We start from the raw sequence: 54,629 nt of genomic DNA on the forward strand, positions 1-54,629 counted from the left end.
GCGGTGGGGGCGCCCGGGGGGCGCCCCCCCCCCCCCCCCCCCCCCCCCCCCCCCCGCTTCCGGCGGCGGCAACGGTTTCCTCGCCGGCGCGGACGACCCCCTCGTCGTACTGGCGCTTGCGACGTTCCACACTGCCCTGCTGGTCGCGGCGATAGTCGCCGGGCTCCACTTCGCCGGACCGCTCGGCGAACTGCTCGACGGACTCCAGACCAGCCTCGGGCTCGGGCTCTATATCGCGCTGTGGGCGACGACGTGGTGGACCAACCGGCGATGGCTCGGCGTGGTGGCAGACCCCGAATCCGACGTTTCGTCGTCTATGGTCGTCGGAACCGGCGGAAAGTGGGGCGGCGTGAACGGCGTCTTCTTCTTCTGGGTGCTGTTCTTCGCCGCCGTGGTTCCGACCGTCGGCTTCGACATCGACGCCACGCTGTTCTACCTCCTCGCGCTGGGCGTCGGCACCCTGCTCGCACTCGGCATCGGCGGCATCGTTGGCGTGCTGGCCGCGGCGGTCGATCTGGCGCTGTTCCGGGTTGCCGACCGCCTCGGTCCCGATGTGGATGCTGGTGCCGACGCTGTGGCCGACCCCGAGGACTCGACCGAAACCTCCTGACCCCGGTGGCCCGTGGTTTCAAGGAACTGCCGTGAGTCGTACCCGGTATGCCCGAATCCGACCTCGCGTCGCAGGTCGACGACGTGCTCTCGGTCGACGCCGACGAGTTCCAGTCCCGGGTCGACGAGGAGGCCGAGGTCATCGTCGAAGAGATCGACGACGGGACGTTCGACAACCCGCAGGCCATCGTCGGGTTCGAGTACGAGTTCTACGCCGTCGACGCCGAGACCGCCGCGCTCCGGCGGGTCCCCCGACAGCTGCTCGAACTCATCGGCTTCGAGAAGGAACTGGGCCTGCACAACGCGGAGATGTCGACCAGCCCGCAGCCCCTGAACCCCCACGGGCTGGCCGCGCAGGAGGCCGAGGTGAAGGCCCGGTTGTCGGCCGCCGAGGACCGAACCGGCGCGGAGGGGATGCGGCTGGTGAGCGACGCGCTGTGGACTATCCCGCCGGAGGGCGAGTCCGCGCACAGGTATCTGACCGACAGCGTCGAGGATCGCGGGGTCCGCATCGCCTCGAACATGAGCGACGCGGTGCGGTACCACGCGATGGCCAACTCCGATGCCCAGGCTGGGATGAAGCTCGACGCGCCCCACGTGAGCCTCGACGCCGACACCGTGATACCCGAGAGCCTCATCACTTCCATCCAGCCCCACTATCAGGTGCCCCACGCCCGCGACCTGCCGACGTTCTTCCAGTACGCGCTCCGCATCGCGGGGCCCCTGCTCGCGCTGGGGGTCAACTCGCCGCTGTTCCCGCCGGACCTGTACGACGCGGACGCCGAGCCCGAGGAGATCCTGGCCGACGGCTGGGACGAACACCGCGTCGGCGTGTTCGAGTCGGTGCTGAACCGCGAGGTAGACGAGCCCGACAAGGTGCGATTCCCGCGCGACGTCGAGCGCGTCGAGGAGGCGGTCGAGCGCGTGGCGGCCGACCGGACCCTCGTCCCGATGCCGGTCGAGACCAGCGACCGGTTCGACGACGAGTTCGCCCACTTCCGGCTCAAGCACGGCACCTACTGGCGGTGGGTCCGCCCCGTCTTCGGCGGCCCGACCCGGTCGGCTGCCAACGCCCGCATCGAGTTCCGTCCCATCGCCGCCCAGCCTACCGTCCGGGACTCTATCGCGTTCCAGGCCGCGTTCGCGGGCCTGCTCGAATCCACGTTCCGGCGCGAGCACCCGGTCCGGCACCTCGACTGGGTCGTCGCGCGGGACAACTTCTACGACGCCGCCCGCGAGGGGCTCGACGCCGACGTCTACTGGATCACCAACGCGGGCGAGGAGACCACCGACTACGAGACGGTGTACGCCGACATCTTCGCCCACGCGAAGGATGGCCTCCAGTCGCGGGGCCTCTCGGACGAGCAGGCCGCGAAGTACCTCTACCCGCTCCGCCAGCGCGCCCGCCACCGGCTGACGCCCGCGAGCTGGAAGCGCGACCGGGTCCGCGAGCGACTCGACGACGGCGAGAGCTTCGAGGAGGCCGTCCACGGGATGCAGCGCGACTACATCGACCGGCAGGCCGAGACCCTGATCGACGGCACGTTCGCCGACTGGGTCGGTCGCGGCGACACCGAGATGGAGCGCGAGGAGTGAGCTGACCGTCGGCAGGCGATTCTACCGAGGGCCGATTGGAAATACGACCGCCGAGCAGACGACAACCTTCTTGTCGGGGAGCGACCACGTGCCGATATGGTTCCCAGTTCCTCCCGCCGGACCGCCCTCCTCGGGATCGGCTCCGCCGTCGTCGGCTCCACTCTCTTTGGCTCCACCGCCTCGTTCGCCGACCGACTCGGCAGCGCCGAGTCGGTCGGCGAACGAGGCGGTCAGTCGACGGACGATTCACCGTCGAGTACCGCCCACGATTGGCCGATGGCGCGGTACGATGCCGCCGGGACCGGCTACAGTCCGGACGCCTCCGGGCCGGGCGAGAGCGTCCGGGTGAAGTGGCGTCGCGAGCCGGACGACTTCTCGGGCGGCACCGGCTCGCCCATCCTCGTCGGCGGCACCGTCTACGCGACCAGCGGGACTCTCGTCGCGCTCGACGCGGAAACTGGCGAGACGCGGTTCTCTACCCAGGGCTCGTATCGGTCGAGTCCGGCGCGGGCCGACGCGCGAGCCTACCAGACCGACACGCTGGCGGTCGCGTCTCCGCGGGGGGTCTTCGGACTCAACGCGGGTGGCGGCCTCCGGCTTCTCGGCCGCGAGTTCGGCGTCGAGCGCTGGCACGGTCCCCGCTCGGAGTCGCGTACCACCCTGTTCGGACCGCCGACCGCTCCCCCGCCGGTGGTGGTCGACGGCAGGGTGTACGCCGCGATTCCCGGGACCGACCACGTCGTCGCGCTCGATGCGAGCAGCGGCCGCGAACTGTGGCGGGCCTCGCCCGACGACGAACTCCGCCGTCCCGCGGTGAGAGACGGGCGACTGTTCGCGGTCAACTGGCCGTATCAGGTGACCGCGTACGACGCCGCGACCGGCGAACGGGACTGGCAGACCCAACTCGACGAACAGATGGTGCTCGCGCCGACCGCGACCAGCGACGCGGTCGTGGTTCCCGACCGCCTCGGCGTGACTACGCTCGACGCCAGCGACGGCAGCCTGCGCTGGCGATTCGACCACGACGGCAACGCGACGGAGGGGGCCGCGACGGTCGCCGAGGACGTACCTGCTGATAGCGAAGACACCGTCTTCGTCCAGTCGGCGGGCGGCGACGGACGACTCCACGCGGTCGACCTCGCCACCGGCGAGGAACGCTGGTCAGCGCCGGTTTCGGGTGAAGGAACCCCCGTGGTCGCCGACAGCGTGGTGTACGCGGCGGGCCACCGCGAGATCGTCGCGTTCGACGCGACCGCCGGGGACGTTCGTTGGCGTCACGAAACCCGACTGCCGGTGTCGACGCCCGCGGTCGGAGACGGTGCGCTGTACGCCACGACCCACGGGCAGATTATCGCGCTGGAGGCGGACCGATGAGCGAGAGCGCACCCACGGACGTCAGGAACCCCGACCGCGACCGAGCGGGGGGACCGTCTGCGACCGCCATCCTCGCCGAATCCGTCCGCCGAGTCGTCCGCGACCCGGCGCTCGCGCTTCCGTTCGCCATCGTCGGGGTCGTCCTCGCGCTGGTCGACCGACTGCGGCTCCGCGATCCGGTGCCGACGACGAGTCCCGATCGGGTCGGCGACGTATCGGTCGGCGTCTCGTTTCCGGTGTACCCGTCGGGGGTCAGGTCGACCGGCCTCGACCTCGCCGCGCTGGTGGACCTCCGGCCGTGGTACCTGCTTCGGACGGTCGGCCTCGAAGCGCTGGCCGTCTTCGCGGTCGCGTTCGCGGGCTGGCTGACGATCTCGCGAGCGGCCGGAGTGACCCCGTCGCGCGAGCGCCTCGTTTCGTACCTCTGGTTCGTCGTCGCGGTTCGGATACTCCTCGGTGCGTTCGGCCTCTTCGACGACCTCGCGTGGGTCACCCTGCTCGCTCTCGTCGCGCTCGCCGTGGCGTTCGTCAGGCTGTTCGCTGCGCCCGCGCTGGTCGTCGTCGGGGGCGATGGGCGAGAAGGAGACGAGGCGGGCGAAGGTGACACGGGTAGCGTTTACGCGGCTGCGAGCCGGAGCAGTCGGCTCGCTCACGGTCGCGGCGCGACGGTGTTCGGGCTCGTCGTCGCCTTCGGCGTCGCAGCGTGGCTGCTCGGGAGCGTTCCGGCGGTCGGCGCGCTCGCCAGCACCGCGCTGGTCGCGCCGGTCCACGCCGTCGCGGTCGTGACGTTCGTGGAATCGGTCGACCCGGACCGGAATCGCGCTGCTGCGTCCGGAGCGGAGCGACGCCACTGAGGGAACTCGAAAGAGCGGAGAAGAATCGTCGTCTACAGCGCGTCGTCGGGATCGTCGTAGTCGGAGATCTCGACGCCCTCGTCGGTGATCTCGGCGAGCCACATGCCGTTCCCGCTCGCGGTGTCGCGCTCGATGGCGCTCTTGAGCGCGCGGATGGCGACCTCGCGGGCGTCGTCCTGGCTGATTCCCTCGTCGTACTCCTGTTCGAGGACGCCGAGCGCGAACTGCGAGCCCGACCCGGAGACGCTGTAGGTCTCCTCGGTCACGCCGCCGAGCGCGTCGTAGGAGTAGATGTGGCCGCCCTCCTCGTCGACGCCGCCGAGCACCGGCACCGTGATGAGGAAACCGCCCGAGCGCAGGAGGTTGCTCGTCAGCGTCGAGAGCGCCTCCATGCTCATGTCGTTGCCACGTCGAGTCTCGTACAGGTTGGTCTCGACTTCGAGGGTCTGGATGAGCGACTGGGCCGCCGACACCGAGCCGGAGATGGTGAGCGCGCCGGTCGGGTGGACCTGCTCGACCTTCTTCGCGGTCTTGCTCGACACCATGTTGCCGAGGCTCGCGCGCTTGTCCGTGACCATGATCACGCCGTCGGCGGTCGTCAGGCCGATGGTCGTGGTGCCGGTCTTGAGTTCCTGGATGTCCTCGGCGTCGACCGAGCGGTCGGGGAGCGAGCCGAGCTCGGGCTCGTGCGGGTCGAGGTTGTCGGGTTCGAGACGCGAGACGTTCTGCGAGAATTCGGTCCCGTTCATAGGCGTACGCATTGCCCCAACGTAGTCCGCCAGTACGGATAAATCCCACCATTCGGGCAGGCGTAGCAACCGGTCGGACGACGGCGACGCGACTCGGCGGCGGAATCGGTGCCGGCGGAATCGATGCCGACGGAATCGGTGCCAGCGGTGCCAACCGACTGCTGGACCGACGGCTCGACGCGTGGAAGTGCCGCGAGAAGTCCTCTTCGATCCGTCTTTAGGCCGTGGCGTCGTAGGCTCGCTCCAGTCGCTGCACGATTCTGTGAGCGGGCAGCGTGACGCCGGCTTGCCGGGTCAGCACCGCCAGCGGCAGCAGCATGATGCTGGCCGCGACGCTCGTCTGGTACAGGGCGAACAGTATCGCATGGGTGATCCGCGTGTGCATCGGGGTTCGTACCTCGAACGCCCGTCAGCCCACCATACATAAAAGAGTTTCTGAACTCTAGTGACATAATTATCTTTCATTTCTTTCTGGGGTCGCCGCTGTCCTGCGATTCAACCATACTTGTGTAGCGTCCAACGAACGCGGAACCCGGCGCGCTGCTGACGTAGGCGTCGGCGTGGCGACGCCGGGCGTACGCATAACTTATGAGGATAATTCGATTCACGTGCGCGACTCGACTCCCCCCTCGCTGTGGCTGGTCCGACCGGAACTCGATTCGGCCCCGCCGCGACTCGATTGAACGTCTTTTAAATATCTGTGCACGGAAGCGGTAGGTATGAGCAACTATCTCGTTGCGATGGAGGCGGCGTGGCTGGTCCGTGACGTGGAAGACGTCGACGACGCTATCGGCGTGGCGGTCAGCGAAGCCGGTAAGCGACTCAACGATCAGGACATGGACTACGTGGAGGTCGAGGTGGGCGCGACGGGCTGTCCCGCCTGCGGGGAGCCGTTCGACTCTGCGTTCATCGCGGCCGGAACGTCGCTGGTCGGCCTGCTGCTGGAGATGAAGGTGTTCAACGCCGAGGGCGAGGAGCACGCCCAGCGCATCGCCAAGAGCGAGATCGGGGGCGCGCTCCGTGACGTCCCGCTCGAAGTCGTCGAGACCATCGAGTACGAGGACGAAGAAGAAGTCGAGTTCGGCGACGAGGAGTGAACTGAACCCCCGAACCGAACGACGCTGCTCCGGCTACTCCGGACCGAACTCGACTCGCTCCGACCGTAGTCCGAACTTTTATCTATAACCCGTAGTTATCCGAAGGTATGGAACTGCCGACGCCTCAAGACGTCCGGGAACGCCGGACCGAACTCGGCCTCACCCAGAGCGAGTTGGCCGACCGGGCGGGCGTCTCTCAGCCGCTGATCGCCCGCATCGAGGGCGGGGACGTCGATCCCCGGCTGTCGACGCTCCGCCGCATCGTCGAGGCGCTCTCGGACACCGAAGCCGACATCGTGCGCGCGGAGGACCTGATGCACGAGGAGGTCGTGAGCGTCAGCCCCGACGACTCGGTCAGCGAGGCCGTCTCGAAGATGCAGGAGGAGGGGTTCTCCCAGTTGCCGGTCATCAACGACGGCGTGCCGGTCGGCTCGATCAGCTTCGAGGATCTGATGAGCGTGAGCGAGGACGCCCGCGACCAGCCGGTCACGGAGTTCATGGGAGAGAGCTTCCCCACCAAGTCCCGGACCGCGACGCTCGACGAACTCAGCACCGATCTGGGCCACAACAAGGCCGTCGTGGTAACCGAGCGCGGCGAGACGGTCGGCATCGTGACGGAGGCCGACATCGCGGCGCGACTGTCCTGAAACACCAACCATTATCGTTCGGGACCGTGCAGACCCAGCCATGACGGACTTCTCCGACAGAGTCGAGCAGGTCTCGATCAGCGGCATCCGCGAAGTGTTCGAGGCGGCGGGCGAGGACGCCATCAACCTCGGACTGGGCCAGCCCGACTTCCCTACCCCCGAGCACGCCCGGCAGGCCGCGGTCGACGCCATCGAGGCCGGGAAAGCCGACGCGTACACCTCCAACATGGGAACGCTGGAACTCAGGGAAGCCATCAGCGCCAAGCACGAGCGCGACAACGACGTGTCGGTCTCGCCCGACGAAATCGTCGCCACCGCGGGTGGGAGCGAGGCGCTCCACCTCGCGCTCGAAGCCCACGTGAGCGCGGGCGAGGAGGTGCTGTTCCCCGACCCGGGCTTCGTCTCCTACGACGCGCTGACCCGGCTCGCGGGCGGCGAACCCAAACCGATCGCGCTCCGGGAAGACCTCACCCTCGACCCTGCCGCGGTCGAGGACGCGATCACCGACGACACCGCGGCGTTCGTGGTCAACAGCCCGGCGAACCCGACCGGCGCGGTCCAGAGCGAGGACGATATGCGGGAGTTCGCCCGCATCGCCGACGAGCACGACGTGCTCTGCGTGAGCGACGAGGTGTACGAGCACATCGTCTTCGAGGGCGAGCACCGCTCGCCGATGGAGTTCGCCGAGTCGGACAACGTGGTCGTCGTGAACGCCTGCTCGAAGACCTACTCGATGACGGGCTGGCGGCTCGGCTGGGTCGCCGCCAGCGAGCGCCGCATCGAGCGCATGCTCCGGGTCCACCAGTACGTGCAAGCCTGCGCCTCGGCCCCGGCGCAGTTCGCCGCTGAGGCCGCCCTCTCCGGCCCGCAGGACCCCGTCGACGAGATGGTCGCCGCGTTCGAGGAGCGCCGGGACGTCCTCCTCGATGGCTTCGCCGACATGGGCATCGACTGCCCGACGCCGGCGGGCGCGTTCTACGCCATGCCGAAGGTGCCCGAGGGCTGGGTGGACGAGGTCATCGACCGCGGCGTGGTCGTCGTGCCGGGCGAGGCGTTCGGCGAGCACGGCGAGGGCTACGCCCGCATCTCCTACGCGACCGATCTGGAGACGCTGAAGGAGGCCATCGAGGTCATGCGCGAGGCGACCGAAGCGGTCCGATAGCTCGGGTCGAATCGTCCTTCTATCGAGTTCTCTCGTTCTTCCGAATTTGCGTACGCTGACCTGTCTTCTCGACCCGGCGCGTGCTGGCGCGGGTTTATCCCGCGCCAAACCGCGCGAGGGACGAGGACCGCAGGCCGTAGGCCGAGGACCGCAGGAGGCTGGGGAGGTACGAGGCTTTTGCGGTGCGGTCGCAGTGCTGTGGCGGTGCGGTCACGCCTATGCTCAAGCAGTAGCTAGCTTCCCGGATCTGTCTACCATTCCTTCGCCTTTCTGCCCTCTATTGATTCGGGAGAATGCTGAACAGAGACGCTAGCTACTGCTTGAGTCTATGAAGACAGCATCCGCACCGCAACCACACAGCATTGTTCCCACCGCAACCACACAGCACTGCTCACGCTGAAATACTGCGATACCCCACTCGCGCTCCGAACCCAACTCCCCGTTTCGCCTGAGATTTTATGCGTCTCGCTCCCGTCACTTGGTACCATGTCTATCTCCCGCCGGGGGTCCGGCGTCGGCCCCGCGGCCCGCGCGCTCGCGTCGCAGGTCCACCCGGTGTTCATGCTCCCGCCGGTCGCGTGCTCGCTGTTCGGCGCGGTACTCGCGGGCACGTTCGACGTCGGGTTGGCGGAGTCCCTCGACCTTTCGCTGGCGGGCCTCCACGCGGTCGCCATCTTCGCGGCGGTGTACACCGCCCACGTCAAGGACGGCTACGTGGACTTCCACCTTCGGGGAGAGGACGACGACCATCCCCTGACCGAGCGGGGGTGCAAGGCCGCGCTCGCCGGCTCGACTGCGCTCTTCTTCGCCTGCGTACTCGCGCTGTGGGCCGTTGCAGGCTTCGGCCCCGCTCTGCTGACCCTGCCGACGTGGCTCATCGGCTATCACCACGCGCCCCAGCTCGACACCAACCCCGTCACCGCGACCACGGGCTACCCGCTCGGCATCGCGCTCGCCATCCTCGGCGGGTACTACGCGCAGGCCGGCGCGCTCGGGGCCGTTCCGGTGGCGTTCGCGCTCGTGTTCCTGCTCGTGCTCTCGGGCGTGAAGGTGATCGACGACGCGCAGGACTACGACTACGACCGCTCGATCGAAAAGCGCACCGTGGCGGTGACGGTCGGCCCCCGGCGCGCCCGGACCGCGGCGTACGCGCTGATGGCCGCGGGGCTCGCGCTCGTGGTCGGCTTCGCGGCGCTAGCGGTGTTCCCGCCGAGCAGCGTCGCGGGCGTCGCGGGCTTCGGCGTCGTCGCCGTGGTCGCCCGCCGGGCCGACCCCGAACTGGCGACGATGCTGCTCGTCCGCGGGTCGTACGTGTTCCTCGCGCTGTTGCTCGCCGCAGTGTGGTTCCGACCGCTAGGCTGATGTGAATTTGCCGAAGCGTCGATAGCTGGAGCAGAGTCTTCGAAAGCCCTCGGCGCGCCTCGCCCTTTCAGTCCGCCAGGGGAGCGGTTGGTTCGCCAGCCCACCCTGTTCCGTCACTGTCGTCTTGGGCGACAACGCCGTCCTGAGCGCGCGAAATCTCCGTTACCGGACCGCCGTTCCGCGTTACCAGAACGTAGCGCGGACTTGGCGGTCGGTAGTCGCTCGTTCGCTCGCTGAACGATTGGCGCGTTTATTCCCGGATTCGGTCGTCCTTCCAACGAGGTTGATAGAATGACACGAAAAGCAACGCTCGTAGCGGTCGTCGCACTGCTCGCGCTCGGAACGTCGGCCGCGCTCGCGTTCGGCGCTGCCCCGGGAGCGACCGGCGACGCCGCGATGGCACAGGACACGACGACAGCCGAGGAGACGACGGCGATGGGCCAGGAGACGACGATGGCCGAGGCGGCGAACGTCACCTTCGAGGACCAGACCTCGAACGGTAGCGCGGTCGTCGTCGACGAGGTAGTCGTACCCGAAGGCGGGTTCGTGGTGATCCACGCCGCCGAGGAGGCCACCGAGGACCCGGCCCAGAACGAGACCGAGTTCGAAGGCGTCACGCAGACCGAGACGGAGATGGACACCGCGATGGTTACCGAAACGGAGATGGACGGAGCGATGGCCCAGCAGTACGCCGCGGGCGAGGTGCTGGGTAACTCGACGTACCTCGAGCCGGGCACCCACGAGAACGTGACGGTCACCCTCGACGTGCCCATCGAGGAGGATCAGGTGCTCATCGCGATGCCGCACCTCGACACCAACGACAACCAGCTGTACGAGTTCCCCGAGGCTGACGACCCGTACACCGACGACGCGGGTGCCGTCACCGACTGGGGCGAGGTGACCGTCGAGGAGGACGTGGCCGAGACGACCATGGCTGACGACGGCGACGAGGAGGACGGAGAAACCACGACCGAGTAGATGTGAGGAAGACACGAAGGAAGTGAGGACGAGACGAAGGTGTCGACGAACGCGAACCCGTAGCGACGACCGGCCGGGGCCGTCCCTACCCGTCCTCCATCTCGGCCTGACACCGGGCAATCCACTGCTCCTCGAAGTCGTCGTGATTCAGCACGCGCCCGGTCAGATCGCCGATCTCGGTCACGCCCTCTTCTTCGCACCAGTCGAGGCACGTCCGATAGACGTCCATCGGCAAGTCGTCGGTGTCCCGGACGATTCGGAGTCGGTCCGCACCGGCAAGGTAGGTCACGAACGCGCGGGTGTGACCGTCGGTCAGCATCCACTCGTCCTCGACCTTGCGGACTGGGAGCGCGTCGTAGTTCGGGTCCGCGAAGTCGAACCACTGGGTCACCAGCGATAGCTTCAGCCCGTCGACGTACAACTGGCTGGGCCGGACGTCGTCGATAGCGATGGGGAAGGGCTGCGGCTCGGCGGAAGCGGACCCGTCGGCGTCCGTCATGGTCGCCGGTTCGGGCATCAAGCCTTAATCGTTTCCCCCGCGCACGTTCGGTATGGAGATACCAGGACCGTGGACCCACGAGCAGGCCGTGGTCGGCGACGTGCGCCTCCACTACGTGACCGCAGGCGACCCGGACGACCCACTGGTCGTCCTGCTCCACGGCTTTCCGGAGTTCTGGTACTCGTGGCGGCGCCAGATTCCGGCGCTGGCAGACGCCGGATTTCGCGTCGTCGCGCCCGATATGCGAGGGTACAACCGCTCGGAGAAGCCCCACGGCGTCGGGAGCTACGGAACGGACGAACTCGTCGGCGACGTGGTTGGACTGATCGAGCAGTTCGACCGCGAACGGGCCCACGTCGTCGGCCACGACTGGGGCGGCGTCGTGGCGTGGGAGACGGCGATTCGTGAACCCGAGACAGTCGACTCGCTCGCGGTGCTGAACGCGCCCCACACAGGTCGCTACCGCGACGAACTCCGGGAGAGTGCCGAGCAGCGGCGGCGGTCGCTGTACGCCCTCTACTTTCAGCTTCCGAGACTCCCGGAGTTCACGCTCGGCGCGCGAGGCGGTACGGGAGTCGCTGCGATGCTCCGGGCGACCGCGGCCCCCGGCGCGTTCGAGGAGGCCGACCTCCGGCGCTACCGCGAGGCCGCGTGTCGACCGGGCGCGCTCACCGCGATGCTGAACTACTACCGGGCAGCCTTCCGAGAGGGCGTCCGCGAGGAGGTCAGCGCACTGCTCGGCGGGAGTCGGCCCGACCGGCGCGTCCGCGTTCCGACCTTGCTCGTCTGGGGCGAACAGGACGCCGCGCTCAGTACGGAACTGACCGAAGGGCTGGCGCGGTGGGTGCCGGACCTGCGCGTCGAGCGGTTCCCCGAGGCGAGCCACTGGGTGCAGAACGAGCGGCCGGAGGCGGTGAACGACTTGCTGTCGGGATTCCTCGGCCACTGAGTCTTTGCGAGCTCAGTCGACGCGGTCCTCGGGGAGTCGGCCGCTCTCGGGCATCACCTCAGCGTACCCCGAGAGGTCGGTGGTGTCCGCGAGGTGCTCGTGCCACGAGGCGGGGTAGCTGAGGGTCCCGTCGACCTCGAAGACGCGCTCGCCGGGTTGCAACGTCCGCGCGTCGGTGACGCGGTCGTCGAGCGAACTCGCGAACCGGTCGGCGTCGTCGTCCAGCGCTTCGGCGTAGGCCTCCGCGAGATCTCGCGGAACGCCGGGCCCCTCGACCGGGTGTCGGCGTTCGAGGTATCTGAGGAGTTCTCTCGCAGTGAGATACTCGTCGTGGCGAAACAGCGACTCCACGAGGTCCGAGTCGACGGACGGCATGGAGACGTGCTGCGACCCGACTCCCAAAAGCGCGGCGTACGGTTTCAGAGAGGTGGGCCGCGGTAGGGGGGAGAACGGCGGTGGTTGTCCTTCGGAGGATCTGCTCTCGCTCAGTTCGCCGTGCTGACGATCTTGATCACGTCGCCCTCCTCCAGTTCGTAGCTCTCGCTTACCTCGCGGTCGGTCTTGCCGTTCACGGCGTGGAGGTAGCCGTCGCCGATGTCCGAGTGGACCGCGTACGCGAGGTCCTTCGGCGTCGAGCCGTGGGTGAGTAGGAAGGCGTCCGGGAGGACGTTGCCCTTCGCGTCGGTCCAGCGCGTCTCGTTCTGGACCGGGTAGGCCGTAATCTGGTCGAGCAGGTCGTAGACGGCGTAGTTCAGCGCCTGCTGGACGCCCGTCCCGCCCCAGTCGGCCATGACCTCGCGGATCTTCTCGAGGCCGGCCGCCTGCTCGTCGCTCAGGTCGCCGACCACCTCGAAGTCCTCGTCGCCGGAGTCGTAGTCGACGGCTCCGGCCTCGGCGGCCTGTCGCAGAGCGAGTTCACCTTCAGCAGTCGCGGGAATGACGGGCTTACCGGTCTCGCGCAGGCGTTCGATGTTCTCCGGGGGCGCGACGTCGGCCTTGTTCGCGACGAGGACGATGGGTTTGGTCCGGGCGCGAACGTCGCGGGCGAGCGCTTCGCGGTGCTCGTCGGTCCACTGAATCGGGTCCTCGGGGTAGTCCAGTTCGCGCAGGCTGGCCGCCACGTCGGCCTCGCTCGCGCCGAACCCGGTCAGCATCTCCGCGAGCGCGTCGTCCACGTCGAAGTCCGGCGAGCGCGACTGGCGCTCGACGGTCTCCCAGTTGCGCTCGATGATGCCCGCGAGCCACTGGTCCATCTCCTCCTCGATGAAGTCGACCTCCTCGACGGGGTCGTAACTGCCGACCTCGACGGGTTCGCCCTCCTCGTTCGTCCCGCCGGAGGCGTCGACCACGTTCACGATGGCGTCGGCGTTGGTCAGCTCGTCGAGGAACTGGTTGCCGAGGCCCCGGCCCTCGTGCGCGCCGGGGACAAGCCCGGCCACGTCGAGCAGTTCGATGGGGACGTAGCGCTTGCCGTCGCGGCAGTTCTCGTCGCCGCAGCGCTCGTCGCGTTCGAGGCAGGGGCAGTCGGTCCGGACCGAACTCACCCCGCGATTCGCGTCGATGGTCGTGAACGGGTAGTTCGCCACGTCAACGTCGGCTCTCGTGGCCGCCTTGTAGAAGGTGGACTTGCCCGCGTTGGGCTTGCCCGCCAGCGCGATGGAGATCATGAGTGGGAGTACCGGCGTTCGGGGGAACTGCCTTTCGGTTCCGCGGATTCGCGACGAAACTGGGTGCTCGGTCGAAATTGCTCGATGCGATCGCCGCCTCGGTCCGGGAACTCTCTCGCGCTCGGTGACCCGTCAGACGGGCGTGCGCTGGCTATCCTTCTGTCTGGCGTGCGCTGGCTTCCCTTCTGCCCGGCGCGTGCTGCGCGGCGCTCTCGTGCGCCGCGCCAAACGCGCGAGGGACGAGCATCGCAGGGCGAAGCCCGAGACGCGCAGGAGGCTGGGGAGGTGTGAGGCCCGCGGTCGCGGTGCTGTGCGGTTGCGGGGCTGTGCGGTTGCGGGGCTGTGCGGTTGCGGGGCTGTGCGGTTGCGGGGCTGTGCGGTTGCGGGGCTGTGCGGTTGCGGGGCTGTGCGGTTGCGGGGCTGTGCGGTTGCGGGGCTGTGCGGTCGCGGTGCGGTTGCGGTTACTCCTAGGCTCAAGCAATAGCTAGCTTCGCGATTTCGTCCCTCTCTGTCACAGTCCGTTTTAGCTAGCTACCTCCGAAGCCTATGAGTAACCGCAACCTCGTCCTCCCCAGCCTCCTCGTTCGCTTCGCTCACTCGTCCCTCGAGCGCGTTGCTCGCACGCGCCGGGAATCAAAATATGAATGTGCTATCGAAGAACTCCTCCACTACTGAAACTACTCGAAAGACATTCCGAGCGGCCACAAGACGCTACACAACTCCCGTCGTACGCCTGTTGCCATGACGGCAGTCAAGATCATCAAGGTGCTCGGCACCTCCGAGGAAGGGTGGGAGCAGGCGGCCCACGAAGCGGTCGAACAGGCCAGTCACACCATCGACGACATCCACGGGGTCGAGGTCGAGGACTGGACCGCAGACGTGGAGAACGGTGAGATACAGGAGTACAAGACCACCGTCGAGGTGGCGTTCCCGGTCCACGACGAGCAGTAGCTTCACCGCTCTACTCGCCCGGCTCTGGCTCCCAGCGAACGCTGCTCGACGCCGACTCCGGCCGCGCAGTCAGTCCGTAACCGATGGCGTACCACGGACCGGCCACCGCGGCGAGTACGAACGCGCCTCGCCCGACCGCGGAGGCCGACTGGCCGTCGGCGACGGCGGCGACGGTGCCGGCTGTCACCAGCACGGCGACCGGCAGGAGCGCCTGCCGAGTCTTCCCGCGCTTGACCGCCGAGCCGACGACCGACGCGGCCACGAACGCCGCGACCATCGCTTGCAGGTGGACGTACGACGGCGGTTCGAAGGCACCGCCGACCACTACGTCGTAGTACTCGGTCCCCACGAGTGTGGCGAACACACCGACCGGAATCCAGAGCGTTCGCCGGGGCGTCAGCGGCCGGAAGCGCCCGGTTCGGCCGGCGAAGATGCCGACGACGAGCGCGATGACTCCGAGCGTCGAGAGGACCATTCGGAGTATCGAGCTCGCCCCGTCGAGCACCCCGGCGCTTCTGAACTGATATTCGTAGTACTCGCCCTTGTACGCGACGTACTCGTGGCCCGCGAACGCATCGTAGGCCGCGGCGTGTTCGCCGGACCAGACTCTCCCCGAGTGGCCGTCGAGTCCGGCGTCGAAGCGGTCCTGCGCGACCGGCGGGAGCTCCTCAAAGGCGATGGTCTCCTCGCCCGGCGGCGTGTCGCCGACCGTCTCGACCGCCGAGAGGTGATACAGGTTCTCGCCGTGGTGCGGAAAGAGGTAGAGCGGGTGTGCGACGACCAGGAGGCCGACGAGCGCGAGGACGAGGCCGACCGACCGGACGTTCATGTTCCGCGCTCGCGCCGCGGAAAGTAAATCTCTTCTGGTGTTACCGAAGTGGAACTTCCGGACCTCCGTTCAGCCCCGCCGGCCCCCGGCAACTACACAGACCTCTACTCCCAGTGGTCGGCCAGCAGGCGCTCACTCCCGGTCGGCCAGCAGACCCGCCGCGAGCAGGGGAACGACCAGCGTCGCCTCGGCCTCGACCTGCGTGTAGTTGCTCTCCGTTCGCTCGTCGTCGCCCGCGCCGTCCTTGATCTTGCCCCACGAGACGGCCTCGTCCGGCGGCGCGCCCGACAGCGAGCCGTCCCCCTCCATCCCGGTCGAGACGTACACCGCGTAGTCGGCCCCGCCGCGGAACAGGTTGGTCATGATGGCGTGGTGCTTGGGCACGCCGCCACCGAGCACTATCAGTCCCGTCTCGTCGGCGAGCATCCCCTCGTCGATGAGTCGGTCGTAGTCCTCGACGATCTCGATGCCTACGTCCGGGCCGACTCCCTGCCGGTAGTAGTAGAGGAAGTTGCCGACCTCCGCGTCGGTCAGCGCCGGGCAGAACACCGGCACGTCGTTGTCGGCGGCCTGCTTCAGGACGGAGTCCTCGTCGTCGAGGGTCGCACCGAGTTCCCGGGCGAACTCGGTCGGGGTTCGGACCGCCTCGTCGGCGAAGAAGTCGTCGAAGAAGTCGTAGAGGTACTCCTCGAGCCAGACGTACCGGTCGGAGGGGACGAAGATGTTGCCCAGCCGGTTGATGCCCCGCTCGCGCATCTCGGCCTCGTCGACGTCCCATTCGCCCATCTTGAACGGCTTCGCGGTCTTGATCACGTCTTCGGTGATCGAGCCGGAGGTGGTGATGAGCACGTCCACGAACCCCTCGCGCACGAGCGCGGCCACGACCTCCCGCAACCCCGAGGAGACGACGTTCGAGGTCATCGTCAGATACACCTTGGCGTCGGCCTCGTCCATCGTCTGGAGGAGGTCGATGGCCTCGGCGAGGTGGGTCGCCTGGAAGCCGGTCGTCTCGTAGGTCGACAGCATCTCGAAGACGTCGAACTCTCCGCGGAAGTCGTAGCCCGCCACGTCGGCGGTGTCGAGTTCCTCGTCGCTCCCCGGAATCACGTGATCGCGGCTCTCGTCGGTCATAGAGTCCGGTAGGGAGTTGTCCAGCAAGAGTCTTGCACTTCGTCGCCGCAACGTCACTGGTCGCTTACAACTTTCTAATACGAAAAATTACAGATCCACAGCCATCATCACTTCGTCGACGTACTCGCCGTCGATCTTGTAGTGGTCCTCCCGGACGGCCTCGGTCTCCCAGCCGTGGCCTTCGAGGAACGCGATGGCGTCGTCGTTGGTCGAGGGCACGCTCTGGTACACCTTCTCGGCGTGGTTCGACGCGGCCCACTCCAGTCCGCGTTCGAGCAGGTGGCTCCCGATGCCGTTGCCCCGATAATCTTCGAGTACGCCCACGGTCAACTCCGCGGTGTGGGCGAGCTTGGCGAGTTCGGGCGCGTGGAGGTGGACCCAGCCGACCACCTCGTCTCCCGGGCTACTCCCGGTCGACGTTTCCGAGGCGTCGTACGCCTCGCCGTTCCCGACAGTCGCGACGAAGAACATCCGCGACTCCAGTTCGTTGTTCCGGAGCAGCGCCTCGTCGTGGTCGACCTCGTCGGCGACGCTCTCGGCCACGATGTAGCTGCCCTGCTCTGCGACGCGGCGGATCGCGCCCACGATTCCCGAGAGGTCCTCCTGTCGCGCGGGCCTGATGGTGAAGTCCACCGCCTCTGTCTGGTACTCCTCGGCCGCGCCCTCCTCGAACGCGGCCCGGAGCTTGCCCTCCTGCTCTTCGATGTAGCCGTCGCGCTTCAGGATTGCGACGTGGTGGCGGAACCCGCCGGGGTCGACGTGGAGGCGCTCGCGCACTCGCTCGGCGTCGACCTCGCCGTGGCTCTCGATGTGTTCGTAGATGCGCTTGCGGTCCTCGTGGCCAAACTCCAAGTTCTCGGAAAATTGCATGGTAATTGGTAACAGGTGCCCCTCGTACTTAATCCTTTTCTCGACGAACCGGACCGAGTTCAGAGGAGTCCCGCGGACGGTTCGGCCGTCGGCGCGGCCGCTCGGATTGGGGCCGCTATCGCGACGACCGGAAAAAAGCGGACTCAGCGAGCCGGCACGCCGGTCAGGAGCTGTGCGGTGTCGACCACGTCGCGGGTGTCGAGGATGGTCTCGGCGACCACCCGAACCGTGAACTCGGCGTCGATCTCGCGGCCGTGACACCGGGCGTACAGCTCCAGCCAGTCGTTCGTGGCGCGCTCCAGCCGGGTCATCTCGGCGTCGTCGAGCGGGACGAAGTCGCCCGTCCGCGCGTCGACGTACACCTGCACGGCGTCGCCGACGCCCTCTCGGAGGTATCGAATCGCGCGCTCCTCGTCCGGCGGATCGGCCGGCGGGTCGAACGCCCGGCGGTCGGCCCGCGCGCGCTCGGCCAGCGCGTCGATACGGTCGCGGAACTCGCTCATGATCGGACGAGCGCAGTCGTCATCATGGGCGGGCGAGTGCTCCCTTCACGCGGTCACCCCTGCTCGAACTCCACGCCCTTGCCACCGCGGGGGTGTTCCCAGTCGGTGTCGGCGACCACGGCGCAGGTGCCACACTCGACGCAGGGCTGGGTGTCGAGACTCACCCGCTTCTCCTCGCTCCCGTTGGTCTTGACCTCCTCGGCGCGGTAACAGCCACCGCCGAAGTCCTCGGCGCTGACCGGACACGCGTACACCGCGGCCCCGCTGGCCTCCATCGAGGTGTCCTGTAGTTCGATGTGCGGGTTGCCAACGTCGGTGTCGTAGGTCAGGTCGCCGATGCGGCTGGCCAGGTCCTTCGGCTCGAAGTCGGCCTCGCCGTCGACGCGCTCGCCGAGTTCCTCGGCGATGACGGTCGGCAGGGTGACGTACGGCGTCTGGGTGTCTGGCACCATCATCGAGAGCCGCGGCGAGGAGTAGAGCCGTTCGAGCAGCCCGCCGGTCAGCTTCACGCCGAGTCGGCCGACGCCCGAGGTGAGGACCGAGTCGGCGAGGCTCGTCACCGGCCCGCGCTCGCCCAGTGCGCTGGCGACCCGGTAGCCGGTCGGGCGGAGCTTGCCCATGACGCCCTCGTCCTTGAGCTTTCGCTCGTAGAGCGCACCGGCCCGCTCGGTGTTGTCGCGCAACTGGGCCTCGGCGAACGCCTCACCGGCGAGCGCGCCCGCGCTCACGGCGTGGTTCATCCCCTTGATGATGGGGCCCTGAGCCTGCATCTGGCCGGCGGCGTCGCCGACCGTGAGCAGCCGACCCCGGTGTGGCGACGGGTTGGCGACCTTCTTCGAGTCGGGGACCAGCTTCGCGCTGTACTCGACCTCGTCGTAGTGGCCCTCCAGCCAGTCGGCCAGCAGCGGATGGGTGAGCAGGCTGTCGAGCAGTTCGTGGGGCTCGGCCTGCTCGGCCACGAGGCTGTCGAGGTGGAACACGGTCCCGATGGAGAGGCTGTCCTCGTTGGTGTAGAGGAAGCCGCCGCCCCGCACGTCCTCGAACAGGTCGCCCGAGAACAGGTGGGCCACGCCCTCGTCGTCGTCAACGTCGAACCGCTCGGCGATGACGTCCTCGGGCACGTCGATGACGGCCTTGACGCCCTGGAACCACTCCTCGGGTTCCTCCCAGTCCATCAGGCCCGCGTCGCGGGCGAGTTCGGAGTTGACGCCGTCCGCGGCGATCACCACGTCGGCCGTGATGGGGTCGAGTTCGTCGCAAGTGACCCCGACGATCTCGCCGTTGTCCCGAAGGAGGCCGTTCACGCGAACGTCGGTCAGGAGGCCGCCGCCGGTCTCGGCGGTCATCTCGTGGACGCGCTTGGCCATCCACGAGTCCATCTTCCGGCGCAACACGGTGTCCGACCACGCGGTGTCGTGCTCGTGGAGGTCGGTGATGTCGAACGTCTTGACCTTGTCGCCGGCGACGTTGTGCAGGTAGTAGTCGGTGACCGGCCGCTCGCTGGCCTGCTCGCGGAAGTCGGGGAACAGGCCGTCGACGGTGTACGGCGCGGACTCCTCGGCGTAGATGAGCCCGCCGCTCACGTTCTTCGACCCGGCGTCGACTCCCCGTTCGAGCACGAGGGTCTCCACGTCGTTTCGGGCCAGTACCGCGGCCGCGGCCGCGCCGCCGGGTCCGGCCCCGACGACGACCGCCTCGTAGTGTTCGTAGTCGTCAGTCATCGGTTCTCTCCCTCTGTTCGTCGTTCGTCGGCAGTTGGGTGTCGTCAGTCATCGCTCGGATGTCCTCAGTCATCGCTGGCCTCCGCTTGCATGGTGAGTTCGCCCGCGTCGACCGACTCGATGAGGCGGGGGAGCACGTCGAAGAGGTCGCCCTCGATGTAGTAGTCGCTGAAGTCCCGGATTCGCGCGTCGGGGTCGGTGTTGATGGTGACGATGGTGTCCGAGCCGTCCATCCCGACCTTGTGCTGGACCGCGCCCGAGATGCCGGCCGCGATGTACAGTTCGGGTTCGACCTCCTGGCCGGTTTCGCCGATCTGGCGCTCCTCGGCCACGTAGTTCGCGACGTGACCGTCCACGTCGTACGAGGCCGTGACGACCCCGCGCGAGAGGCCGAGCGCCGCGTCGTCGAACGCGTCCACGAGGTCGAGGCCGAGTTCGATGCCCTTCGTCGGGTCGTCGCCGATGCCCCGGCCGAGCGCGACGACCACGTCGTGGCCCGTCAGGTCGACGCCGTCGTCGAGCCGGTCGAACTCGGTCACGTCCACGCGGAACCAGTCGTCGGGCAGGTCGAGGTCGTGTTCGATCACCTCACCCTCGCGGTCGTAGTCCGGGTCTATCGGGTCGAAGCTCCCCGGGATGACCGAACAGCCCTGCGGGTGGAAGTCCCGGCCGGGATTGTCGATGCAGAGGATGGTCGAGTACTCGAAGCCCGAGAAGTCCGGACGCTTCATGAAGAGGATGCGCTCGAACTCGATCTTCTCGCCGGGCTCGCCGGTCTTTACGGGGTTCGAGACGAGTTCGTTCTCGATAGTCAGCCCCGAACAGTCGCTGGCGAGTCCCGTGTCGAGTTCGCCCTGCACCTGCGCCGAGAGGTCTCGTCCGTTGTTGGTCGCGGGGAACAGGAAGTACCGCGGCTTGTCGTAGTCACGCCACTCCGCGGTGGGCTCGGTGCCCGGCTCGCCCGTCGTCCAGTCTGGTGGCTCCGCGCCGCCGCGGGCCATGTCGGAGACGATCTCCGTGTAGGACTTGTGGCGGAACCGCTCCAATCGCTCGTCCTCGTGGTAGATCGCCACGTCCGCGCCGTGAGCGACGACCTCTTCGGCGAGCCCCGTGACCGTCTCGTCGCCGACGAGCACGCCGACTACGCGCTCGTCCGAATCGTAGTCGTCATTGTACGTGTCCATGAGTTCGCGCGCCTTGCCGAGCATCTCCTTGGACACGTCGAGGAGTTCGCCGCCCTGCGTCTCGCAGTACACCCACATGTCCCCGTAGTCGCCGCCCTTCAGCGCCCGGACGTGCTTCTTGTCGTTGGTCCGGTTCTCGGGGGTGTAGTCGACTTCCTCGTCGGGCGCGTCTTCGCCCTGGTCGGCGTCACCGGCTTCCTCGGGGGCGTCGGTGCCGCCCTCGTCAGCATACTCCTCCTCGTGGTCCGTCTCTGCGGGCTCGGTGTCGGTCTGTTCCTCCAGGTCGTCGATGCGCGACTGGATCGCCTCCCGTGCGGTCTTGCGGTCCTTGCCCTCCTGCTCGGCTGCAAGCACGGCGTCGAGTGACGAGGGGTCGTCCACCGCGTTCAGCTTCTCCCTCAGCTCCTTCACCGTGTACTCGTCGGGGTCGAGTTCCACGTCGAGGTCGTCCGCGTTCTGGTCTGCGGCGTCGTTTGCGTCGTCGGCCATGGTCAGTCACCCCCGGCCAGCGGCTGCATCGTTTCGAGCACGTCGTTCATCGCCTCCGCGTCGTCGGGGTCGACCATCGTGGCCTCGCGCTCGGAGGGTGCCTTCGGGATAGGGTCGACGCCCGAGACGATGGTGGGCGAGCCGTCGAGTCCGATGAAGTCGGGGTCGAGGTCGAGTCCCTCGGCGCTCCACGTCGTGAGGTGGTCCTCGTAGTTCTCGACGCGCTCGGTGGTCTCGGCCTTGAGCCGCTTGTGCCGGAGCCGGTGTTCGGCCCGCCGATACGAGGGAGAGAACTCCGGATCGGTCACGACGAACGCGGGCAGCGGCGCTTCGACGGTCTCGATCTCGTCCACGTCGCCCTCCACGAGTCGCTTGGCGCGAAGCGTCTCCTCCTCCTCGTCGATCTCCATCGAGATGACGTGGGTCACGATGGGCCGGTCGAGACACCACGCGGTCTGCGGGCCGGTCTGTCCCGTCTCGCCGTCCGCGGTCTTGAACCCCGCGATCACGAGGTCGGGTTCCTCGTCGATCTTCTCGATGCCCGCAGAGAGCGTGATGGAGGTCGACCACGTGTCGGCCGCCGCCATCTCGCGGTCCGACAGCAGGTAGAGGTCGTCGGCGTACACGCTCATCGCCTCCTCCAGCACGTTCTCGTAGCCGGGCGGGCCCATGCTCATCACGCTCACGTCGCCGCCGTGTTTGACCTTCGTCTGGAGGGCAGCCTGCAGCGCGAACTCGTCGTTGGGGTTCATCACGGTCGGCGTCGCGCCCCGTTCGAGGTGGCCGTCCTCGTCGAACGACACCTGCCCCTCTCGGAAGTCCGGGACGCCCTTCGTCAGCACTACCGAACGCATCGGTACCACCTGTCGCGGGAATTGTTCTCTATCATGTTCGTTCGGGACTTACAGTCGAGGGTTCATAAAGGTTGCAAGGAACTCCCCCATGAAACCGGGCGTGGGCATCGAACTCCGACCGGCGTCGTCACTCGTGAGGCACCGCAAATGACGGGAACGCGATTATTACCAGAACAGGGGGTCCCCCTCGTCCTCGACGCTATCGGGCGGTTCGCATCAGTTCACGGCAGATCGGCCCCAGTCGGTGAACGAAGGGTACGGAAACCAACTCGGTGTCGAGACGGAAAACTACTCGTCGTCTGCGGTCTCGTTATCTGCGGTCTCGTCGTCTGCAGTCTCGTCGTGGCTTGCTGTTTCGTCATCGTCCGCAGTTTCAGCGTCGTCCACAGTCTCGCCGTCGTCGGGCCACGCGTCGTCCAGTATCTCGCGGTCGTCCGAATCGGGCTTCGCCGCGGCTGAGTCGTCGGACTCTTCAGCAGCCGACTCGCCGGAGTCGTCCGTCGCGTCGGCCGCGTCGGCGACCTCGGTGTCGCCCGATTCTGCGTCGTCGGAGTCGCTCTCGATTGCGGGCTCGGTTTCGCTCTCGGGGTCACTCTCGGTCTCGGAATCGCTCTTGGTCCCGTTCTCGGAATCGTTCTCACCCTCGCTCTCGGCGGCTCCGCCGCCACCGGGGTCGTCCCCGTGGAATCGCTTGCGGTTGCCCCGAGATGGGCGGTCGGACGACGCCGAGGAGGTCGACGAGGCGGACGCAGTGGGCGTTCCGCGACTGTGTCTCCCGCCGTCGCCGTCCGCGGCGATCTTTTCGTGGGTTCCGGCCTTCACCATCGACATCTCCCCGCTGGCGCGCATCGTCCCGTCGACGATAGCGCCCTCGTGGAAGTGGAGGTCCTCGCAGGAGACGTCGCCCCGGACCTCCACGTCGTCGGCGAGCTCGACCGTCCCATTCCGGGTCGTCACGTCGCCGTGGATGACGGTACTCGGGCCGACCGAGATGTTCCCGCGAGCGCGCAGGCTGCCGAACACGTCGTTGCGCTCGCCGACCTCGATGGACTCGGCGCGGAAGTTGCCGTGGAGCCGACAGTCGTCGCCGATGGTCGCGGGGGTCGAGACCCGCCACGAGTCGTCGCTGACGTGGCCGTTCCGCGGGACGACCACCGGATCGGCGTCGATCTCCTCGTTTTCGAGGAGGTCCGAGACGACCTCCTCGGCGGCCTCCTCCTCGCCGATGCGGAGCAGTTGCTGGAGGTAGACGAACACGAACACGATGGTCGGCATCGGGTTACGGATGACGATCCACCCGTTGGCCTCGAACCCCTCCTCGATGTTCACGTCGTCGCCGATGTCGAGGTCGCCCGAGACCATCAGGCGACCGCCGATGTGGACGCGCTCGCCGAGGTAGGCGTCGCGGCCGACGAGCACGTTGTCCTGCACGTCCGACCACATGTCGAGCCGACAGTCGGCCTCGGCCTCGATGTGGCCGCCGAACTTCACGCGCTCGCCGGCGATGACGTTGTGGCCGCGGACGCCGAACTCCACGGTGCTCTGACCGCCCACGATGACGTCCCCGTCGGTGACGAGGTCGTGCTCTTCGACGGTCGTTCCGTCCGGAATCGCGAGTTCGTCGAGCGGGTCCGAGCCAAGCGGCACACTGTCCCGTTTCGGTTCGCTCCTAATAAACTTCCGTCAGACATTTCGTCGTGGCTCGGTGGTTCTTGCGGCGTGGGACGGAGAATCGGGTCGAATTGCCACACGCGAAAGTTCTGTAGGGTTTTTAAGTGACCGGGGCGAACCGGCGGGGTATGACGACGCTCGCGTTCGAGGACGACGGCGTGGACGTAGTGTACGAGGGGACGGAGTTCCGCCTCTCGAAGGACCTCATCGAGGGTGCGACGGGGAAGAGCTACTTCGACGTGACAGACCACGAGGTGCTCCAGATCGTCGAAGAGAACCCCGAGCTCGCGGGTGAACCGCGGCGCATCGGCGACATCATCTGAGGTTTTATGGGCCGGCGACCCGTCGCTTCGGGCATGAACCTCCCCGCTGACTTCGACCACCCGTCGTACCTGACCGCGCTCGGCACGTTCGCCGGCTACGGCGTGATCTTGCTGGTGATGTTCGCTCTACTGTTCCTAATCCCGTACGGCATCTACGTCGCTCTCTGGTAGTCGAACTCTATTTCTTCCGGGGCGTTTCGTGAGCTTTCTCAGTCCACCAGCGGCCCGCTCGCGCGTTCATGCGCGAGCGAACGCGCTGCGGTGTGCTGTGCCGTTGCGGTTTGCGGTCTGGGTGCTGTGCGGTTGTGGTGCACGTGCGGTTACTCATATGCCTCGGCACGTGAGAACCGCACCGCACCCGCCGTCCCCCGCGCGTTGCTCGCACGCGCTGGATTCAAAATAAAGTATCGCGCTACGGACCTCACCGTAACATATCGCGCGGCAGAACTCACTGGCACGTTGTCGCGCTTCAATCCCGAGAAAATCGCCGAAAAGCTACTCGTAGACAACGAGAACGCCTACGCGAACGTCTTCGAGATCTCCTCGTCCTCGTCCTCGGCCTCGATCTTGGTCTTGGCGCTCTCGAAGTCCGCCATCGTGATCTCGGTCCGGTCGTCGCGGATGGCGAACATCCCGGCCTCGGTACAGACTGCCTTGATGTCAGCGCCGCTCTTGTCCTCGGCCTCCCGGGCCAGTTTCTCGAAGTCCACGTCGTCGGCGACGTTCATGTCGCGGGTGTGGATCTGGAAGATCTTCTCGCGGCCTTCGAGGTCCGGCTTGGGGACCTCGATGAGGCGGTCGAAGCGGCCGGGCCGGAGGATGGCGCGGTCGAGCATATCGAAGCGATTCGTCGCGGCGATGATGCGGATCTCGCCCCGGTCCTCGAAGCCGTCCATCTCCGAGAGGAGTTGCATCATCGTCCGCTGGACCTCCGCGTCCCCGGAGGTCTTCGAGTCCGTGCGCTTGGCCGCGATGGCGTCGATCTCGTCGATGAAGAGGACCGCAGGCTCGTGCTGGCGCGCGACCTCGAACAGGTCACGGACGAGCTTCGCGCCCTCGCCTATGAACTTGTGGACGAGTTCCGAGCCGGCCATCTTGATGAACGTCGCGTCGGTCTGGTTCGCGACCGCCTTCGCGAGCATCGTCTTCCCGGTGCCGGGTGGGCCGTACAGCAGGACGCCGCTCGGCGGGTCGATACCAACTTCGCCGAACATCTCCGGGCGTTCGAGCGGCATCTCGACCGTCTCGCGGACCTCCGTCATCTGCGCTTCGAGGCCGCCGATGTCCTCGTAGGTCACGGAGGGCGATTCTTCGACCTGCATGACGCGGGCGCGAACGTCGGTCTCGCTCTCCAGCGTCTTGACGATGGACAGCGAGTTGTTCACCGCGACCCGGGCGTCGGGTTCGAGGTCCTCGCGCATCTCGTCGGTCACCTCGGTCACGGCCTCCTGGTTGTTGCCGTGCTGTTTGATGATGACGCCGTCGTCCATGAGTTCCTGGACGGTGGCGACGAACAGCGGGGACTGTTTGAGCTTCTTGTTCTCGTGGGTCAGGCGCTCGAGCTTCTGCTGGTACTTGTTGTTCTCGGCGTTGGCGTCCAGCAGCTTGTCGCGCATCTCCTCGTTCTGGGATTCGAGGACCTCGAGCCGCTCCTGAAGGGCCTCGATCTTGTCCTGTTGAGACGCGGCCTCCTCGTCGTACGGGAGGTCGACGTCGTCCACAGTGTCGGTCATCACGACGCTGTAGGTGCCTGTCTCATAAGAGGCTTCGGGTCACCGTGACACGTGTGACGATATACCACACCTATCCCCCTCTCCGCTGTCGTGGCGCCCCTGCGATCCCGTCAGATACCTGACCGGTTGAATGACCTATAGTAATATATCGGAATGCGAAATATTATTACGCTGTATCTAAAAGAGGTTGTTAGCATGAGTGCGTCAGAAACTACAAAGCGGGAGAAAAGCCGTCTGACGGGGGAGAACGCTACCGAGGCGATCCGGGAGCTACCGCCGAGCGCCAAGCTGGTCGCCAAAGTCCTCGAGTACAACGACACTCTGACCCAGAGCCAGATCGCCGAGGAGTCGCTGCTGCCCGACCGCACGGTCCGCTACGCGCTCAACCGACTCGACGACGAAGGGCTGGTGGACTCGCGGTTCTCGTTCTCGGACGCCCGCAAGCGACTCTACACGTTGAACCTGGACTGAGCGCCGAATCTCGACCCATCTCTTTTTGGGAGCTTCGACCGACCTCTTTTCGAGAATATTGTCGCATTCGGGCGATTCTCCGGCCAATTGCCGGGCGCAGCGACCACAGTTTTATATCCGACTGCGAACAATTCCCGAACGTGAGCCTTCGCAAGAGCTACCTCGTCGGCGTTGCCATCGTCGCGGCTTCGGCGCTGGCCAGTTTGGTCGCCGCGCCCGAGATGCCCGCGGAGATGGCGACCCACTGGAACGCGGCGGGTGAGGTCGACGGAGCGATGGACAAGGAGATAGCGCTCGCGCTGTTCCCTGCGCTCTCGGCCGTCGTGCTCGCCCTGCTCGCGGCCGTCCCCCGATTCGACCCGCTCGGCGAGAACGTCGCGGCGTTCCGCGAGCAGTACGACTCGTTCGTGGTCGTGCTGCTCGCGTTCCTCGCGTACGTCCACCTGCTCGTGCTCGCGGCGAACGCGGGCTACGAGTTCGAGATGATACAGGCGCTCGCGCCGGCCATTGGCGGCCTGTTCTTCTACGTCGGCGTGCTGCTCGAACACGCCGAACAGAGCTGGTTCGTCGGCATCCGGACGCCGTGGACGCTCTCGAACGAGGAGGTGTGGAACCGGACCCACGAGCGCGCCGCCCCGCTGTTCAAGGTCGCGGGCGGCATCGCCGTGCTGGGCGCGCTCGTCCCGACCTACGCCGAGCTACTCGTCGTCGCCCCCATCCTCGCAGTATCGCTGTACGCCACGGCGTACTCGTACGTGGCGTACCGGCGCGTCGCGACCTGAGACCGTACCAGCGGTTTTTCGACGATTCGCGCGAGTCTCGGTGAAGGAGAGACTCGGTGCAGGAGAGATTCAGCGCAGCACCGCCACCGCCCCGCGCCATGCCGCGAGGAAGGTGACGCCGAAGCCGGTGACGACCAGCGCGAAGGTCCACGGACTACTGCCGTGGAAGAAGGGGGTCGACCGGAGCGCGAGCCCGATAGCGGCCGCGATGATCCACGCTCCTGCTACGCGAGTTATCGCCGTCTTGACCGTCCGGTTCGCGCCGGGCGCGTACGCGCCCACGACCACCGCGGCTACGACCCAGCCCGCGAGGAACGGCGCGATAGTGTCGGCCACGACCAGCGGCGACTCCACCGGGCTGACTCCGTGGTTGAGTTCGCCGACGGTCAGGAACCCGACGATCACGAGCAGGTCCCCGAGCGCGAGCCTCGCGGTCCCCGACGACCGGGCGACCCGCGACCCGAGGAGTCCGTTCGCGTTGCTCATGCTCGCGGCTTGGGACCGGGTCGTTACGATTCTTCCGATGCGAGGAGGCGAGACTGCGAAGAGGATGAGGCTACGATTCTCCCGGCGCGCGCCCGACCACGGTGTACTCGAACCCGTCGGTCCGGAAGCGGGCGTCGAGGCCCGCGTCGTCGACCAGTCGAGCGAGCTCGGCCGGTCCGAAGAACGTTGAGTCGAAACCGTACAGGTGCTCGCCGACCTCGATAGCGCGACCCACGAGCGCGGTCGGGTCGATCTCGCGGACGACCAGCACGCCGCCGGGCCGGAGAACTCGGGTCGCTTCGCGCAGCGCTGCCTCGGGGTCGCCGAAGTGGTGGAGCGCGTCGGCGATGAGCACCGCGTCCACGGTTGCACTCTCGAAGGGCTGGCGTGCTGCGTCGGCCCGGACCGCCTCGAACCCCTTCCGGCGGGCTTGCTTGACCATTCCCGGCGCGGCGTCGACGACGATTCGCTCGCGCACGCCAGTCGTGCTAGCTTCGGCAAGCGCGTCCGCGCCCCGGCCGGTGCCGCCGCCCACGTCGAGGACGCGCTCGACATCGCGCTCGGCGAACGCGAGCGCTTCGCGGAGTTGCCCGGTATCGATCGACGGGGCGGCCCAGTCGTAGAATCGCGCCAGGCGGTCGAACGTCGCGGTGTCGCTGATGGATCGGGTCATGCGTGGATACGATGGGTCGAGAAAGTAAATAACTGGACGCTCGTTTCGACCGCAGGGGGTAACGGATGGACGTACTGCGGTCGCTGTTGCAGTGCTGTCCTCACGGGGGCCCGCAGTAGCTAATTCCTCGATACGAGTTCGTTCGCCGTGAGACCAAGGGAAGCTAGCTGTTGCTTGAGCCACAGAGAAACCGCACCGTACAGCACACCAAAGCACCGCAACAGCAACGACACCGAACAGTACCGCGACCGCGGTCCACATACCTCCCCAACCGATTGCGCTCCTCGCTCCGTTGCGGTGCTCACCCCTCGCAGTTCCGCGGCCGTCGGCCGCGCCCCGCTCTCGACGACCGCGCCCGCAAGCGCCGAGGTGGACAGTCAAGCCAGCGCGCGTTCGAGTGAACAGTTGGTCGTTCACGGAGTTCGGACGAACCACCGAGTCCGCGACGGGAACGTTCCGGACTGAGCATCGCAACCCAACACGGAAATTCCCGAAGGCCCAACCCCGACCATGGAGTACGCGGTGCTCGGCTGGCCCGAGGACGGCCCGCAGCTCAGGCTCGACCATCGGGCGTTCAGCTACGCCGGGAAGTTCGTGATGTCGAACACCGGGAAGGCGGTCGCTCGCGAGGACGAGTGCGAAACGGGAGGTGCGCGCGGAAGCGCAAGCGAGGATACAGTCGAATCGAGCGACGAGTACGACGACCCGGTCGCAGCTATCGCGTTCAACGAGGACCGGACCGACGCGGGAACGGCGTGGCTCCGGTACGTGACGGTCCGGGACGAGCGACGGGGCGGGGGCGTCGGCGCGAAGCTCGCCCGGTTCGCGTCGGCGCGACTCCGCGAACGCGGTTACGACGAGGTTCGAATCGCGGTGAACAACCCCTTCGCGTTTCACGCCCTGTACAAGGCCGGGTTCGGGTTCACGGGCGAGCGAACCGGCATCGCAGAACTCGTGCTGTCGCGGCCCGGCGACCGGTCCCCAAGCCGCTACCAGTCGGGGCTGGACGAGTTCCGCGAGCGCGACGACCTCGCCGCCGAAGAGCGGTCGTTCCTCGACGCGAAAGCCGACGAGGGTCCGCCGGACGTGATTCCCGATCCGGAGTAGTTCGGTCGGTACCCCTCTACCTGCGCTCGCGGCCATCGCGGTTAAGCGCGGCGCGGTCGAATCCGGACGCGATTCTGGGGGTTCTCGGGAATGAGCAATCGAAATTCGCTACCGGGGCGACACGACTCGCTGTGGACCGACACCACGCCGCGGACCGACTACCCGGCGCTGGACGGCGACCTGCGTGTCGACACCGCGATAATCGGCGGGGGAATCGTCGGCGTGACGGCCGGAGTCCACTGTGCGGAGGCGGGCCGGGAGGTTGCGCTGCTCGAATCCGACCGCGTGGTCGAGGGCGTGACCGGCAAGACCACCGCGAAGGTGACCGCACAGCACGGCCTCGTCTACGACTCCCTGCTCGACGCGCACGGCCGCGAGGCGGCCCGGAAGTACGCCGAGGCCAACGCCGCGGCCGTCCAGGCGGTCGCCGCGCGGGTCGACGAACGGGACATCGACTGTGACTTCCAGCGACTCCCGGCGTACACCTACGCCGCCGACGAGGACCAGCGCGAGAACGTCGAGCGCGAGGCCGAGGTGGCCGACAGTCTCGGTCTTCCAGCGTCCTTCGTCGAGAATCCACCGTTCCCCGCAGAGGCACCTGGCGCGGTCCGGTTCGCCGAGCAGGCCCAGTTTCACCCGCGGAAGTACCTGCTCGACCTCGTCGAGGCGATCCCCGCCGAGGGCTCGCACGTCTTCGAACGGACGAAGGCGACCGGCATCGAGGACGCATCGGAGGGGTCTCGAAGATGGGATGGAGAAGGCGCAGCGGCAGGAGCAGGAGTCGGCGACGAAACGCTGTGCCGGGTCGAGACCGAGCGCGGGACCGTCACCGCCGAGAACGTGCTCGTCGCCACGCACTTCCCCATCGAAGATCCGGCGCTCTACTTCGCGCGCCAGTTCCCCAAGCGGTCGTACGTGCTCGCGGTCCGACTCGCCGAGGAACCGCCCGAGGGGATGTTCTACCGCGACGCCGAGCCGTACTTCTCGGTCCGGCCGCATCCGACCGACGACGGCACGCTCACGCTGATCGGCGGCCAGAACCACAAGACCGGGCAGGGCGGGTCGACTGCGGCGCGGTACCGCAGGCTGATCGAGCAGGCGCGAGAGCACTTCGACGTCGAGTCGGTCGAGTACCGCTGGTCGACCCAGGACTTCGTCTCGGCGGACGAGATTCCGTTCGTCGGCGAACTCGGGCCGACGACCGAAGGCGTCTACGCCGCCACGGGCTTCGGTGGCTGGGGCATGACCAACGGGACCGCGGCGGGGATGATGCTCGCGGACTTCGCGCAGGGGAAGACTCCGCGGTGGGCCGACGCGTTCGACCCCGCGCGATTCGACCCCGGCGCGGGGACCAAGGAACTGGTGACCGAGAACGTCGACGTCGGCAAGGAGTTCACGGTGGACTGGGCCAAGGCGCTCCTCGGCGGGGAGGACCCCACTGTCGCGCCCGGTGAGGGAGAGGTCGTCAAGCGCGACGGCAAGCCTCTCGCGGTCGCGCGCGACGACAATGGAGACCTCCACGTCACCTCTGCGGTCTGCACGCACCTCGGTTGCATCGTCCACTGGAACGACGGCGAGCAGTCGTGGGACTGCCCCTGTCACGGCTCGCGGTTCTCGATGGACGGCGACGTGCTCGACGGGCCGGCCGTGGATGGCCTGCCGAAGCGCGGGGAGTAGCCAACCACGACGCAGTTGCGAGACGCCCGAACCGCGACGGTCGTTCGTCCCCCCGTCGGAGAATGTCTGAACTAATCGATTAAAATCCGGCAAAAACGTTGACTACCCTTCGCACGGTACCACATCCGGGCCAGAGAGAGCAATGGAACGCATTCTCAACGAACACACCGGGACGGTTCACAAGTCCCGTCGGGGGACGACCAGTGACGAAGCGGTCTGCGGTGCGCTTCGGCACGTCCCGCACCGGCAAGTCACGTCCGTCCCGAACGAGGAGACGGGAGTCGAGGAGGGGGTCGAACGCTGCGGGCGGTGCTTCGAGGAGGCCGGGGGCTACTGAGGGCGCTTCCTTCGGGGGCGCGCGACGCGATTCGGACCAGTAGCTTTCAAACCCCCGCGACGCCTACCTTCGGGTACGAATGGGAAACACCGATCTCCGCCAGTTGGCCGTCATCAGCGAGGTCCCGTTCGCGGAACTCGACGGTAACACCGTGGCGGTCGACGCCCACAACTGGCTCTACAAGTACCTGACGACCACCGTGCAGTGGACCCGCGACGAGGTGTACACGACCGACGACGGCACGGAGGTCGCCAACCTCGTCGGGGTCGTTCAGGGGCTCCCGAAGTTCTTCGAGAACGATCTGACGCCGGTGTTCGTCTTCGACGGCGCGGTGACCGACCACAAGGCCGCCGAGATCGAGCAGCGCCGCGAGGAGCGCGCGAAGCGCGAGGAGCAACTGGAGGAGGCCCGCGAGGAGGGCGACGCCGTCGAGGTCGCGCGATTGGAGGCCCACACCCAGCGACTCACCGACACGATACAGGAGACGACACGCGGGCTGTTCGACCGGCTCGACGTGCCCTACATCGAAGCTCCCGCGGAGGGCGAGGCCCAGGCCGCCCACATGAACCGGACCGGCGCGGTCGACTACTGCGGGACCGAGGACTACGACGCCCTGCCGCTCGGCGCGCCGCTGACGCTCCGCCAGCTCACCAGCAAGGGCGACCCCGAACTCATGGACTTCGAGGCCACGCTGGAGAAACACGACGTGACGTGGGAGCAGCTCGTGGACATCGCCATCCTCTGCGGGACGGACTTCAACGAGGGCGTGACGGGGATCGGCCCGAAGACCGCGCTGAAGGAGGTCAAGGAGCGCGGGGACATCTGGGCGGTGCTCGACCATCGCGGCGCGAGCATCGAGAAGGACGTAGACGTGATCCGGGAACTGTTCCTGAATCCGACCGTCAGCGACGACTACGAGTTCGACGCCGAGATGGACCCGGACCTCGACGCAGCCAAGGAGTACGTGACCGGCGAGTGGGGCGTCCACGCCGACGAGGTCGAGCGCGGCTTCGAGCGCATCGAGGAGTCGGTGGTCCAGACCGGGCTGGACAAGTGGACCTGAGGGCGGCTTCCTGAATCGAGTGCTTTGCTATCCTTCGAATCTGGCGCGTGCTGGCTCGCTCTTTTCAACAATGCGCGCCATCTTTCACGCGCGCCATCTTCCTCTCCACCTCGGCGCGCGTTTGGGCGCGGCGCGCGAACGCGCCGCGCCCTATCGCGCGAGGGATGAGCACCGCAGGCCCTTGGCCGAGGAGCGCAATCGGTTGGGGAGGACGTGGCTCTTGCGTTGCGGTTTCTCATGTGCTTCGGCAGTAGCTAGCTCGACTCCTGCTCCAGTGGCAAACGCTGACTCAGGAATCCAAGAATCAACAGAAACCAAGAGACTCCCAACTCTTGCACCGTTTTACTGACTCCGACCGACCTGACACCTTTTTACCGACACCACACCTACCGACGTGCATGAACGCCGACGACGTGGCAGCACTCATCGAGGAGAATCTGGACGACGCGGAAGCGACCGTCACGCATCCCCGCGGCGTGGACGACGAGGACCACCTCGCGGCAACCGTGGTCTCGCCGGAGTTCGAGGGCGTCTCGCTCGTCCAGCAGCACGAACTGGTGTACGACGCGCTGGGCGAGCACATGACGACCGACATCCACGCGCTCGAACTGGAGACGTACGCGCCCGAGGAGTACGAGGAGTAGAGCGGGGAATCCGGTTGCGGCGACGGTCGCGACTCAGACGTTCGGCGGAGCCGTCTCGGCGGTCTCCAGTTCCCGATTGTGCAGCGCCTCGCCCGTCTCGCGGTCGAACAGGTGGATCGTCTCCTCGGGAATTCGGACTGCAACCTGCTGGCCCGACTCGACGCGGCGCATGCCCGAGACTGTCGCAATCAGTTCCTCGGCGTTCGTCTGGAGGTCCTCGCCGTTCCCGAATCGGAGGTGAACCTGATTCTCGTCGCCCATCGGTTCGACCACGTCCACCGTCGCGGGGAAATCTCGATCAGTTTCCGGCTCCGCGACGAGTTCCACGTCCTCCGGGCGCACGCCGAGGACGAGCCGGTCGTGGCCCGCCACGTCCGCGCGGACACCCTCCGAGAGCGGATACTCGAAGCCTGCGCCGACGAGGGCGTCGTCCTGCAAATCGGTATCGAAGAAGTTCATCGCTGGCTCGCCGACGAACCCCGCGACGAAGCGGTTCCGCGGTTCGTGGTAACACTCCAGCGGCGTGCCGACCTGCTGGAGTCGCCCGTCGTTCAGGATGGCGATGCGGTCGCCCATCGTCATCGCCTCGGTCTGGTCGTGGGTGACGTAAATCGTGGTCGTTCCCAGATCCTCCTGCAATCGCTGGAGTTCGGTCCGCATCTGCGACCGGAGTTTGGCGTCGAGATTCGAGAGCGGTTCGTCGAGCAGGAAGACGGCGGGGTCGCGCACGATGGCGCGCCCGAGCGCGACCCGCTGGCGCTGGCCGCCAGAGAGGTCGCTGGGCGCGCGGTCGAGCAGATCCTCGATTTCCATCGTCTCCGCGGCGTCGTCGACCCGCTGCCGAATCTCGTCGTCGGACAGATCGGTCGACTCCTCCAGCCCGAAGCTCATGTTCCCACGGACGGACATGTGGGGGTAGAGCGCGTACGACTGGAACACCATCGCGATGTCGCGGTCCCGAGCCGGCAGGTCGTTGATGACGCGGCCGTCGAGGCGTATCTCGCCGTCCGTGACCGTTTCGAGCCCCGCGATCATCCGCAGGGTCGTGGACTTGCCACAGCCCGACGGCCCGACGAGCACGAGGAACTCGCCGTCGTCGATGGACAGCGAGAGGTCGTCGACCGCGACGACCTTCGAGCCGTCTCGCTCGGTGAACACCTTCGATACGTGGTCGAGTTCAGTTTTCGCCATTGTGGATGAGTTGAAATTCGATGAGTCGGTCGAGTTGGTGTTGGTGTCTCGAACACTGTCGGCCTACGCGACTGCGGGACCGATTACAGGTTCTCGAAAGCCCTCGGTGCCCACGACTGCTGCAAAACTGAGACGACGTGTTCGAAAGCCCTCGGGCCGCTCGCGGTCGCTCAGCGACATATCCTCGCTCGCTACCGCTCGCTCGGATAGGGGTCGCTGAGTCGACCACGGTAAACGCGAGCGGCCCTCGCCCTTTCAGTCCACCAGGGGTGTCCGTTGTCGAGTCGAGCGACGTGCTGGACGGTCGGCATGTCCCCAAAAGTCGTCGGTCGGCCTTCGCTCGCTGTAACCCGGTCACACTCGCACCCCCTCCGCGAACTGGTCGGCGAACAGCACGTAGACGATCAGCGTCGGGAGCGCCGCGATGAACGCCCCGGCCATCCGGAGCGGAAAGTCCACGCCTTCGAGTGCGGTCCCCAGTCCCGACAGGATGAGCGTGACCGACGCGGCCGGGTCGCTGACGCTCCGGATGATGGTCAGCGAGAACAGGAACTCGTTCCAGATCTGGGTGAACTGGAAGATGAAGACGACCGCGAACATCGGCACCGACAGCGGGAGCACGATGCGCCGGTAGATGCGCCACAGCGACGCGCCGTCGAGTCGCGCGGCCTCGATCATCTCCCACGACATGGTCTGGTACTGCGCGCGGAACAGGATGGTGCAGATGGGAATCCCGTAGGCGGTGTGGGTCACGATGAGTTCGAGGATGGTCGCGTGGTGTTCTTCGAGCAGGGGCAGCGCCCACAGGAACGCCAGTCGCTCGTCGAGTTCGACCCAGATGGACCAGAACTCCGACAGCGGGATGATGACCGCCTGATACGGGATGAAGATGCCCGCGACGAACAGCGCCAGCACCGCGATCTGGCCGCGCCAGTCGACCAGCGTCAGGCCGTACGCCGCCATGCTCCCGAAGACAGCACAGAGGAGCGTCGACGGGATGGTGAACAGGACGCTGTTGACCATCCCGTGCGAGAGCGCGTCGAAGGCGAACGCCCACTTGTCGAGCGTGAATCCCGACAGTCCCGGCGGGAGGAAGGGGAGGGTGTTCCGGACCGCCTCGCTCGTCTTGATCGATGTCACGAGCCCCGTCTCGATGGGAGCCAGATAGAACGCGACCAGTCCCGCGAGGGTCGCGTACAGCGCGGCTCGACGGAGCGCGTCGCTTCGTCTCGTTGCGTTTCGTGCTTCCGGTCGTTCCTCTTCGTGACTCATAGATTCTCCTGCCTATCTGTCCGGATCATAGGTTCCCCTGTCTGTGTTGTTGGTAGAGGTACGGCGCGATGACGGCGAGCGAGAGCGCGAACAGCAGGATGGCGATGGCCGAGGCGTAGGCCCACTCCTGCTTGTTGAACGCCTCGCGGACCATCTTGGTCGCGAGGATGTCCGCGCCACGCCGCGGGCGATACCCCCAGATGGCGTACAGGAAGTCGAACGCCTTGAGCGCGAACAGCACCAGCACGACCGACGCGCTCACCATCGCGGGCTTGAGTTGCGGGACGATGACCCGCCAGTACATCCGGAGCGTGCTCGCGCCGTCGACCCGCGCGGCCTCGTACTGGTCGTCGGGAATCGCGCGGAGCGCGGCGAGATACACGACCATCGTGTAGCCGCTGAACTGCCAGATGAGCGCGAACACCACCGACCCGAGCACGAGATCGGGATTCCCGAGCCAGCTGTAGGGCCCGAGGCCGACGACCCCGAGCAGCTGGTTCACGATGCCGAAGTTGAAGTTGTACATCCACATCCAGAACTGCGCGGTGACGATGAACGACAGGCTCATCGGCAGGAGGTAGATTGTCCGGAGCGTGCGCCCGAACCGGACCTCCCGGTCGAGCAGGATGGCGAGCACGAGGCCCACGACCAGACAGACCAGCGTGAACCCGACCAGCAGCGCGAACGTGTTCCGGGTGGCCGCCCACATCGCGGGGTCCGACAGCATCGCGCCGTAGTTGTCGAGGTCGAGCACGGAGTAGTCCGGCTCGCCGAATCCCTGGTAGTCGGTGAGCGAGATGGCGAAGTTCCAGCCGATGGCCGCGTACACGAAGAATCCCATCAGCAGGAACGGCGGCAGCCAGAACGGCGCAGACTGGACCGCATCGTGGTCGAGCAGCCGCCGGAACGCCGACCGCTCGACGACCCGCCGGTCGGTTCCGACGGCGCGCTCCTCGTCGGCTCCGACCTCCTGCCCGCCGTCGGTTTCGGTGACGCGGTCGCCAGTCCCGCGGCTCTCGCGAACCTCGCGGAGTCGGTCGCGCAGCCTCTCGACGGTCTTTGCCAGTTCGTCCCTCATGCGCGTGAAAGATGGTAGTGGAGGCCTGCGCTCGTCGCTACACGATCTCCATGAACCGTCGCGTGGCCGCGTCCACGTCGTACGGGTCGAGGAACGTGTCCGAGAGCGCGTCCTCGAGGTCCGACTGCACGTCCTGCGTGACCGCGAGGCCGTGCGCGATGGTCGGCGGTCGCTGGTCGACCGAGTTGAAGTCCTCGATGGTCTCGGTGAGGTACGGGCTGAACTCGTCGGTCGGCACCTCCCGCGTCGGGATCGACCCCTTGTACTGGTTGAACGCCACGTGGGCAGTTTCGGATCCCGCGAACCGGAGGAACGCCTTCGACTCCTCAGGACTCGGGTTGTCGAGCTGGTTGCCCGGGTAGATGAACGAGTCGAGGTGGAAGCCGTACATGTCCTCGGTGCCCGGGAACTGGATGCGACCCCAGTCCTCGCCGAAAGTCAGGTCCTCGTTCACGTACGCGCCCGCGACCCAGTTCCCCTGATGGATGAACGCGGCGTCGCCCGACATGATGCGCTGGTTGGCCTCCGTGAAGTCGATCTCCGCGGCGTCCTCGTTGAGGTACTCCGACAGCACGGTCTGGACGTTCTCGAAGGCCGCCCGCACCGCCGCCTCGTCGCCCTCGCCGTCGATGAAGTTCATGTAGGCGTCGAACCCCTGCGAGCCGAGCATGTTGACCGCCCAGAACTGGAGCACCACCCACGTCGCAAGCGAGTTGGCGTAGGGCACGGCGTCCGTCTCGCTGGCGACCGCGTCGAGCGCGTCGAGCCACGCGTCGAAGCTGTCGATGCTCTCGGGGTCGACCCCCGCCTCGTCGAGCACGGAGACGTTGTAGAACAGGTCGTTCATCCGGTGGGAGCCGATCGGGACGGCCGAGAAGCCGTCGTTGAATCGGCACGCCTCCACGACCTCGTCGGCGTGGGGCTCGACCAGCCCGGCCTCGTTCCACACGTCCTGTTCGATGTCCCCGAGCACGCCCTCGTACTGGACGAGGTTCGGCCCCGGCCACCCCGCGAACACGCTCGGCGGGTCGCCGGCCCTGAGTCGCTGGGCGACCGCCTGATCGAGGTTGACGTTTCCGGTGCCGCCGATGGCCCGGAAGTCGGTGTCCATCTCCGGATACTCGTTCTGGAACGCCTCTTCGAGGGCTGCGACCGCCTCGGCTCCGTCGCCGCCGGTCCAGCCGTGCATCAGCTCCATCGTGTTCGACCACTGCTGGTCCTGCTCGGCGTATCCCGTCAGCGCGGCCGCCCCGCCGCTCCCCAGCAGCGCCGCACATTTCGTAAACGTTCGTCTGTCGATGCTCTCCCGGTTACCCCCGTCCGTCATCTGATTTCTCCCCCGCTGTACACTCATCGAGGTGGTACTTAACGTTTTTCTAGGATGAACCCGAATCGGGGCGGTTGCGTCCGTCTCTCCTGGCACGACGCGCGACCGAGAGAATCACTATCAAACCGTTCGAGCCTCGCCGACTCACTGAGTCGACGCCCGCCGAACGCCGTCACCGGGTGGCCACCGCACTGGCGAGTGCCTAACTGAGTCCCGGGGACTGTCCAGCCGGTTCCGGAGGGTTTTACGCCCGGCGGTGACCTACCCCCGAGCGTATGAGCGACGACGAGGACTACCGCGTCGAGCAGGACAGTCTCGGAGAGATGCAGGTACCGGCCGACGCCTACTGGGGAGCACAGACCCAGCGCGCGCTCGGGAACTTCCCGATCTCGGGCATCACGTTCGGGCGACGGTTCGTACGCGCGCTCGGGGTCGTCAAGAAGGCCGCCGCGCAGGCCAACCGCGACCTCGAACTCGTCCCCGAGGAGAAGGCCGACGCCATCGTCGCGGCCGCCGACGAGGTCATCGACGGCGAGCACGACGACCAGTTCCCGGTCGACGTGTTCCAGACCGGGTCGGGCACCTCCACGAACATGAACGCAAACGAGGTCATCGCCAACCGCGCGACCGAGATCTACGGCGGGGAGATCGGCAGCCGGGAGATCCACCCCAACGACCACGTCAACTTCGGCCAGTCGAGCAACGACGTGATCCCGACCGCGATGCACGTCGCGAGCCTCGAAGCGGTCGAGAAGGACCTCCTGCCCGCGCTCGACACGCTTCGGGAGGCGCTCGACGCCAAGGCCGAGGAGTTCGACGGCGTGGTCAAGACCGGCCGCACTCACCTCCAGGACGCCACGCCGGTCCGACTCGGTCAGGAGTTCGGCGGCTACCGCACGCAGGTCCAGAAAGGTCTCGCGCGCGTGGACAACGTCCGGGACCACCTCGCGGAACTCGCGCTCGGCGGTACCGCCGTCGGGACCGGCCTGAACACCCATCCGGAGTTCCCCGGCCGGGCGGCGGAGTACATCACCAAGGAAACGGGGGTCCAGTTCCGCGAGGCCGACGACCACTTCGAGGCACAGGCCGCCCACGACGCGATGTCGGAGGCCCATGGCGCGCTCCGCACCGTCGCAGGTTCGCTCAACAAGATCGCCAACGACCTGCGCCTGCTCGCCTCCGGCCCGCGGAACGGCCTCGGCGAGATCGAGCAGCCCGAGAACCAGCCCGGGAGCTCCATCATGCCGGGCAAGATCAACCCGGTCGTCGCGGAGGCCGTGAATCAGGTCCACAAGCAGGTCGTCGGCAACGACGCCGCCGTGAGCGCCGGTGCTGCGGAAGGCCAGATCGACCTCAACCTCTACAAACCCGTCCTCGCGCACAACTTCCTCCAGTCGTCGGAACTGCTCGCCAACTCCGCCGAAGTGTTCGCCGAGAAGTTCGTCGCCAAACTGGAGGCCAACGAGGCCCACTGCGAGTCGCAGGTCGAGCAGAGCATGGCGCTCGCCACAGCGCTCAACCCCCACATCGGCTACGACAAGGCCAGCAAAGCCGCCAAGACCGCGCTGAAGGAGGGCAAGACGGTCAAGCAGGTCGTCGTCGAGAAGGGCTACCTGAGCGAGTCCGAGGCCGAGAAGGTCATCGACCCCGAGGCGATGACCCACCGCGGGATTCTGGGGAGCGACGACTGAGAACCCGCGACTGCGCCCTGTTCTCGACACTCTTTTTTCCCGATTCCGAGACGCCCGCCACTCGTTTCACCGATGGGACCGTACTTCTCGGAGAGATGTCCGACAGCCAGTCAGCCAGCGTCGAGATGACGAAGGGCGAGGCCCGGGTGGTCATCGCCGCGCTCGCCGACGAGGAGATGACCGCCATCGGCGAGCGAGCGACCCGTCTCCAGAACGTGCAGGACCACCTCGCGGCCGAGTTCGAGTTCGATCAGTATCGCGAGAGCGACCGGACGGAGTTGGCCGGCAGCGACGACTCGGGCTGGTTCACCGAGGAATGGCTCGACGACGGCCGCTTCGACACTGACGACACCGAGCGCGTCGAACTCGCCCGCGCGGAGGCCGACGCCGTGACCGACGCGCTCGCCGCCTTCGAACTCGACGAGACCCACGGGAACGCCGGGACGGCCGAGAACGTTCGCGAGCGCGTCCTCGACGCGTTCGGTGGCGACCTCGTCGGCGCTGGCGACGACTGAGTTGTCGGTTCCGAGCTCTCAAACCGACTACCGATTCCGGCTTCCTTCGAGATAGAGGTGCGCGAGCGCGAGACCGAAGAAGGGGAGCACGACCGCGCCGGTGACCGCGCTCGCGAGCGTCGACGCCACGTCGTACTCGCCGCCGAACAGTCCCGACACGACCGCCGAGGCGACGCTCGCGACGAGGTACACCACGCCCACCGCGAACACCTTCCGGACGATGCCCGTCGCGGCACCCCACCCGGCTCGCGAACTGGCGAGCGGGCCGGCGTCGTCGACCACGCACGCCGGGAACGCGAGCAGCAGTCGGAGGAGCGCGTAGGCCGCGAGGACGAGCGCGAGCAGGGAGAGAACCGCGAGCAGGCCGTCGTCGACGCCCGGAAGCGCCTCCCATTCGAGCAGATATCCCGGGAGGAAGCCCAGTCCCGCGACGACCGCCAGCACGACGCCCGTCGCGGCCAGCGCGGGCAGTCGGCGGGCCGCCGCTCGGACGCGGGTCGACAGGGACCGGGTGCGGTAGGCCACCGCGTCGGCCGCGGTCAGGTACACCGCGCCCGCGACGACCGCCACGGCGACCAGTTGGACGAGATAGGCCGGCCAGACCCAGAGCGCCACGTCGAGGTCTGCGGACGGCGAGGGTCGCGTGACCCCCACCGCGGCCGCGACCGACGGGAGATTGGCCGCGAGCGCGAGGCCGACCAGCGACGGTCGGTCGCGCAGCGTGGCCCACGACCACCGGAGCGTGTCGGCCACGGTGAGTCGCCGGACGTGGACGTTTCCGGACGACTTCTCGTGGTCTTCTCGGTCGTGGTCTTCCCGGCCGTGGTCACCCGGGCCGGGGTCGGACGCGTTGCTGTCGGTCGCGTCCCGACGGCTGCGATCCGAATCGACGCCCATGCCACGGGTTTCACGAACGCTCGCCATAAATTTCCGGGACTGCGAAAGCCCATCCCGTTCCGCGTGGGTGAGGCCGCGGTCGCGCTCGTGAGCGCGACCGCGGCCTCACCCATCGCGGTGGCGTTTCGGATCACTCGACACCAAATCGTCTCTTGGTCGCCGCGTAACAGCGTTTTTGCACCAGTTTGTTCAACCGCAGAGTGGGTCTCGCGGTGAGCGTGCAGCGAGACTGCGCGCCGAGCGCGAATGACAGCACCGCGGGTCTCGGATTGCGCGACCGAATTCTCGGCCGCGCAATCCGAGACGGGGAGACTTATCGGACGCGAGGTACATTGTTGGAGCATGGAGACGCTGAACCCCCGCGTGCGACTCGCCTGGGCCATCGGCGCGGTCGTGACCGCGGCGTTTCTCGGGGTCGGTGCGGCGGCTACCGACCGATTCGTGCTCGGCGTCGGCCTCTGGATCGCCGTGACCGTGGCGGGTCTCGCGCTCGCGCTCGGACTCGTCTTCGTCGTGCTCAGATACCGCGTCTGGCGCTTCGCGGTGCGCGACGACGACCTCTACCTCGAACGCGGCGTACTGACCCGGGTGAACACCGTCGTGCCGTACGTCCGCGTCCAGCACGTCGACACCCAGCGCGGGCCGGTCGAGCGCGCGCTCGGGCTGTCGAGCGTCGTGGTGTACACCGCCGGCTCGCGCGGTGCCGACGTGACCGTCCCCGGACTCACCCCCGAGCGCGCCGACGACCTCCAGGAACAGCTCCGGCGGCTCGCCATCGAGAGCGAGCGCGAGATCGACGCCGTATGAAGCTCCACCCCGTTTCGATCCCGTACCGCGGGCTCTCCCGCGGCGCGAGCGTCGGGTTCATGCTGTTTTTCGTCTCGCAGTCGCTCGCGGGGACCGACGCGATTCCGTTCGCGCTGGTCGGCCCGACCGCGGTCGCGATAGCCGTCCTCGGCGTCGCTGCCGTCGTGGCGTGGGAGGTCGCCTACTACCGGCGGTTCGAGTACCAGCTTGGCGACGACGGGCTCGAACTCGCCTCGGGGGTGCTCTCGCGGCGAAACCGTGAGATACCGCTGCGGCGCATCCAGAACGTGGACATCTCGCGCAACGTCGTCCAGCGCGCGCTCGGCATCGCCGCGGTCGACGTCGAGACCGCGGGCGGCGGCACCACCGAGGCCAGCCTCCGGTTCGTAGGCTACGACGAGGCCAAGCGCCTCCAGCGCGAGATCCAGCGCCTGAAACGCGGCGCGGGGGGTTCCGCCGCGGAAGGCGAAGACGGCGAGATGACTGCCTCGGACGAGGGCGCAGCCGCCGAGGAGGAGCTGTTCGCGCTGGCGACCGAAGAACTGCTCCTGCTGAGTGCGCTGTCGTTCGACTTCCGGTACCTCTCGCTGCTGGCGTTCGGCCCCGCGGCGGTTCCGTTCGTCCCGGGGTTCGCGGAACTCGCGTTCGTCGGCGGCGTGATGCTGGTGGCCGTCCTGCTGGTGGGTCTCTGGGCCATCAGTTCGGCGATGACGTTCGCGCGCTACTACGGCTTCCGGCTGACGCGGGTGGACGACGAGTTGCGGTACGAGCGCGGCCTGCTCCAGCGCTACGACGGCTCCATCCCGCTGGCGAAGGTCCAGACCGTCACGCTCACCGAGAACGTCCTGATGCGTCGCGTGGGCTACGCCACCCTCGCGGTCGAGACCGCGGGCTACGCGCCCGGACAGACCCCGAGCGGCGGGTCGGAGGCCGCGGTGCCGCTCGCGACCCGCGAGCGGGTACTCGGACTCGCACGGGAGATAGAGGCGTTCGACCTCCCCACGTTCGAGCGGCCGCCCGAGCGCGCTCGGACGCGCTACGCGGTCAGGTACGGGCTCGTGTTGGCCGGTCTCGCTGGCGGACTATTCAGCGTTCGGGAACTGGTCGGGTTTCCCGGACCGGACTTCCTCGCGTTCGCGCCTTTCGCACCCCTCGCACTGCTCACGCTCGCACCGGTGGCTGCCCACCTCAAGTGGCGCAACCGGGGCTACGCGGTCGGCGAGGACCACGCCGTCACGCGGAACGGCTTCTGGGACCGGACAATCAAGGTGGTTCCGCTCTACCGAGTCCAGACCGTCATCGAGACGCGGACGCCGTTTCAGCGACGCCGACGCTGGCGGCTGGCGAACGTCGTGATAGATACGGCGAGTTCGGCCGGCAGCGCGGCGCTCGCGGCGGATTTGGACCGCGAGACGGCCGCGGAGCTTCGGGAGTTGGTCGGCGAGAAACTACAGGCGAGTCTGGCCGAGCGCCGATCAGAGGGGACCGATTCGAGTCCCGACGGGACCCAAGGAAACGCTCGCCGAGACTGAACGGTTTTTTACTCCTCGCGCTCGGAGTGGCGGGTAATGACCGACTACGACCACGACTACGAGGACCTCGGCCTCGTAGCTGGCCTCGAAATCCACCAGCAACTCGACACCGAGACGAAGCTGTTCTGTGAGTGTCCGACCGAACTCCGCGAGCCCGACGAATCCGAGCGGCGGTTCACGCGCTTCCTCCACCCGACCAAGAGCGAACTCGGCGAACTCGACGACGCGGCCGTCGAGGAGAGCCGGGTCGACCGCGAGTTCGAGTACCTCGCGTACGACACGACCTGTCTGGTCGAGGAGGACGACGAGCCGCCCCACCGACTCGACGCGGAGGCCCAGGAGGTCGTCCTCGAGATCGCACAGCTGCTCGACATGAACGTGGTCGATCAGGCCCACGTCATGCGCAAGATCGTCGTCGACGGCTCGAACACCTCGGGATTCCAGCGCTCGACCCTGATGGCCTCCGATGGGGAAATATCGACCAGCGAGGGGGCGGTCGGCGTCGAGGACCTGCTGCTCGAAGAGGAGAGCGCCCAGCGCGTCGAAGCGACCGACGACGGGGTCCGGTACTCGCTCGACCGCCTCGGCATCCCGCTCGTGGAGATCGGCACCAAGCCCGACATCCGCTCGCCCGAGCAGGCCCGCGAGGCCGCCGAGCAGATCGGGATGCTCCTGCGCTCGACCGGGAAGGTCAAGCGCGGGCTGGGCACCATCCGGCAGGACCTCAACGTCTCCATCGCGGAGGGCGCACGCGTCGAGATGAAGGGCGTCCAGAGCCTCGACGACATCGACGACCTCGTCGAGAACGAGGTACACCGGCAGGTCCGCCTGCTCGAGCTCCGGGACGAACTCCGCGAGCGGGACGCCGAAGTCGGTGACCCGACGGACGTGACGGCGGTCTTCGAGGGTTGCGACTCCGGCGTCATCGGCGGCGCGCTCGACTCTGGCGGGAAGGTCACCGCGGTCCTCCTCTCGGGCTTCGACGGCCTCGTGGGAGCCGAGATTCAGCCCGACCGGCGACTCGGCACGGAACTCTCGGACCACGCCAAGCGCCACGGCGCGGGCGGTATCTTCCACACCGACGAACTCCCGGCGTACGGCGTGACCGAGCAGGAGGTCGCCGACCTTCGCGAGGCGGTGGGCGCAGACGAGCGGGACGCGGTCGCCATCGTGGCCGCGGACCCCGAGACGGCTGACCTCGCCATCGAGGCCGCCGCCGACCGCGCCGAGACCGCACTCGACGGCGTTCCAGAGGAGACCCGCGGCGCGAACGAGGACGGGACGACTCGGTACCTGCGCCCGCTGCCCGGCGCGGCCCGGATGTACCCCGAAACCGACGTTCCCCCGGTCGAACCCGACCCGAGCGAGGTCGAGACTCCCGAACTCCTGACCGAGAAGGTACAGCGGTACCAGGACGAGTACGGACTCGACGCCGGACTCGCCGAGCAGGTCGCGTACGGCGAGCGCATGCCCCTGTTCGAGCGAGCGGTCGAGGAACTGGGCGTCGACGCCACGCTCGCGGCCGGAACCGTCGAGAGCACCGTCACGGAACTCCGGCGCGACGACGTGCCGGTCGAGACCCTGACCGACGACCACTTCCTCGGGACGCTCGAACTCGTCGCGGCGGGCGAGACGGCCAAGGGGAACGTCGGCGAACTGCTGACGGTCCTCGCCGAGACCCCCGATCTCACCGCGGCCGAGGCGGTCGAACAGGAGGATCTCGGTAGCGCGGACACCGACGAGGTCCGCGAGGCCGTCGTGGAGGTCGTGGAGCGAAACGAGGGACAGGTCCAAGAGCAGGGTATGCAGGCGTTCTCCGCGCTGATGGGCGAGTGCATGGGCGCGCTCGGCGGGAACGCCGACGGCGACCTCGTGAGCGAACTCCTCCGCGAGGAGATCGGCAAGCGCGCCTGAGCGCCGCCGCGGCGGCGCTCAGGCGCGCTACCGCCGCTCGACGTTGTTCTGGGGACCGAGACGCGGCGTCGCCGGGCGAGTTCCACATCGCAACCACTAAATGCTTTTTAGGCCTACCTAAAACAACTGATGGCGAGCGAAGCTCCCGCGGAGTCGAACTCGAAGTCCGAGCGGCCGACCGGAAAATCGAACTCGGAGCGGTCGGCCGGAAACGAGTACGTCGACCGGTCGCTCGCCACGGTCGTGCTCGGGAGCCTCGCCATCGTCGCGGTGGGCGGACTCGTGCAGGTCAGCTTCGGGTCGTACTCGATGACGCTCCCCGAGGTGTGGGCCGCGGTGTTCGACCCGGCCGTCCTGCTCGACCCGCGAGCGTGGGAGTCGTTCCTGCTCGGTACCGAGATGCCCGAGGTTTCGCGGGACGCCAGCGTCGTCTGGAATCTCCGGATTCCGCGGGTCGTCGTCGGTATCCTCGCCGGCGCGAACCTCGCCGTCTCCGGGGCCATCTTCCAGGCCATCACCCGGAACGAACTCGCGAGCCCGTACGTCCTCGGCGTGAGTTCCGGGGCCGGACTCGCGGTACTCTTGACGCTGGTCGTGTTCAGCGGGGCCGCGGCGTTCCTCCCGCTGTTCGCGGCCGCCGGTGGTGCCATCGCCTTCATGCTCGTGTACGCCATCGCGTGGAAGGGCGGGACGAGCCCGGTTCGGCTGGTGCTGGCCGGCGTCATCGTCGGCACGGTGTTCAACTCGCTCCAGACCGGTCTGTTCTTCTTCGCGGAGGACCTCGCGGTCGTCCAGTCGGCCATCGCGTGGACCACCGGCTCGCTGACCGGCACCGACTGGGAGCAGGTCAGGCTCGCGCTCCCGTGGACCATGATAGCGGTTGTGCTGTCGGTGGCGGGGTCGCGCCAACTCAACGTCCTCCTGCTCGGCGAGTCGACGGCCAAGTCGCTCGGCATGTCGGTCGAGCGGGTCCGCTTCGGCCTCGCCAGCGTCGCGGTACTCGCGGCGAGCGCGGCTATCGCTGTCGCGGGCATCGTCGGGTTCGTGGGCCTCGTCGTTCCCCACATGGTGCGCTACCTCGTCGGCAGCGACTACCGGCGGTTGGTGGTCGGCTGCGCGTTCGCGGGCCCGGCGCTGATGGTCGCGGCGGACGTCGGCGGCCGACTGCTGCTGTATCCGATCCAGCTTCCGGTCGGTATCGTCACCGGCGTGCTGGGCGGCCCGTACTTCCTATACATGATGCGAAAACAACAGGACGTGGGTGAGATCTGAGATGAGACTGAACGACACCGAACGCGTGAGCCGGTCAGACGACGAATCGGCGGATGTCTCGGACCGCGAGCGCGCGAATCGCCCGGACGGCGACCGGAAGCAATCCGACCAATCGGAGCGGCAGGGCGGAGCGACCGAATCCGGCCACGACCCGACCGTCGACAGCGCCGTCCTCGCGGAAGACCTGTCCATCTCCTACGCGCCCGACGCCGACCCGGTGGTCGAGTGCGAGCGCCTCGACGTGCCCGAGGGCGAGGTCACCGGGCTGGTCGGACCGAACGGGAGCGGGAAGTCCACGCTGCTGAAGGCGCTCTCGGATCACCTCGACCCCGACCGCGGGTCGGTGTACCTCCACGGCCGCGAGGTCCAGTCGTACGACCAGAAGGAACTTGCCCGCGAACTCGGCCACCTCTCGCAGGAGAACGACTCGCCCGGCTCCATCACCGTCGAGGAACTCGTCTATCACGGCCGATACCCGCATCGGGGCGTGTTCGAGAGCGTCGACGAGACCGACCGCGAGGCGGTCGAGCGCGCGCTCGACCTCGCGGGCGTCGCACACCTCCGCGACCAGAACGTCGACAGCCTGAGCGGCGGCCAGAAGCAACTGGCGTGGATCGCGATGGTGCTGGCACAGGACACCGACGTCCTGCTGCTCGACGAGCCCACGACGTTCCTCGACCTGCACCATCAGCTCGGCGTGCTCGAAACCGTCCAGCGGCTCAACCGCGAGAAGGGCGTCACCGTCGCGGTAGTGCTCCACGACATCTCGCAGGCAGCCCGGTTCGCCGACTACCTGGTCGCGCTCGACGACGGCGAGATCTACGACTGGGGCCCGTCCGAGGAGGTCGTCTCCGAGCAACTGCTCGCGGACGTGTTCGAGGTCGAGGCCGCCGTCTCCTACGAGCCGGAACTCCAGATACTGCCGAAACGCGCGATTCGCGACCGCTGAAGCTTTCTTTAGGCCAGCCTAAACCGAAGCGCTTAAAATGTTTTAGGCGAGCCTAAAAATATGGTAGAAGACGATTCGGCTCGAACGACCCGGCGTCGGTATCTCACCGCCAGCGGATCGATAGTCGCGGCAGGGCTTCTCGCCGGCTGCGTGGGCGGCGTCGCCTCACCCAGTGACGGCGACGAGACCACCGTGAGCGGCGGGGCGTACTCGGCGACGATGGAGCCGGTCGGCGAGGTGAGCCTCGACGGCGTGCCCGAGACGTGGGTCGCCAACAACGGGAGCTGGGCGGACATGGGCGTCGCGCTCGGCGTCGACCCGCCGGCCGCGCTCTGGCTCACGAGCCGGTATCACACCCAGTACTACGACGAGATCGACGGCGTGTCGGTCGATAAGAGCGAGATGGTCGATCTGTACCGCGACGGGGTGAGCACGGAACTGTTCTACGAACTCGACGCCGACGTACACGTCCTCGATCCCAACTTCCTCATGAATCGCTACAAGGGCTGGGCACAGGAGGACGTCGACGACGTCGCCGAGACTGTCGGGCCGTTCTTCGGCAACAGCATCTTCTCGCGTGGCTACGGGTGGCACGAGGACTACACCTACTACACGCTGTACGAGGCGTTCGGGAAGCTCGCCGAGCTGTTCGGCCGGACCGACCGCTACGAGGCGTTCGCCGACCTCCACGAGGAGTTCCAGTCGTCGCTGTCCGACGTGATTCCGGCCGAGGGCGAGCGCCCGACTGTCGCGGTCCTCTGGGCGGCAGGCGACGAGCCCGAGACGTTCCTCCCGTACGTGATGAGCGAGGGAACCAGCTTCAAACAGTGGAACGACCTCCAGGTCCGGGACGCGCTGGCCGAGACCGACGTGAAGGACTTCCACAGCAACCGCGGCGAGATCGACTACGAGACGCTGCTCGAGGTCGACCCGGACGTGTTGCTCCTCCGCGGTCAGGAAGCCAAGACCGCCGAGGAGTTCCGGGACACGGTTGGCTCGTTCATGGAAGACCACAACGTCGCGCGCTCGCTGACCGCTGTCCAGAACGGCGACGTCTACCGCGGCGGCCCGCTGTATCAGGGCCCGATCACCAACCTCGTCCTCACCGAGCGCGCCGCAAGGCAGGTTTACAACGTGGACACGGAACTGTTCGACCGCGGTCGCGTCGCCGACATCGTGAACGGCGATATCTAAGCCGGCCTGCGCGTCAGTCGTCGCCCAGTCGCTCGACCGACTCGCCGATGGCTTCGACGCGTTCGACCTGTTCTCCGGTGACCTCCGCGACCGTCGAGGCCTCTTCGGCGACGTCGGTCGAGTGGCGCGACACGGTCTCGACCATCGCGGAGATCTCCTCGGCGGCGACCGCCTGCTCGTCGGTCGCCTCCGCGACCTCCTCGATGCCCTCCACGGTCTCGGTCACCGCGGTTACGATGTCCCTGAGCGTCTCCATCGAGGACTCGACGTTCTCGACGCCCGCTTCGACGCGTCGCTCGGTCCGTTCGAGGCTCTCGACCGTGTCGTCGGTGTGTGCCTGTATCTCGGCCACCATCTCCTCGATCTCGCTGGCCTGGGTCTTCGACTGCTCGGCGAGCGACTTCACCTCCTCGGCGACCACCGCGAAGCCGTCCCCGGCCTCGCCCGCGCGTGCGGCCTCGATAGACGCGTTGAGCGCGAGCAGGTTGGTCTGGTCGGCGATGTCGTTTATCACGTCCACGATGTCGTCGATCTCGGTGACTCTCTCCTCTAGGTTCGCCATGTCGTCGGTCACGTCCCCCCGCGCGTCGTCGATGTCCGTCATGGCGTCCATGGCCTCGCTGGCGGTCTCCTGACCGTCCTCGGCGAGTTGCTTGGCCTGCCGACTGGTCTGTTCGACCTCCTCGGCGCTGGCGGCGACCTCCTCGACGGTCGCGCTCAGGTTCTCGGTCTCGCCGGCGATCTCGTCGATGTCGTCGGCCTGTTCGTGGACCGACTCCTGGATCTCGTCGGCGCTCCGCGCGACGTTCTCCGCCGAGTCCGACAGGTCCTGGAGCGACGCGTTCACGTCTTCGGAGATAGCCCGCTGGAGGTGCTCCATCTCCGCGTTTGTCTCCCGAATCTCCTCGCTGTACGACTGGATGTACGTGTCAGACACCACCTGCATGTCGAGGTTCACGATTCGGAGCAGCGACAGTACCTCCTCTATGCCCTCGGAGAACTCCTCGCGGATTACGTCGGCGGCCTCGTCGTCGACACGCTCGACGGTGCGTTCGATCACGCGCTCGCCGATCTTCGGCACGAGGAAGTTGTAGTAGAGCGCGTACGCTCCGAGGTAGTGTTTCATCGGCATATCGAGCACGTCGTGGACCTTCCCGATGCGGGCCCGACTCGAGAAGTACTCGCGGTCGTACTCGCCGCTTGCGAGCGACAGCAGATAGTCGGCCTGCGTCTCCTTGAGTTGATCGACGGTCCGGGTCGAGCGGCCGAGGACCTCCGAGGTCTCCTCGCGGTCGGTGAGGTGGTCGTAGAACTCCGCGACCGCCTCGTCGGCGACCGACTCGAACATGTCGCTCATCCCGTCGAGCCGCTCGGCGTCGGCGTCGTCGAACCCCGTGAAGTCCTTGCGCCACGCGACCTCCTCCTCGTCGATGGCGAGGTCCGCGAGCAGCGAGTCACCGTCGATACGCCCGGCTATCCGGTCGTCGGCCGTCGCAGTCTCCATGATAGCACCACGGGAGCACGGCGACTTAATCATTCGGAGCGTTATCATGCGTGAAAAGCGGGACGGGAAGGAGTTCGGCGACCGCGACGGACCGGTGAACGCGAGTGCAACGGCCCGGAGAAACCTTGAAGATTGGGGGTGCCCAACGTGTCACCATGAACAAGTGGCTGCGCGTCGGCGGCTGGGCCGCGCTCGCGCTCGTCGTCCTGTGGGTGATCCTGGAGATCGTGACGGTCGTCCTCGGCATCGTGTCGTGGCTGGTAGGAACGGTGGTCTCGCTGGTGGTCCTCGGTTTGGTGCTGTATCTGGCATACCTCCTCGTCTCGAAACTGCTGGGCGGTGGCGGCTCCGGTCGCTCGCGGTCGCGGTCGCGCGAGCGCGAGAAGATCTTCGAGTGAAAAGCATCGAGTGCGGATGATAGCGGACGATTTTTTCGAGCGAGTCCGGTTGCTCGGCGAGTCCGCGGCGGCGCGCCGCCGCGGACTCGCCGAGCAACCGCGCGTACCGTCGCGGAGTCACCGAGCAATCGCACAGTGTCGACAACAACTGGTCGAACTCGCCTACACCGGCGCATAGCGCCGAACGCCCGACACGAACTCGCGGGAGATCACCGACCAGCGGGGGTCGCTCACGCGCTGTGAGAGCCGGTAGGCGACCCAGACCAGCACCACCGCGAACGCCGCGTCGGTGACCCAGTGGACGCCCAGATACAGCGTCGACAGCACGATGCCGACCGCCAGAATCCCCGCGGTGTAGGCGTACCGAGCGTCGGCCTTCCGGGCATAGAGCGCCGCGAGCACCGACAGGCCGGTGTGGAGGCTCGGGAACGCCTTCACCAGCGTGTCGGTCGAGAAGATGCCGTACCGGATGGCCGGGCTGAGCTCGTACATCAGCGGGTCGACCGACGAGAGGTACAGCGACGACACCTTCACCGGGAACAGCAGGAAGAACGGCACCGAGCACAGTACCACGATGATGTACGCCAGCGCGTAGCGCTGGGCCTCCTTCTCGTCGTGGGCCTTCACCTTGAAGTACGTGAACAGCACGATGAACGGGAAGCCCACGAGGTAGATGGCGGTGGCGAAGATGGTCAGCGGCGTGGTCGCCACCGCCTGAAACGCCACGACGGTCGCGCCTTCGAGCGCGTAGATAGCCCCCGTGAACGTCCGGGGCACGTGGAAGTGCAGCGCCAGCGTGTTCACGGTCTGGGTGACGACCCACGCCACGCCGAGATACTTCCAGTCGGTCCGTAGGAAGTCCCGGAGCAGGTCGCGGAACCGGAGGTCCGGGATGAACACCCGCTTGCCGACCAGCATGGTGGCGACGCTCGGCACCGCCACGAGGAGGGTGAACTGCGTGCCGAGCGGCAGGGAGGCGAACTGCATATCGAACGGCAGGGAGGGAACCATATTCATCGCTGAGTTCGTGCCAGTTGCATAAAAGCGTTGACTATCGGTACGAATCCGTCGGTTCGTCGGCTGGGCGCGGACGTCGGTCGGCGGGACGTAGGCACCGGTCCGCGACGCGCTATACGCTCCATCTGCAGGTCGATACCGAGTATCTTCGCGGACGAACAAAACCGTTCGGGCGGAATCCGCGGCTTCGACCGCCTCAGCCCGCTACTGACCGCTGGATTCCGATTCGTCGCTCTCCAACTCGTTGCTCTCCGAGCCATCGCTCGCCGATTCGTCGTTCCTCGATTCGTCGTTCCCAGATTCGTCGTCCGCGTGATATATAGCGCGGCGCAACACGCCGCGGAGCGTCCTGACCTCCCGGCCGGTCGGGTGCGCGCGGCCGAGCAGCCGCCGGACGAGCCGTAGCGTCTTGTCGCGCTTCTCCTCGGGGTGGTCGACGGCCGCGAGGAACTCGGCGAAGTGGTCGTAGAACCCCTCGATCTCGCGCTCGTCGGCGCGCTCGCGCTCCACGTCGGGGAGCTGGGTCTCCTCGATTCCGAGGTCCCGGAGTTCGTACAGCGTGACGGTGGCGGCCTGTCCGAGGTTGAGCGAGGGGTAGGACGCGCTGGCCGGAATCGAGCACACCTCGTCCACGCGGGCCATCTCCTCGTTCGTCAGGCCGTTGTCCTCCCGGCCGAAGACGAGGCAGGTGTCGGCCTCGACCGTCTGCAGGGAGTCGGCCAGCTCCGCGGGCGTCACGAACGGGAAGCGCCGGTGCTTGCGGGCGTCCTCGTTGGTCGTGGCGGTCAGCCCGACCGTGTGGTAGTTCGCGACCAGTTCGTCGAAGCTGACCTCGTCGTAGTTCGGCAGCACGTCCTCGCGGGCCTGCCCGGCGAAGCCGTACGCCTCGCTGTCGCGGTCGAGTTCGGGCGGGTCCACCAGCTTGAGGTCGTGCATACCGAAGTTCTTCATCGCGCGAGCGATGGTGCCGACGTTGCCCGGCGTCTTCGGCTCGACGACGGCCACTGCGGGCGGGTTCATGACGGATAGTCCGCGTCGAGGTCCAGATCGTCGTCCACGTCGAGCGGTTCCCGGAGGTCGATGCGCTCCTGATCCTCCTCGGGGACGTCGACGGTGAGCGCGTCCTGATCGACGTTCGACGGGTCGGGCACGTCCTCGGGGTCGGTCTCGACGTGCTCGACGCTGCCGTACCCCTCGGGCGCGCGTCCCCCGTCGGCGAACCACTCGTGGAACTCGTCCTGAAGCTCCTGCTCGCCCTTGTAGCGGTCGCCGCCTGCCTCGGCGAACCAGTAGACGAAGTCGGCCTCGTGGTCGGCACAGAGCACGACCTCGCTCATAGGTTCGCCGTACACGATCTCGGCGACGTTGCACTGCTCCAGGCCCTCGTCGCCGTGAATCAGCCAGCAGGCGTCGCACGGCGAGTTCACCAGCGCTTGGAGGCGAGCCAACCGATTTCGCGCGTCGTCCGGGATCTCGTCCATCGGCCGGAACTCGCCCTCGTCGGTGAACAACTCGTCCTCGTCGAACCGCCACCCTCTGAGTCCGATGCTGACCTTGCCCATTTGCTCGGGAAGTTGGGATTCGGCGGTGAAAAAGAGCGCGTTCTGTTCGCGCTCGCGGCCGCGCGCCGCTCCGGGTAGTCCCGTCGGGGACTCTGACGACCGCAGGCGAACCGACCTCCTTTTTGTCGCTCGCTCCCTGCTACCCGGACATGCAGAACGTCACCGCCGCGGGGCTGGGTATCGGCGACGACCACCCGCCGCGGATCATGGGCGTGCTCAACGTCAGCGAGGAGTCGCCCTACGACCCGAGCGTGTACGACGACCCGGGCGAAGCCGCCGCGTACGTCGACTCGGAGCTCGTCGGCGAGGGCGCGGACATCGTGGACGTGGGCCTCGAATCCGCCAACAAGCGCTTCGAGGTGCTGTCTGCCGAGGAAGAGCTCGACCGGCTCGACACCGCGGTCGAGGCCATCGAGAGCGTCTCGGGCGACCCCGTCTTCTCCATCGAGACGCGCTACAGCGAGGTCGCCGACGAGGCGCTCTCGCGGGGGTTCGACATGGTTAACGACATTTGCGGGTTCGCCGACCCCGAGATGCCCGTGATTTGTCGCGAGCACGACGCCGCCGTGGTCAAGATGGCGAGTCCGCCCGACCTCGAACGCCCCGGCGCGGTGGAGAAACCCGACGACATCTACGAAGCGCTGAAACGCGGTGGCCTGACCGACAAGACCATCGTGGACCCCGCGTTCGGCGGCTGGTCGGAGGACAAGACCCTCGAAGACGACCGCGAGACGTTCCGCAGGCTCCGGGAGTTCCGCGGGCTGGGCCAGCCCATTCTCGTCTCGATCAACCGGAAGAACTTCCTCCGAGACCTCGCAGACAGGAGCACCGAGGAGGCGCTACCGGTGTCGCTGGCCGCGACCTCGATGGCGGTCGAGCGCGGCGCGCACGTGATCCGAACGCACGACGTGGCCGAGACCGCCGACGCCGCGAAGATCGGCGCGGCGTTCACCCGCGACCGGGTCCGGACGGCGATTCCGGGCGATGAAGGAGATCGCGAAACCCTCCGAGTCGAGGAACTGGACGTGACGACCTCGGGCGAGGCGGCCCGTCACTTGGAGCGCATCGCGGCCTCGTCGACCAGTGCCGACGAGGCCGCGATGCGCGTGGTGGAACTGTCCGGGCTTTCGAGCGACGAGCGCGAAACGCTCGCGCAAGCGGCCACGGACGCGGGCGTCACGGTCGAGCCGGGAGATCCGACTACACGGGGTGATTCCGCGATCTTGCTCGCGGGAACGCTCGCCGGATTGGATCGGCTCCAGCGCACGGTGGAACCGAACTCCGACCGGATCGTCGCGGCTCTCGCGGCTCTCGAAGCTGTCGAAGACCCGGAACGTTAAGAGAAAACTTATGCCGGGGGAGTCAGAAAGGTCGCTTGGGAAGCTGGAAGGGCACCTCGCGGGTAGGGGTACTTGCAAGGTGACCTTCCGGCTCGAACGGTTCTGACATGAACTACGAAACGTGGAG

General features: G+C 67.2%; 56 protein-coding genes (1 of these 56 running past the window's edge). 31 read left to right on the forward strand and 25 right to left on the reverse strand.

What is annotated here, in order from left to right; all coding sequences use genetic code 11:
• The 4 genes from DPQ64_RS19045 to DPQ64_RS01760 form a co-directional block, all read left to right on the forward strand.
• The coding region (locus DPQ64_RS19045; protein WP_198661968.1) for a hypothetical protein at positions 1 to 610 on the forward strand (610 nt) is incomplete at its 5' end.
• A 47-nt stretch (positions 611 to 657) separates the two neighbouring features.
• Complete coding sequence (locus DPQ64_RS01750; RefSeq protein ID WP_115862633.1) at positions 658 to 2,205, forward strand: hypothetical protein; 1,548 nt, start codon at positions 658 to 660, stop codon at positions 2,203 to 2,205.
• Positions 2,206 to 2,301: 96 nt separating this feature from the next.
• Positions 2,302 to 3,579 (forward strand): outer membrane protein assembly factor BamB family protein, encoded by a 1,278-nt coding sequence (locus tag DPQ64_RS01755; protein ID WP_198661969.1) that lies wholly within the window; start codon positions 2,302 to 2,304, stop codon positions 3,577 to 3,579.
• Entirely contained in the window at positions 3,576 to 4,433 is an 858-nt protein-coding gene (locus tag DPQ64_RS01760; RefSeq protein ID WP_115862634.1) for a hypothetical protein, read from the forward strand. The genes DPQ64_RS01755 and DPQ64_RS01760 overlap by 4 nt, the downstream gene beginning before the upstream one ends.
• Before the next feature lie 32 nt (positions 4,434 to 4,465).
• Here DPQ64_RS01760 and psmB read toward each other — a convergent pair whose 3' ends face one another.
• Both psmB and DPQ64_RS19050 read right to left on the reverse strand, forming a co-directional pair.
• Positions 4,466 to 5,194 carry an archaeal proteasome endopeptidase complex subunit beta gene (psmB, locus tag DPQ64_RS01765; RefSeq protein WP_115862635.1) on the reverse strand — a complete coding sequence of 243 codons (729 nt, stop codon included), beginning with the start codon at positions 5,192 to 5,194 and terminating at the stop codon, positions 4,466 to 4,468.
• A 205-nt stretch (positions 5,195 to 5,399) separates the two neighbouring features.
• A complete protein-coding gene (locus DPQ64_RS19050; RefSeq protein WP_198661970.1) occupies positions 5,400 to 5,567 on the reverse strand; it encodes a hypothetical protein in 168 nt (55 codons plus the stop codon).
• Between the two features lie 334 nt (positions 5,568 to 5,901).
• On the opposite strand from DPQ64_RS19050, the gene DPQ64_RS01770 reads away from it, so the two are divergent.
• From DPQ64_RS01770 to DPQ64_RS01790, 5 genes are all read left to right on the forward strand, one after another.
• A complete protein-coding gene (locus DPQ64_RS01770) occupies positions 5,902 to 6,279 on the forward strand; it encodes a DUF555 domain-containing protein (RefSeq protein ID WP_115862636.1) in 378 nt (125 codons plus the stop codon).
• A gap of 107 nt (positions 6,280 to 6,386) precedes the next feature.
• A complete protein-coding gene (locus DPQ64_RS01775) occupies positions 6,387 to 6,926 on the forward strand; it encodes a CBS domain-containing protein (RefSeq protein ID WP_115862637.1) in 540 nt (179 codons plus the stop codon).
• Between the two features lie 40 nt (positions 6,927 to 6,966).
• Positions 6,967 to 8,088, forward strand: coding sequence for a pyridoxal phosphate-dependent aminotransferase (locus DPQ64_RS01780; RefSeq protein WP_115862638.1), 1,122 nt, complete (start codon positions 6,967 to 6,969; stop codon positions 8,086 to 8,088).
• Between the two features lie 486 nt (positions 8,089 to 8,574).
• Positions 8,575 to 9,450, forward strand: coding sequence for a UbiA family prenyltransferase (locus DPQ64_RS01785; protein ID WP_115862639.1), 876 nt, complete (start codon positions 8,575 to 8,577; stop codon positions 9,448 to 9,450).
• A 291-nt stretch (positions 9,451 to 9,741) separates the two neighbouring features.
• Positions 9,742 to 10,428: a DUF7282 domain-containing protein gene (locus DPQ64_RS01790; protein ID WP_115862640.1), complete on the forward strand. Its 687-nt coding sequence runs from the start codon at positions 9,742 to 9,744 to the stop codon at positions 10,426 to 10,428.
• A gap of 85 nt (positions 10,429 to 10,513) precedes the next feature.
• On the opposite strand, the gene DPQ64_RS01795 is transcribed toward DPQ64_RS01790, so the two are convergent.
• Positions 10,514 to 10,927, reverse strand: coding sequence for a hypothetical protein (locus DPQ64_RS01795; RefSeq protein WP_198661971.1), 414 nt, complete (start codon positions 10,925 to 10,927; stop codon positions 10,514 to 10,516).
• Positions 10,928 to 10,979: 52 nt separating this feature from the next.
• On the opposite strand from DPQ64_RS01795, the gene DPQ64_RS01800 reads away from it, so the two are divergent.
• Positions 10,980 to 11,876: an alpha/beta fold hydrolase gene (locus DPQ64_RS01800; RefSeq protein ID WP_115862641.1), complete on the forward strand. Its 897-nt coding sequence runs from the start codon at positions 10,980 to 10,982 to the stop codon at positions 11,874 to 11,876.
• A 12-nt stretch (positions 11,877 to 11,888) separates the two neighbouring features.
• On the opposite strand, the gene DPQ64_RS01805 is transcribed toward DPQ64_RS01800, so the two are convergent.
• Positions 11,889 to 12,251, reverse strand: a complete 363-nt coding sequence (locus DPQ64_RS01805; RefSeq protein ID WP_115862642.1) for a hypothetical protein — start codon at positions 12,249 to 12,251, stop codon at positions 11,889 to 11,891.
• Between the two features lie 110 nt (positions 12,252 to 12,361).
• Positions 12,362 to 13,543: a redox-regulated ATPase YchF gene (locus DPQ64_RS01810; RefSeq protein WP_115862643.1), complete on the reverse strand. Its 1,182-nt coding sequence runs from the start codon at positions 13,541 to 13,543 to the stop codon at positions 12,362 to 12,364.
• A 741-nt stretch (positions 13,544 to 14,284) separates the two neighbouring features.
• On the opposite strand from DPQ64_RS01810, the gene DPQ64_RS01815 reads away from it, so the two are divergent.
• Complete coding sequence (locus DPQ64_RS01815) at positions 14,285 to 14,494, forward strand: dodecin family protein (RefSeq protein WP_115862644.1); 210 nt, start codon at positions 14,285 to 14,287, stop codon at positions 14,492 to 14,494.
• A gap of 10 nt (positions 14,495 to 14,504) precedes the next feature.
• Here DPQ64_RS01815 and DPQ64_RS01820 read toward each other — a convergent pair whose 3' ends face one another.
• The 8 genes from DPQ64_RS01820 to DPQ64_RS01855 form a co-directional block, all read right to left on the reverse strand.
• Positions 14,505 to 15,323: a hypothetical protein gene (locus DPQ64_RS01820; RefSeq protein ID WP_115862645.1), complete on the reverse strand. Its 819-nt coding sequence runs from the start codon at positions 15,321 to 15,323 to the stop codon at positions 14,505 to 14,507.
• A 132-nt stretch (positions 15,324 to 15,455) separates the two neighbouring features.
• Positions 15,456 to 16,454 (reverse strand): deoxyhypusine synthase, encoded by a 999-nt coding sequence (locus tag DPQ64_RS01825; RefSeq protein ID WP_115862646.1) that lies wholly within the window; start codon positions 16,452 to 16,454, stop codon positions 15,456 to 15,458.
• An 87-nt stretch (positions 16,455 to 16,541) separates the two neighbouring features.
• On the reverse strand, positions 16,542 to 17,324 hold the full coding sequence (locus DPQ64_RS01830; protein WP_115862647.1) for a GNAT family N-acetyltransferase: 783 nt from the start codon (positions 17,322 to 17,324) through the stop codon (positions 16,542 to 16,544).
• Positions 17,325 to 17,467: 143 nt separating this feature from the next.
• On the reverse strand, positions 17,468 to 17,827 hold the full coding sequence (locus tag DPQ64_RS01835) for a hypothetical protein (RefSeq protein ID WP_115862648.1): 360 nt from the start codon (positions 17,825 to 17,827) through the stop codon (positions 17,468 to 17,470).
• A gap of 53 nt (positions 17,828 to 17,880) precedes the next feature.
• Positions 17,881 to 19,548, reverse strand: a complete 1,668-nt coding sequence (locus DPQ64_RS01840; RefSeq protein WP_115862649.1) for an FAD-dependent oxidoreductase — start codon at positions 19,546 to 19,548, stop codon at positions 17,881 to 17,883.
• Between the two features lie 65 nt (positions 19,549 to 19,613).
• Positions 19,614 to 21,221, reverse strand: a complete 1,608-nt coding sequence (locus DPQ64_RS01845) for an electron transfer flavoprotein subunit alpha/FixB family protein (protein WP_115862650.1) — start codon at positions 21,219 to 21,221, stop codon at positions 19,614 to 19,616.
• 2 nt (positions 21,222 to 21,223) lie between these two features.
• Positions 21,224 to 22,075, reverse strand: coding sequence for an electron transfer flavoprotein subunit beta/FixA family protein (locus DPQ64_RS01850; RefSeq protein WP_115862651.1), 852 nt, complete (start codon positions 22,073 to 22,075; stop codon positions 21,224 to 21,226).
• 288 nt (positions 22,076 to 22,363) lie between these two features.
• The gene (locus DPQ64_RS01855; protein ID WP_115862652.1) at positions 22,364 to 23,722 is read right to left on the reverse strand and encodes a polymer-forming cytoskeletal protein; all 1,359 of its coding nucleotides are present in this window, start codon (positions 23,720 to 23,722) and stop codon (positions 22,364 to 22,366) included.
• Between the two features lie 152 nt (positions 23,723 to 23,874).
• On the opposite strand from DPQ64_RS01855, the gene DPQ64_RS01860 reads away from it, so the two are divergent.
• Together DPQ64_RS01860 and DPQ64_RS19055 are read left to right on the forward strand one after the other, a co-directional pair.
• The gene (locus tag DPQ64_RS01860) at positions 23,875 to 24,069 is read left to right on the forward strand and encodes a DUF5800 family protein (RefSeq protein ID WP_115862653.1); all 195 of its coding nucleotides are present in this window, start codon (positions 23,875 to 23,877) and stop codon (positions 24,067 to 24,069) included.
• Between the two features lie 33 nt (positions 24,070 to 24,102).
• On the forward strand, positions 24,103 to 24,240 hold the full coding sequence (locus tag DPQ64_RS19055; protein WP_198661972.1) for a hypothetical protein: 138 nt from the start codon (positions 24,103 to 24,105) through the stop codon (positions 24,238 to 24,240).
• Between the two features lie 347 nt (positions 24,241 to 24,587).
• Here DPQ64_RS19055 and pan1 read toward each other — a convergent pair whose 3' ends face one another.
• A complete protein-coding gene (gene pan1, locus DPQ64_RS01865; RefSeq protein ID WP_115862654.1) occupies positions 24,588 to 25,802 on the reverse strand; it encodes a proteasome-activating nucleotidase Pan1 in 1,215 nt (404 codons plus the stop codon).
• 195 nt (positions 25,803 to 25,997) lie between these two features.
• Between pan1 and DPQ64_RS01870 the strand changes: the two genes are divergently transcribed.
• Positions 25,998 to 26,273, forward strand: coding sequence for a MarR family transcriptional regulator (locus DPQ64_RS01870; protein ID WP_115862655.1), 276 nt, complete (start codon positions 25,998 to 26,000; stop codon positions 26,271 to 26,273).
• Between the two features lie 140 nt (positions 26,274 to 26,413).
• Complete coding sequence (locus tag DPQ64_RS01875; RefSeq protein WP_115862656.1) at positions 26,414 to 27,055, forward strand: SdpI family protein; 642 nt, start codon at positions 26,414 to 26,416, stop codon at positions 27,053 to 27,055.
• Between the two features lie 69 nt (positions 27,056 to 27,124).
• Here DPQ64_RS01875 and DPQ64_RS01880 read toward each other — a convergent pair whose 3' ends face one another.
• Both DPQ64_RS01880 and DPQ64_RS01885 read right to left on the reverse strand, forming a co-directional pair.
• The gene (locus DPQ64_RS01880) at positions 27,125 to 27,541 is read right to left on the reverse strand and encodes a DUF3054 domain-containing protein (RefSeq protein ID WP_115862657.1); all 417 of its coding nucleotides are present in this window, start codon (positions 27,539 to 27,541) and stop codon (positions 27,125 to 27,127) included.
• 70 nt (positions 27,542 to 27,611) lie between these two features.
• Complete coding sequence (locus tag DPQ64_RS01885) at positions 27,612 to 28,214, reverse strand: class I SAM-dependent methyltransferase (RefSeq protein ID WP_115862658.1); 603 nt, start codon at positions 28,212 to 28,214, stop codon at positions 27,612 to 27,614.
• A 510-nt stretch (positions 28,215 to 28,724) separates the two neighbouring features.
• Here DPQ64_RS01885 and DPQ64_RS01890 point away from each other — a divergent pair.
• The 5 genes from DPQ64_RS01890 (at position 28,725) to DPQ64_RS01910 (ending at position 33,042) form a co-directional block, all read left to right on the forward strand.
• On the forward strand, positions 28,725 to 29,321 hold the full coding sequence (locus DPQ64_RS01890) for a GNAT family N-acetyltransferase (RefSeq protein WP_115862659.1): 597 nt from the start codon (positions 28,725 to 28,727) through the stop codon (positions 29,319 to 29,321).
• A gap of 90 nt (positions 29,322 to 29,411) precedes the next feature.
• Positions 29,412 to 30,998, forward strand: coding sequence for an FAD-dependent oxidoreductase (locus tag DPQ64_RS01895; RefSeq protein ID WP_115862660.1), 1,587 nt, complete (start codon positions 29,412 to 29,414; stop codon positions 30,996 to 30,998).
• Positions 30,999 to 31,140: 142 nt separating this feature from the next.
• Positions 31,141 to 31,335, forward strand: coding sequence for a hypothetical protein (locus DPQ64_RS01900; protein ID WP_115862661.1), 195 nt, complete (start codon positions 31,141 to 31,143; stop codon positions 31,333 to 31,335).
• Between the two features lie 79 nt (positions 31,336 to 31,414).
• Entirely contained in the window at positions 31,415 to 32,398 is a 984-nt protein-coding gene (fen, locus tag DPQ64_RS01905) for a flap endonuclease-1 (protein WP_115862662.1), read from the forward strand.
• Between the two features lie 398 nt (positions 32,399 to 32,796).
• The gene (locus DPQ64_RS01910; protein ID WP_115862663.1) at positions 32,797 to 33,042 is read left to right on the forward strand and encodes a BolA family protein; all 246 of its coding nucleotides are present in this window, start codon (positions 32,797 to 32,799) and stop codon (positions 33,040 to 33,042) included.
• A gap of 33 nt (positions 33,043 to 33,075) precedes the next feature.
• On the opposite strand, the gene DPQ64_RS01915 is transcribed toward DPQ64_RS01910, so the two are convergent.
• From DPQ64_RS01915 to DPQ64_RS01930, 4 genes are all read right to left on the reverse strand, one after another.
• The gene (locus DPQ64_RS01915; protein ID WP_115862664.1) at positions 33,076 to 34,233 is read right to left on the reverse strand and encodes an ABC transporter ATP-binding protein; all 1,158 of its coding nucleotides are present in this window, start codon (positions 34,231 to 34,233) and stop codon (positions 33,076 to 33,078) included.
• A 354-nt stretch (positions 34,234 to 34,587) separates the two neighbouring features.
• The gene (locus tag DPQ64_RS01920; protein ID WP_115862665.1) at positions 34,588 to 35,505 is read right to left on the reverse strand and encodes a carbohydrate ABC transporter permease; all 918 of its coding nucleotides are present in this window, start codon (positions 35,503 to 35,505) and stop codon (positions 34,588 to 34,590) included.
• Positions 35,506 to 35,530: 25 nt separating this feature from the next.
• Entirely contained in the window at positions 35,531 to 36,583 is a 1,053-nt protein-coding gene (locus DPQ64_RS01925) for a carbohydrate ABC transporter permease (RefSeq protein ID WP_115862666.1), read from the reverse strand.
• Positions 36,584 to 36,620: 37 nt separating this feature from the next.
• A complete protein-coding gene (locus DPQ64_RS01930) occupies positions 36,621 to 37,910 on the reverse strand; it encodes an ABC transporter substrate-binding protein (RefSeq protein ID WP_115862667.1) in 1,290 nt (429 codons plus the stop codon).
• Positions 37,911 to 38,185: 275 nt separating this feature from the next.
• Between DPQ64_RS01930 and DPQ64_RS01935 the strand changes: the two genes are divergently transcribed.
• Together DPQ64_RS01935 and DPQ64_RS01940 are read left to right on the forward strand one after the other, a co-directional pair.
• Complete coding sequence (locus DPQ64_RS01935) at positions 38,186 to 39,601, forward strand: class II fumarate hydratase (protein ID WP_115862668.1); 1,416 nt, start codon at positions 38,186 to 38,188, stop codon at positions 39,599 to 39,601.
• Between the two features lie 95 nt (positions 39,602 to 39,696).
• On the forward strand, positions 39,697 to 40,116 hold the full coding sequence (locus DPQ64_RS01940) for a hypothetical protein (RefSeq protein ID WP_115862669.1): 420 nt from the start codon (positions 39,697 to 39,699) through the stop codon (positions 40,114 to 40,116).
• 27 nt (positions 40,117 to 40,143) lie between these two features.
• Here DPQ64_RS01940 and DPQ64_RS01945 read toward each other — a convergent pair whose 3' ends face one another.
• On the reverse strand, positions 40,144 to 41,013 hold the full coding sequence (locus tag DPQ64_RS01945; protein ID WP_115862670.1) for a hypothetical protein: 870 nt from the start codon (positions 41,011 to 41,013) through the stop codon (positions 40,144 to 40,146).
• 342 nt (positions 41,014 to 41,355) lie between these two features.
• Here DPQ64_RS01945 and DPQ64_RS01950 point away from each other — a divergent pair, with 342 nt between their 5' ends.
• From DPQ64_RS01950 to DPQ64_RS01975, 6 genes are all read left to right on the forward strand, one after another.
• On the forward strand, positions 41,356 to 41,820 hold the full coding sequence (locus DPQ64_RS01950) for a PH domain-containing protein (protein WP_115862671.1): 465 nt from the start codon (positions 41,356 to 41,358) through the stop codon (positions 41,818 to 41,820).
• Positions 41,817 to 43,352: a PH domain-containing protein gene (locus DPQ64_RS01955; RefSeq protein ID WP_115862672.1), complete on the forward strand. Its 1,536-nt coding sequence runs from the start codon at positions 41,817 to 41,819 to the stop codon at positions 43,350 to 43,352. Before DPQ64_RS01950 ends, DPQ64_RS01955 begins: the two co-directional genes overlap by 4 nt.
• Positions 43,353 to 43,388: 36 nt before the next feature.
• On the forward strand, positions 43,389 to 45,266 hold the full coding sequence (gene gatE, locus DPQ64_RS01960) for a Glu-tRNA(Gln) amidotransferase subunit GatE (RefSeq protein WP_115862673.1): 1,878 nt from the start codon (positions 43,389 to 43,391) through the stop codon (positions 45,264 to 45,266).
• Positions 45,267 to 45,395: 129 nt separating this feature from the next.
• Positions 45,396 to 46,538 (forward strand): FecCD family ABC transporter permease, encoded by a 1,143-nt coding sequence (locus DPQ64_RS01965; protein WP_115862674.1) that lies wholly within the window; start codon positions 45,396 to 45,398, stop codon positions 46,536 to 46,538.
• Between the two features lies 1 nt (position 46,539).
• Positions 46,540 to 47,487 (forward strand): ABC transporter ATP-binding protein, encoded by a 948-nt coding sequence (locus tag DPQ64_RS01970; protein ID WP_115862675.1) that lies wholly within the window; start codon positions 46,540 to 46,542, stop codon positions 47,485 to 47,487.
• A 60-nt stretch (positions 47,488 to 47,547) separates the two neighbouring features.
• Entirely contained in the window at positions 47,548 to 48,681 is a 1,134-nt protein-coding gene (locus DPQ64_RS01975; protein ID WP_115862676.1) for an ABC transporter substrate-binding protein, read from the forward strand.
• 13 nt (positions 48,682 to 48,694) lie between these two features.
• Here the strand turns inward: DPQ64_RS01975 and DPQ64_RS01980 are convergent, their stop codons facing one another.
• Positions 48,695 to 50,185 (reverse strand): globin-coupled sensor protein, encoded by a 1,491-nt coding sequence (locus DPQ64_RS01980; RefSeq protein ID WP_115862677.1) that lies wholly within the window; start codon positions 50,183 to 50,185, stop codon positions 48,695 to 48,697.
• Between the two features lie 155 nt (positions 50,186 to 50,340).
• On the opposite strand from DPQ64_RS01980, the gene DPQ64_RS01985 reads away from it, so the two are divergent.
• Positions 50,341 to 50,583, forward strand: a complete 243-nt coding sequence (locus DPQ64_RS01985; RefSeq protein WP_198661973.1) for a hypothetical protein — start codon at positions 50,341 to 50,343, stop codon at positions 50,581 to 50,583.
• Positions 50,584 to 50,745: 162 nt separating this feature from the next.
• Here DPQ64_RS01985 and DPQ64_RS01990 read toward each other — a convergent pair whose 3' ends face one another.
• The 3 genes from DPQ64_RS01990 to DPQ64_RS02000 form a co-directional block, all read right to left on the reverse strand.
• A complete protein-coding gene (locus DPQ64_RS01990; protein WP_115862678.1) occupies positions 50,746 to 51,594 on the reverse strand; it encodes a phosphatase PAP2 family protein in 849 nt (282 codons plus the stop codon).
• A gap of 210 nt (positions 51,595 to 51,804) precedes the next feature.
• Positions 51,805 to 52,620, reverse strand: a complete 816-nt coding sequence (locus DPQ64_RS01995) for an RNA methyltransferase (protein ID WP_115862679.1) — start codon at positions 52,618 to 52,620, stop codon at positions 51,805 to 51,807.
• Positions 52,617 to 53,162 (reverse strand): hypothetical protein, encoded by a 546-nt coding sequence (locus tag DPQ64_RS02000; RefSeq protein ID WP_115862680.1) that lies wholly within the window; start codon positions 53,160 to 53,162, stop codon positions 52,617 to 52,619. Before DPQ64_RS02000 ends, DPQ64_RS01995 begins: the two co-directional genes overlap by 4 nt.
• Positions 53,163 to 53,311: 149 nt before the next feature.
• Between DPQ64_RS02000 and DPQ64_RS02005 the strand changes: the two genes are divergently transcribed.
• Together DPQ64_RS02005 and DPQ64_RS02010 are read left to right on the forward strand one after the other, a co-directional pair.
• Entirely contained in the window at positions 53,312 to 54,502 is a 1,191-nt protein-coding gene (locus tag DPQ64_RS02005; RefSeq protein WP_115862681.1) for a dihydropteroate synthase, read from the forward strand.
• A gap of 107 nt (positions 54,503 to 54,609) precedes the next feature.
• On the forward strand, positions 54,610 to 54,629 hold the start of the coding sequence (locus tag DPQ64_RS02010; RefSeq protein ID WP_115862682.1) for a 6-hydroxymethylpterin diphosphokinase MptE-like protein. The gene runs 718 nt beyond the window's last position; only the first 20 of its 738 coding nucleotides appear in the window; it begins with the start codon at positions 54,610 to 54,612; the stop codon falls past the right edge of the window.

The sequence above is a fragment of the Halorussus litoreus genome, from assembly GCF_003382685.1.
GTDB classification, from domain to species: domain Archaea; phylum Halobacteriota; class Halobacteria; order Halobacteriales; family Haladaptataceae; genus Halorussus; species Halorussus litoreus.

Excerpts from the sequence above, each read along its gene's own strand:
- DPQ64_RS01845 (WP_115862650.1), bottom strand. The coding sequence starts at position 21,221 with ATGGCCGACGACGCAAACGACGCCGCAGACCAGAACGCGGACGACCTC.
- DPQ64_RS01780 (WP_115862638.1), top strand. The coding sequence starts at position 6,967 with ATGACGGACTTCTCCGACAGAGTCGAGCAGGTCTCGATCAGCGGCATC.
- psmB (WP_115862635.1), bottom strand. The coding sequence starts at position 5,194 with ATGCGTACGCCTATGAACGGGACCGAATTCTCGCAGAACGTCTCGCGT.
- DPQ64_RS02000 (WP_115862680.1), bottom strand. The coding sequence starts at position 53,162 with ATGGGCAAGGTCAGCATCGGACTCAGAGGGTGGCGGTTCGACGAGGAC.
- DPQ64_RS01920 (WP_115862665.1), bottom strand. The coding sequence starts at position 35,505 with ATGAGTCACGAAGAGGAACGACCGGAAGCACGAAACGCAACGAGACGA.
- DPQ64_RS01800 (WP_115862641.1), top strand. The coding sequence starts at position 10,980 with ATGGAGATACCAGGACCGTGGACCCACGAGCAGGCCGTGGTCGGCGAC.
- pan1 (WP_115862654.1), bottom strand. The coding sequence starts at position 25,802 with ATGACCGACACTGTGGACGACGTCGACCTCCCGTACGACGAGGAGGCC.
- DPQ64_RS01825 (WP_115862646.1), bottom strand. The coding sequence starts at position 16,454 with ATGACCGACGAGAGCCGCGATCACGTGATTCCGGGGAGCGACGAGGAA.
- DPQ64_RS01885 (WP_115862658.1), bottom strand. The coding sequence starts at position 28,214 with ATGACCCGATCCATCAGCGACACCGCGACGTTCGACCGCCTGGCGCGA.
- DPQ64_RS01795 (WP_198661971.1), bottom strand. The coding sequence starts at position 10,927 with ATGACGGACGCCGACGGGTCCGCTTCCGCCGAGCCGCAGCCCTTCCCC.
- DPQ64_RS01805 (WP_115862642.1), bottom strand. The coding sequence starts at position 12,251 with ATGCCGTCCGTCGACTCGGACCTCGTGGAGTCGCTGTTTCGCCACGAC.
- DPQ64_RS01940 (WP_115862669.1), top strand. The coding sequence starts at position 39,697 with ATGTCCGACAGCCAGTCAGCCAGCGTCGAGATGACGAAGGGCGAGGCC.
- DPQ64_RS01980 (WP_115862677.1), bottom strand. The coding sequence starts at position 50,185 with ATGGAGACTGCGACGGCCGACGACCGGATAGCCGGGCGTATCGACGGT.
- DPQ64_RS01990 (WP_115862678.1), bottom strand. The coding sequence starts at position 51,594 with ATGGTTCCCTCCCTGCCGTTCGATATGCAGTTCGCCTCCCTGCCGCTC.
- DPQ64_RS01755 (WP_198661969.1), top strand. The coding sequence starts at position 2,302 with ATGGTTCCCAGTTCCTCCCGCCGGACCGCCCTCCTCGGGATCGGCTCC.
- DPQ64_RS01975 (WP_115862676.1), top strand. The coding sequence starts at position 47,548 with ATGGTAGAAGACGATTCGGCTCGAACGACCCGGCGTCGGTATCTCACC.
- DPQ64_RS01860 (WP_115862653.1), top strand. The coding sequence starts at position 23,875 with ATGACGACGCTCGCGTTCGAGGACGACGGCGTGGACGTAGTGTACGAG.
- DPQ64_RS01900 (WP_115862661.1), top strand. The coding sequence starts at position 31,141 with ATGGAACGCATTCTCAACGAACACACCGGGACGGTTCACAAGTCCCGT.
- DPQ64_RS01775 (WP_115862637.1), top strand. The coding sequence starts at position 6,387 with ATGGAACTGCCGACGCCTCAAGACGTCCGGGAACGCCGGACCGAACTC.
- DPQ64_RS01910 (WP_115862663.1), top strand. The coding sequence starts at position 32,797 with ATGAACGCCGACGACGTGGCAGCACTCATCGAGGAGAATCTGGACGAC.
- DPQ64_RS19055 (WP_198661972.1), top strand. The coding sequence starts at position 24,103 with ATGAACCTCCCCGCTGACTTCGACCACCCGTCGTACCTGACCGCGCTC.
- DPQ64_RS01945 (WP_115862670.1), bottom strand. The coding sequence starts at position 41,013 with ATGGGCGTCGATTCGGATCGCAGCCGTCGGGACGCGACCGACAGCAAC.
- DPQ64_RS01840 (WP_115862649.1), bottom strand. The coding sequence starts at position 19,548 with ATGACTGACGACTACGAACACTACGAGGCGGTCGTCGTCGGGGCCGGA.
- DPQ64_RS01815 (WP_115862644.1), top strand. The coding sequence starts at position 14,285 with ATGACGGCAGTCAAGATCATCAAGGTGCTCGGCACCTCCGAGGAAGGG.
- DPQ64_RS01950 (WP_115862671.1), top strand. The coding sequence starts at position 41,356 with ATGGAGACGCTGAACCCCCGCGTGCGACTCGCCTGGGCCATCGGCGCG.
- DPQ64_RS01925 (WP_115862666.1), bottom strand. The coding sequence starts at position 36,583 with ATGAGGGACGAACTGGCAAAGACCGTCGAGAGGCTGCGCGACCGACTC.
- fen (WP_115862662.1), top strand. The coding sequence starts at position 31,415 with ATGGGAAACACCGATCTCCGCCAGTTGGCCGTCATCAGCGAGGTCCCG.
- DPQ64_RS01790 (WP_115862640.1), top strand. The coding sequence starts at position 9,742 with ATGACACGAAAAGCAACGCTCGTAGCGGTCGTCGCACTGCTCGCGCTC.
- DPQ64_RS01970 (WP_115862675.1), top strand. The coding sequence starts at position 46,540 with ATGAGACTGAACGACACCGAACGCGTGAGCCGGTCAGACGACGAATCG.
- DPQ64_RS01760 (WP_115862634.1), top strand. The coding sequence starts at position 3,576 with ATGAGCGAGAGCGCACCCACGGACGTCAGGAACCCCGACCGCGACCGA.
- DPQ64_RS01985 (WP_198661973.1), top strand. The coding sequence starts at position 50,341 with ATGAACAAGTGGCTGCGCGTCGGCGGCTGGGCCGCGCTCGCGCTCGTC.
- DPQ64_RS01915 (WP_115862664.1), bottom strand. The coding sequence starts at position 34,233 with ATGGCGAAAACTGAACTCGACCACGTATCGAAGGTGTTCACCGAGCGA.
- DPQ64_RS01935 (WP_115862668.1), top strand. The coding sequence starts at position 38,186 with ATGAGCGACGACGAGGACTACCGCGTCGAGCAGGACAGTCTCGGAGAG.
- DPQ64_RS01820 (WP_115862645.1), bottom strand. The coding sequence starts at position 15,323 with ATGAACGTCCGGTCGGTCGGCCTCGTCCTCGCGCTCGTCGGCCTCCTG.
- DPQ64_RS01890 (WP_115862659.1), top strand. The coding sequence starts at position 28,725 with ATGGAGTACGCGGTGCTCGGCTGGCCCGAGGACGGCCCGCAGCTCAGG.
- DPQ64_RS01835 (WP_115862648.1), bottom strand. The coding sequence starts at position 17,827 with ATGAGCGAGTTCCGCGACCGTATCGACGCGCTGGCCGAGCGCGCGCGG.
- DPQ64_RS19050 (WP_198661970.1), bottom strand. The coding sequence starts at position 5,567 with ATGCACACGCGGATCACCCATGCGATACTGTTCGCCCTGTACCAGACG.
- DPQ64_RS01870 (WP_115862655.1), top strand. The coding sequence starts at position 25,998 with ATGAGTGCGTCAGAAACTACAAAGCGGGAGAAAAGCCGTCTGACGGGG.
- DPQ64_RS01750 (WP_115862633.1), top strand. The coding sequence starts at position 658 with ATGCCCGAATCCGACCTCGCGTCGCAGGTCGACGACGTGCTCTCGGTC.
- DPQ64_RS01895 (WP_115862660.1), top strand. The coding sequence starts at position 29,412 with ATGAGCAATCGAAATTCGCTACCGGGGCGACACGACTCGCTGTGGACC.
- gatE (WP_115862673.1), top strand. The coding sequence starts at position 43,389 with ATGACCGACTACGACCACGACTACGAGGACCTCGGCCTCGTAGCTGGC.
- DPQ64_RS01810 (WP_115862643.1), bottom strand. The coding sequence starts at position 13,543 with ATGATCTCCATCGCGCTGGCGGGCAAGCCCAACGCGGGCAAGTCCACC.
- DPQ64_RS01830 (WP_115862647.1), bottom strand. The coding sequence starts at position 17,324 with ATGCAATTTTCCGAGAACTTGGAGTTTGGCCACGAGGACCGCAAGCGC.
- DPQ64_RS01770 (WP_115862636.1), top strand. The coding sequence starts at position 5,902 with ATGAGCAACTATCTCGTTGCGATGGAGGCGGCGTGGCTGGTCCGTGAC.
- DPQ64_RS01995 (WP_115862679.1), bottom strand. The coding sequence starts at position 52,620 with ATGAACCCGCCCGCAGTGGCCGTCGTCGAGCCGAAGACGCCGGGCAAC.
- DPQ64_RS01930 (WP_115862667.1), bottom strand. The coding sequence starts at position 37,910 with ATGACGGACGGGGGTAACCGGGAGAGCATCGACAGACGAACGTTTACG.
- DPQ64_RS02005 (WP_115862681.1), top strand. The coding sequence starts at position 53,312 with ATGCAGAACGTCACCGCCGCGGGGCTGGGTATCGGCGACGACCACCCG.
- DPQ64_RS01785 (WP_115862639.1), top strand. The coding sequence starts at position 8,575 with ATGTCTATCTCCCGCCGGGGGTCCGGCGTCGGCCCCGCGGCCCGCGCG.
- DPQ64_RS01965 (WP_115862674.1), top strand. The coding sequence starts at position 45,396 with ATGGCGAGCGAAGCTCCCGCGGAGTCGAACTCGAAGTCCGAGCGGCCG.
- DPQ64_RS01850 (WP_115862651.1), bottom strand. The coding sequence starts at position 22,075 with ATGCGTTCGGTAGTGCTGACGAAGGGCGTCCCGGACTTCCGAGAGGGG.
- DPQ64_RS01880 (WP_115862657.1), bottom strand. The coding sequence starts at position 27,541 with ATGAGCAACGCGAACGGACTCCTCGGGTCGCGGGTCGCCCGGTCGTCG.
- DPQ64_RS01955 (WP_115862672.1), top strand. The coding sequence starts at position 41,817 with ATGAAGCTCCACCCCGTTTCGATCCCGTACCGCGGGCTCTCCCGCGGC.